General features: G+C 66.6%; 48 protein-coding genes and 2 pseudogenes. 23 read left to right on the top strand and 27 right to left on the bottom strand.

All coding sequences use genetic code 11. The annotated features are described in order from the left end of the window. Window positions 1-537 precede the first annotated feature (537 nt). From ACI766_RS16145 to ACI766_RS16110, 8 genes are all read right to left on the bottom strand, one after another. On the bottom strand, window positions 538-2,085 hold the full coding sequence (locus ACI766_RS16145) for a PucR family transcriptional regulator (protein ID WP_023114310.1): 1,548 nt from the start codon (window positions 2,083-2,085) through the stop codon (window positions 538-540). 63 nt (window positions 2,086-2,148) lie between these two features. Next, window positions 2,149-3,381: an aromatic amino acid transport family protein gene (locus ACI766_RS16140; RefSeq protein WP_014603023.1), complete on the bottom strand. Its 1,233-nt coding sequence runs from the start codon at window positions 3,379-3,381 to the stop codon at window positions 2,149-2,151. 44 nt (window positions 3,382-3,425) lie between these two features. Continuing rightward, the gene (locus tag ACI766_RS16135) at window positions 3,426-3,773 is read right to left on the bottom strand and encodes a cupin domain-containing protein (protein WP_023104281.1); all 348 of its coding nucleotides are present in this window, start codon (window positions 3,771-3,773) and stop codon (window positions 3,426-3,428) included. Between the two features lie 12 nt (window positions 3,774-3,785). Then, window positions 3,786-5,186, bottom strand: a complete 1,401-nt coding sequence (locus ACI766_RS16130; protein WP_023104282.1) for an NAD(P)/FAD-dependent oxidoreductase — start codon at window positions 5,184-5,186, stop codon at window positions 3,786-3,788. Window positions 5,187-5,379: 193 nt separating this feature from the next. Then, entirely contained in the window at window positions 5,380-6,078 is a 699-nt protein-coding gene (locus ACI766_RS16125) for an anaerobic ribonucleoside-triphosphate reductase activating protein (RefSeq protein WP_003088207.1), read from the bottom strand. Then, on the bottom strand, window positions 6,075-6,221 hold the full coding sequence (gene nrdD, locus ACI766_RS16120) for an anaerobic ribonucleoside-triphosphate reductase (RefSeq protein WP_003088212.1): 147 nt from the start codon (window positions 6,219-6,221) through the stop codon (window positions 6,075-6,077). The genes ACI766_RS16125 and nrdD overlap by 4 nt, the downstream gene beginning before the upstream one ends. 43 nt (window positions 6,222-6,264) lie before the next feature. Then, window positions 6,265-8,292 carry a ribonucleoside triphosphate reductase gene (locus tag ACI766_RS16115; RefSeq protein WP_023104283.1) on the bottom strand — a complete coding sequence of 676 codons (2,028 nt, stop codon included), beginning with the start codon at window positions 8,290-8,292 and terminating at the stop codon, window positions 6,265-6,267. 157 nt (window positions 8,293-8,449) lie between these two features. Beyond that, window positions 8,450-9,259: a class I SAM-dependent methyltransferase gene (locus ACI766_RS16110; protein WP_023104284.1), complete on the bottom strand. Its 810-nt coding sequence runs from the start codon at window positions 9,257-9,259 to the stop codon at window positions 8,450-8,452. Window positions 9,260-9,426: 167 nt separating this feature from the next. On the opposite strand from ACI766_RS16110, the gene ACI766_RS16105 reads away from it, so the two are divergent. The 6 genes from ACI766_RS16105 to metE all read left to right on the top strand — a co-directional run bounded on the left by ACI766_RS16105 (window position 9,427) and on the right by metE (window position 20,816). Continuing rightward, window positions 9,427-11,388, top strand: a complete 1,962-nt coding sequence (locus tag ACI766_RS16105; protein WP_003144445.1) for a TonB-dependent receptor domain-containing protein — start codon at window positions 9,427-9,429, stop codon at window positions 11,386-11,388. Continuing rightward, the gene (cobN, locus tag ACI766_RS16100) at window positions 11,388-15,233 is read left to right on the top strand and encodes a cobaltochelatase subunit CobN (RefSeq protein ID WP_023104285.1); all 3,846 of its coding nucleotides are present in this window, start codon (window positions 11,388-11,390) and stop codon (window positions 15,231-15,233) included. Before ACI766_RS16105 ends, cobN begins: the two co-directional genes overlap by 1 nt. Next, entirely contained in the window at window positions 15,230-15,706 is a 477-nt protein-coding gene (locus ACI766_RS16095; RefSeq protein ID WP_003088234.1) for a MotA/TolQ/ExbB proton channel family protein, read from the top strand. The genes cobN and ACI766_RS16095 overlap by 4 nt, the downstream gene beginning before the upstream one ends. Next, a complete protein-coding gene (locus ACI766_RS16090) occupies window positions 15,706-16,032 on the top strand; it encodes a DUF2149 domain-containing protein (protein ID WP_003088238.1) in 327 nt (108 codons plus the stop codon). The genes ACI766_RS16095 and ACI766_RS16090 overlap by 1 nt, the downstream gene beginning before the upstream one ends. Before the next feature lie 80 nt (window positions 16,033-16,112). Further along, entirely contained in the window at window positions 16,113-18,383 is a 2,271-nt protein-coding gene (locus tag ACI766_RS16085; protein ID WP_031635062.1) for an OsmC domain/YcaO domain-containing protein, read from the top strand. Between the two features lie 132 nt (window positions 18,384-18,515). Continuing rightward, the gene (gene metE, locus ACI766_RS16080; protein WP_003139809.1) at window positions 18,516-20,816 is read left to right on the top strand and encodes a 5-methyltetrahydropteroyltriglutamate--homocysteine S-methyltransferase; all 2,301 of its coding nucleotides are present in this window, start codon (window positions 18,516-18,518) and stop codon (window positions 20,814-20,816) included. Window positions 20,817-20,877: 61 nt separating this feature from the next. On the opposite strand, the gene ACI766_RS16075 is transcribed toward metE, so the two are convergent. Further along, complete coding sequence (locus tag ACI766_RS16075) at window positions 20,878-21,447, bottom strand: GNAT family N-acetyltransferase (RefSeq protein WP_079988754.1); 570 nt, start codon at window positions 21,445-21,447, stop codon at window positions 20,878-20,880. 46 nt (window positions 21,448-21,493) lie between these two features. Then, window positions 21,494-21,790 (bottom strand): hypothetical protein, encoded by a 297-nt coding sequence (locus tag ACI766_RS16070; RefSeq protein WP_003114923.1) that lies wholly within the window; start codon window positions 21,788-21,790, stop codon window positions 21,494-21,496. Between the two features lie 371 nt (window positions 21,791-22,161). Here ACI766_RS16070 and ACI766_RS16065 point away from each other — a divergent pair. The 4 genes and pseudogenes from ACI766_RS16065 to ACI766_RS16050 form a co-directional block, all read left to right on the top strand. After that, a pseudogene (locus ACI766_RS16065) lies at window positions 22,162-22,881 on the top strand (PAS domain-containing protein); the annotation flags it as partial. Beyond that, the gene (locus ACI766_RS16060; RefSeq protein WP_369810617.1) at window positions 22,882-23,457 is read left to right on the top strand and encodes a methyl-accepting chemotaxis protein; all 576 of its coding nucleotides are present in this window, start codon (window positions 22,882-22,884) and stop codon (window positions 23,455-23,457) included. It abuts the pseudogene before it with no gap. Between the two features lie 417 nt (window positions 23,458-23,874). Then, window positions 23,875-24,255: a DUF4354 family protein gene (locus tag ACI766_RS16055; RefSeq protein WP_003114920.1), complete on the top strand. Its 381-nt coding sequence runs from the start codon at window positions 23,875-23,877 to the stop codon at window positions 24,253-24,255. Between the two features lie 404 nt (window positions 24,256-24,659). Next, a pseudogene (locus ACI766_RS16050) lies at window positions 24,660-25,644 on the top strand (IS5 family transposase). Between the two features lie 295 nt (window positions 25,645-25,939). Here ACI766_RS16050 and ACI766_RS16045 read toward each other — a convergent pair. From ACI766_RS16045 to ACI766_RS16020, 6 genes are all read right to left on the bottom strand, one after another. Next, window positions 25,940-26,794 (bottom strand): hypothetical protein, encoded by an 855-nt coding sequence (locus ACI766_RS16045; RefSeq protein WP_228518717.1) that lies wholly within the window; start codon window positions 26,792-26,794, stop codon window positions 25,940-25,942. A 135-nt stretch (window positions 26,795-26,929) separates the two neighbouring features. Next, on the bottom strand, window positions 26,930-28,234 hold the full coding sequence (locus ACI766_RS16040; RefSeq protein ID WP_412828460.1) for a hypothetical protein: 1,305 nt from the start codon (window positions 28,232-28,234) through the stop codon (window positions 26,930-26,932). 376 nt (window positions 28,235-28,610) lie between these two features. Continuing rightward, a complete protein-coding gene (locus tag ACI766_RS16035; protein WP_087823960.1) occupies window positions 28,611-29,750 on the bottom strand; it encodes a catalase family protein in 1,140 nt (379 codons plus the stop codon). Between the two features lie 178 nt (window positions 29,751-29,928). Further along, window positions 29,929-31,824, bottom strand: coding sequence for a di-heme-cytochrome C peroxidase (locus ACI766_RS16030; protein ID WP_087823961.1), 1,896 nt, complete (start codon window positions 31,822-31,824; stop codon window positions 29,929-29,931). A gap of 310 nt (window positions 31,825-32,134) precedes the next feature. Next, window positions 32,135-32,269, bottom strand: a complete 135-nt coding sequence (locus ACI766_RS16025) for a hypothetical protein (protein ID WP_003088290.1) — start codon at window positions 32,267-32,269, stop codon at window positions 32,135-32,137. A 157-nt stretch (window positions 32,270-32,426) separates the two neighbouring features. Further along, window positions 32,427-33,524 (bottom strand): GNAT family N-acetyltransferase/peptidase C39 family protein, encoded by a 1,098-nt coding sequence (locus ACI766_RS16020; RefSeq protein WP_058167849.1) that lies wholly within the window; start codon window positions 33,522-33,524, stop codon window positions 32,427-32,429. A 190-nt stretch (window positions 33,525-33,714) separates the two neighbouring features. Here ACI766_RS16020 and ACI766_RS16015 point away from each other — a divergent pair, with 190 nt between their 5' ends. From ACI766_RS16015 to rbsK, 7 genes are all read left to right on the top strand, one after another. Further along, window positions 33,715-35,202: a RimK family protein gene (locus tag ACI766_RS16015; RefSeq protein WP_023132063.1), complete on the top strand. Its 1,488-nt coding sequence runs from the start codon at window positions 33,715-33,717 to the stop codon at window positions 35,200-35,202. 135 nt (window positions 35,203-35,337) lie between these two features. Then, window positions 35,338-36,666, top strand: coding sequence for a sigma-54 dependent transcriptional regulator (locus ACI766_RS16010; RefSeq protein WP_087823962.1), 1,329 nt, complete (start codon window positions 35,338-35,340; stop codon window positions 36,664-36,666). Between the two features lie 218 nt (window positions 36,667-36,884). After that, entirely contained in the window at window positions 36,885-37,844 is a 960-nt protein-coding gene (locus ACI766_RS16005; RefSeq protein ID WP_003088297.1) for a sugar ABC transporter substrate-binding protein, read from the top strand. A gap of 21 nt (window positions 37,845-37,865) precedes the next feature. Further along, window positions 37,866-39,398: a sugar ABC transporter ATP-binding protein gene (locus tag ACI766_RS16000; protein WP_003102342.1), complete on the top strand. Its 1,533-nt coding sequence runs from the start codon at window positions 37,866-37,868 to the stop codon at window positions 39,396-39,398. A 23-nt stretch (window positions 39,399-39,421) separates the two neighbouring features. Beyond that, window positions 39,422-40,420, top strand: a complete 999-nt coding sequence (locus ACI766_RS15995) for an ABC transporter permease (protein ID WP_003088303.1) — start codon at window positions 39,422-39,424, stop codon at window positions 40,418-40,420. A 3-nt stretch (window positions 40,421-40,423) separates the two neighbouring features. Continuing rightward, window positions 40,424-41,437 (top strand): LacI family DNA-binding transcriptional regulator, encoded by a 1,014-nt coding sequence (locus tag ACI766_RS15990; protein WP_003119158.1) that lies wholly within the window; start codon window positions 40,424-40,426, stop codon window positions 41,435-41,437. Window positions 41,438-41,490: 53 nt separating this feature from the next. Further along, window positions 41,491-42,417, top strand: a complete 927-nt coding sequence (gene rbsK, locus ACI766_RS15985; protein ID WP_003450278.1) for a ribokinase — start codon at window positions 41,491-41,493, stop codon at window positions 42,415-42,417. A gap of 116 nt (window positions 42,418-42,533) precedes the next feature. Here the strand turns inward: rbsK and ACI766_RS15980 are convergent, their stop codons facing one another. The 8 genes from ACI766_RS15980 to pnuC all read right to left on the bottom strand — a co-directional run bounded on the left by ACI766_RS15980 (window position 42,534) and on the right by pnuC (window position 48,903). Then, complete coding sequence (locus ACI766_RS15980; protein WP_003088309.1) at window positions 42,534-43,799, bottom strand: transporter; 1,266 nt, start codon at window positions 43,797-43,799, stop codon at window positions 42,534-42,536. Between the two features lie 60 nt (window positions 43,800-43,859). Beyond that, window positions 43,860-44,612: a hypothetical protein gene (locus ACI766_RS15975; RefSeq protein WP_003121981.1), complete on the bottom strand. Its 753-nt coding sequence runs from the start codon at window positions 44,610-44,612 to the stop codon at window positions 43,860-43,862. 13 nt (window positions 44,613-44,625) lie between these two features. Continuing rightward, the gene (locus tag ACI766_RS15970; RefSeq protein WP_034010616.1) at window positions 44,626-45,306 is read right to left on the bottom strand and encodes a C39 family peptidase; all 681 of its coding nucleotides are present in this window, start codon (window positions 45,304-45,306) and stop codon (window positions 44,626-44,628) included. A 61-nt stretch (window positions 45,307-45,367) separates the two neighbouring features. After that, complete coding sequence (locus ACI766_RS15965) at window positions 45,368-46,390, bottom strand: hypothetical protein (RefSeq protein ID WP_003121980.1); 1,023 nt, start codon at window positions 46,388-46,390, stop codon at window positions 45,368-45,370. Window positions 46,391-46,446: 56 nt separating this feature from the next. Next, on the bottom strand, window positions 46,447-47,016 hold the full coding sequence (locus ACI766_RS15960; RefSeq protein ID WP_003111321.1) for a hypothetical protein: 570 nt from the start codon (window positions 47,014-47,016) through the stop codon (window positions 46,447-46,449). Next, a complete protein-coding gene (locus ACI766_RS15955; protein WP_009876312.1) occupies window positions 47,013-47,501 on the bottom strand; it encodes a hypothetical protein in 489 nt (162 codons plus the stop codon). The genes ACI766_RS15960 and ACI766_RS15955 overlap by 4 nt, the downstream gene beginning before the upstream one ends. 302 nt (window positions 47,502-47,803) lie before the next feature. After that, window positions 47,804-48,331: an AAA family ATPase gene (locus tag ACI766_RS15950; protein WP_003158870.1), complete on the bottom strand. Its 528-nt coding sequence runs from the start codon at window positions 48,329-48,331 to the stop codon at window positions 47,804-47,806. Further along, a complete protein-coding gene (gene pnuC, locus ACI766_RS15945) occupies window positions 48,328-48,903 on the bottom strand; it encodes a nicotinamide riboside transporter PnuC (protein WP_003088324.1) in 576 nt (191 codons plus the stop codon). Before pnuC ends, ACI766_RS15950 begins: the two co-directional genes overlap by 4 nt. 283 nt (window positions 48,904-49,186) lie before the next feature. Between pnuC and ACI766_RS15940 the strand changes: the two genes are divergently transcribed. Beyond that, on the top strand, window positions 49,187-50,020 hold the full coding sequence (locus ACI766_RS15940) for an undecaprenyl-diphosphate phosphatase (RefSeq protein WP_003113476.1): 834 nt from the start codon (window positions 49,187-49,189) through the stop codon (window positions 50,018-50,020). A 70-nt stretch (window positions 50,021-50,090) separates the two neighbouring features. Next, a complete protein-coding gene (locus ACI766_RS15935) occupies window positions 50,091-50,813 on the top strand; it encodes a DUF1294 domain-containing protein (RefSeq protein ID WP_010895592.1) in 723 nt (240 codons plus the stop codon). A 10-nt stretch (window positions 50,814-50,823) separates the two neighbouring features. Here the strand turns inward: ACI766_RS15935 and ACI766_RS15930 are convergent, their stop codons facing one another. Then, window positions 50,824-51,759 (bottom strand): LysR substrate-binding domain-containing protein, encoded by a 936-nt coding sequence (locus tag ACI766_RS15930; RefSeq protein WP_003119152.1) that lies wholly within the window; start codon window positions 51,757-51,759, stop codon window positions 50,824-50,826. Window positions 51,760-51,907: 148 nt separating this feature from the next. Between ACI766_RS15930 and azoR2 the strand changes: the two genes are divergently transcribed. Together azoR2 and ACI766_RS15920 are read left to right on the top strand one after the other, a co-directional pair. Continuing rightward, entirely contained in the window at window positions 51,908-52,516 is a 609-nt protein-coding gene (gene azoR2 / locus ACI766_RS15925; RefSeq protein WP_076938959.1) for an FMN-dependent NADH-azoreductase AzoR2, read from the top strand. Window positions 52,517-52,622: 106 nt separating this feature from the next. Further along, window positions 52,623-52,889 (top strand): hypothetical protein, encoded by a 267-nt coding sequence (locus ACI766_RS15920; RefSeq protein ID WP_033876077.1) that lies wholly within the window; start codon window positions 52,623-52,625, stop codon window positions 52,887-52,889. An 85-nt stretch (window positions 52,890-52,974) separates the two neighbouring features. Here ACI766_RS15920 and ACI766_RS15915 read toward each other — a convergent pair whose 3' ends face one another. Next, complete coding sequence (locus tag ACI766_RS15915; protein WP_003111315.1) at window positions 52,975-54,564, bottom strand: ABC-F family ATPase; 1,590 nt, start codon at window positions 54,562-54,564, stop codon at window positions 52,975-52,977. A 303-nt stretch (window positions 54,565-54,867) separates the two neighbouring features. On the opposite strand from ACI766_RS15915, the gene ACI766_RS15910 reads away from it, so the two are divergent. Beyond that, window positions 54,868-55,203, top strand: coding sequence for a hypothetical protein (locus ACI766_RS15910; RefSeq protein WP_003111314.1), 336 nt, complete (start codon window positions 54,868-54,870; stop codon window positions 55,201-55,203). A gap of 129 nt (window positions 55,204-55,332) precedes the next feature. Beyond that, on the top strand, window positions 55,333-55,704 hold the full coding sequence (locus ACI766_RS15905) for a 5-carboxymethyl-2-hydroxymuconate Delta-isomerase (protein WP_003088488.1): 372 nt from the start codon (window positions 55,333-55,335) through the stop codon (window positions 55,702-55,704). A gap of 20 nt (window positions 55,705-55,724) precedes the next feature. Here the strand turns inward: ACI766_RS15905 and ACI766_RS15900 are convergent, their stop codons facing one another. Next, complete coding sequence (locus ACI766_RS15900; protein ID WP_003144417.1) at window positions 55,725-56,225, bottom strand: hypothetical protein; 501 nt, start codon at window positions 56,223-56,225, stop codon at window positions 55,725-55,727. Between the last annotated feature and the right edge of the window lie 160 nt (window positions 56,226-56,385).

Genomic DNA, 56,385 nt, shown 5'->3' with positions numbered 1-56,385 from the left:
GGCCGGGGGCGGCCCGGTTGGTCCCGATGGGGACGAGCGCGACGGGCGGATCGCGGGGGATGAAGCGCTTGCGACGGCATGGCCGTCGGCGTTGGGACGTCAGTGGGACGTGGTGGCCCCAGTCTGCAACCGGGCGCTGCCGGGAATGCCGGGCGACCCCGGCGGGCGCTGGGCGGCGGGGGCCTGCCGAGCGCGTGGGGGAAGTCGCTCGAGGGAGGCGGTGAAGACCGCCGGCGGAGATACGAACAGGGTGGGTAGCGGGGCGGATACAGCGTCGATTCCGTTACGCATCGCAGGCCTCCTTTGCGCCGCGCCGATGGGCTTCCGTCTTACCGTTCGAGCCTAGAAGCGCGGGCCGCGCCGCTCCAGCGGCGGGGTGGCTAGCTAGCAAGGGGGATTAATGCATTCGCAACGGCGCTCGCTGCGATGCACCGTGGTCCGGCATCCACAGGCCACGCCGCTGCCAGGCAACTGTTCCTGGCCGCGCCTGTTGGCGGCGGCGTCGCCCTGCAAGCGCCAGGTATCGGGGCTCCGCCGTCAGTCCATGTCGCCGCCATGGTGCGCGGACTGCTCCAGGAGGCTGCCCTTCGCCGTCCTGCCCCTCGCTTCCGGCGACAGCCGGGTTGCCTGCAAGGCGAACCAGAGGGTCGCCACATCGGCGGTGCTGTCCAGCGAGCGACCGCTGATTTCCTCGATGCGGCGTATCCGGTAGACCAGGCTCTGCTTGTGTATGTGTAGCCGCTGCGCGGCGTTCAACCAGGACCTGTTTTCCTCGAGAAAGACCTGCAGCGTGTATAGCAGTGCAGAGCCATTGGCCGCGTCATAGTCGTGGAGGGCGCCGAGGACCAGGCGGAACGCCCGCTCAGCCTCGGCGAGGCTTCTGGGTAGCCAGGGCGCCTCGTCGTCCAGTTCCGCGTAGCGACACAACGGCCGCCGGGAATGGCTGTGGGCCAGGGCCAGGCGCGCTTCGCGCAAGGCCTCGGCGCAACGTTCGGCACGACGGAGCGGAGCGCTCACGCCCAGCGAGCTGTCCAGGGCTTCCTGCAGTGTCGAGGCGAGGCCGGCCTGGTGCAGCAGAATGATTTCCTGGCCTTGCGCGCGAACCAGCAGGCGTGAGTCGTGGCCCCGGAAAAGACCGATAGGGTCGGTCGCGAGCCCCTCGGAACTTGCCACGGAAACGACTGCATCGTCGAGATCGAGCCCGGGCAGCAGTTCCTCCAGCCGCTCCTCGGCTTGTTCCCGGTATAGCCGTCGTTGCAGCAGGTCGTCGAGCAATTCCGAACCCAGGCGCAGGTGGCGTTCGCTTTCGACGCGCAGCCGTTCGATCTCTATGCCGAGCACTGCCGTCAGGTGGTGCAGGAGACTGTAGTCCGGCAGCCGCTCGCCCAGGGCTATCAGCAGGCAGTTCCGGTCGGAAGGAATGCCGATGCTGAGCGCTTCGCCTTCCGCGAGCGGATGGCGAAGGACCATCGGCTGCGGCTCCGCCTGCTCGCGACGGCGGTTGCGCAGCGCGTCGGCCAACTCCGCGGGCAGCCCTGGCAGGCCTGGCTGCCAGGCCGCCAGGGTGTCGGGAACGATGAGGTAGAGGCTGCTTCGCACGTCCTTGCCGAGGCGTTGCAGCAGCGCCGGCAGGCCCAGTCCCTGCATGCTCAACCGGGCGCTTTCGTATATCCGGGCCAGGGCGTTGCGGCGCTCGTATTCGTCTTTCTGTCCCGCATCGACGATGGCCCGGGTCACGGCGGCGAAAGGGACGCCGTAGTGGGTGAGAATCAACGGGAAGCCCAGGGCCTCGGCCGTCTCGCGCAGGGCATCGAGGTCGCTCGGGGCTTCCATGTTCTCGCCGATCATCATGCCTGCCAGGCCGGCCTCGGCCAGTCTTCGGACGTAACGCCGTTGCCGCTCGGCCTCGCTCGGTATGCCCAGCCCGGTGGTCATCAGCAGGTCACCCTCGCCGAGCCATTCGGTGGGGTCGTCGAGTTCGCAGACATGCGCCCAGCGAACCGGGCGGTCGAGGCCGCCGGCTCCGCTCAGCAGGCGCGAACGGAGTTCGGGGAGGGCGATCAGGTGGCGGATGCTCTGCGGCATGTCCAGGAAACTCCAGGCATGGGCCTTCAGTGTAATCGCCCCGGGCGCAGGCAGCGCGCCCTGTCACCAACTGGCGGGCAGCATTCCCAGTGCCGAGGCGATCGCGTAGACCCCGCTGGAGGCGAACACCAGGACGATCAGCCCCTGTATCAGCGGATGGGCATACCAGCCGCAGCTGAATGCCGGCAGTTGGTCGCCGTGGCGCCGCGCCGCGTTGAGCAGGAGGATGGGGATGATGCCCATCAGTACGCCGCCGAAGGTACCGGCGAAGTACAGCGCGTTCACGAAGCCGCCGAGCCCCGCATAGGCCAGCAGGAACGGCGGGACCGAGACCGCGGCGAGCACCGCCAGGCGTTTGCGCCGGTTGTTTTCGCTGCCCAGGCGGAAGTGGTCGAAGATATTGGTGAACAGGCACCCGCCGAGTCCCCAGTAGGAGGTCAGCATCGCCAGCAAGGCGAAGGTGTTCGCCACGTAGTAGGCCCATTGGCCGAGGGAGCGTCCCCAGCTCAAGGTCGCCACCTCGCTGAGGTTGTCGGGGCCGACCAGGGCGATGACCGAGGCAGGAATGGCCGCCACCAGCAGGAAGGTCAGCAGCATGCCGACCACGATCAGGCGCGGCACGCGCGCGGGGGTTGCCAGGTTGCCGCGCACCAGCTCCGGAACCAGGAACTGCGCGCCGAACACGAAGACCGCCAGGTTGAACACTGGAACCACGTATTGCCACTGGCTCTGCCAAAGGTGGGCGAGACGGGCGTCGTCGTGCATCAGGGTAGCGCCGATGAGGATGCAGACGATGGCCACCATGCCGGCGCTGATCAGCTTCTCGCCCACGCCGAGCGCCTTCAGGCCCAGGTAGAGCACCAGCGCCGAGGGGACGAAGAAGATCAGGCTGCCGACCTCGCGCGTGAGGCCGTACTGGCCGAAGAACTCGAGCATGATGTTGCCGCTGCCGGTCATGTAGGCGACCAGGGCCCCGTAGCTGTTGGCCGCCACCGCGATGAAGATCAGCCAGCCGCCGAGCGGGCCCAGGTAACGCCGGGAGAGGCCGCTGAGCTGGTTGTTGCCGCGGGTTCTCAGGCAGGCTTCGGTCACGTAGAGCATGGTGACGATGCAGAAGAGGCAGGTCAGGGCCAGGCATACCAGCAACGGCACGTAGCCGACCTTGCGGGCGGCGTAGGCCATGCTCAGCACGCCGGCGCCGATGTTGGTGCCGATGATGATCGCGATCGTCTCGAGCGAGCCCAGGGGATGGGCCTTGAGGCCCGATGCGTTGTCGTTCGCTTCTCGCATACCCATTTCTTGTTTCCTCTGTCAGGGCGGTGGAGTTCGGTTCTTCGGGGTCAGTCGAAGATCAGGTAGGTCTTGCGCACGGTCTGGCGGATGTCCCAGGTGCCCTGGGTGGTAGCGGCGAAATAGAGCGCGTCGCCGGCGCGAAACTCCACGGCCTGGCCTTCGTCCGGGGTGAAGCGACCTTCACCGCTGACGATGTAGCTGTACTCGGCCTGCTCGACCTGTCGGCGGAAGCGCCCCGGGGTGCATTCCCAGATGCCGGTCACGCCGTTGCCGTCGGCGAGCGGGCGGTGGGCCGCGGTACGGGTCAGGGCTACCGGTTCGCCCAGGGGCTGGCCGACGGGCGTGGGCGAGGTGAAAGGACTTTCGTCGTCGAGACGGATGAGCGAAGGGTTCATGCCATGGGCTCCTCAGGATTTGTCTTCAAGGCCGGCGGGGGCGAAGCGCGCGAGAAAGCGGTCGGTGGCCGAGGGCGCGGTACCGGCGAGTTCCGCGCGTTCCTTGCGCAGGACGGCGTTGCGCACCAGGGAGCCACCCAGGTAGCGCAGCGGCTCGGGGGGGAAGCTCCGGCAGCGGCGTTCTACCAGCGGACAACGGCTCCACGGGTCGTCGCGGCCGAGGGCGAGGCTGGCGAGGATCCGCCCGCCCAGGCGGCTCGGTCCCACGCCGTTGCCGCTCCAGCCGATGCCGTAGTGGATGTTCTCGTGCAGGCGGCCGAAGACCGGCAGGCTGTCGTAGGTACGGTCGATGGGGCCGGACCAGCCGTCGACCAGCGGGATGTCGCCTAGCGAGGGATAGGTGCGGCGGAAGTCGGCCTCGGTCAGGGCCAGGCTCTCCCGGTCGACGTCGAATACCCGGTCGATGCGCGAACCGTAGCTGATGGCGCCGGTGCCCTTGCCGAAGGCGATGCGCCCGTCGCGGGTGGTGCGGTAGTAGTCCACCATCAGTTGGGAATCGGTGATGGCTTCCCCGCCGGTCCAGCCGATTCGCTCCAGCCGTTGCGGTATCGCCTCGGTAACCGCGATGGAACTGTTCACCGGCACGATCAGCCTGGAGAGCCTGGGCAGGGCGGCCGACCAGGCGTTGGTCGCGAGAACCACCGCCTTGGCCTGAACCCGGGCCCCGGCGCTCAGCAGCTGTGCCGGCTGGCCGGGAACGATCTGGCTGACGCCACAACGCTCGTGGATTTCCACGCCGAGGGCCAGCGCCACGCGGCGCATGCCTTGCACCAGCAAGGCTGGTTGCACGGTGGCATTGCTGCGCTCGAAGACCCCGGCGAGATGCACCGGCGAACCGGTCCGGCGTGCCACTTCGCTGGCGTCGAGGCGTTCGAAGGGACTGACGCCGAGCCGTTCGCAGGCGGCGAGGGTATCGTTCCAGGCGTCGAGGTGGCGCGCCGTGGTGGCGGTCCACAGCCAGCCCTTCTGCTGGAAGTGCGCATCGATGTCATGCCGCGCGCAGAACTCCCCGAGTTCCTGGATCGCCCGCTCCGCGCTTTCGCCAAGGAAGCGCGCCTGCGCCTCGTTGCAGAAGCCCAGCAAGGTGCCGATCTTCGGCCACCAGGACATCACGAAACCACCGTTCCTGCCGGAAGCGCCGCCGCCGCAGACGTCCTGCTCCAGTAGCAGGACCCGTGCGTCCGGCTCCAGTTGCTTGAGGGTGATGGCGGTCCAGAGCCCGACGAAACCGCCGCCGACTATCGCCACGTCCGCCGAGTGGGTGCCGACGAGGGGGGCGCAGGCGGCGTCGGCCAGGTCGGTCGAGCGCATCCAGTGGCTGGGGGTCAGGGGAGGGGTGAGCGTGAGTTTCATGGCGCGGGTCCGGGGTCGCTGAATCTGGAGCAAGGGTGGCGAGCGGCGCCGTCCGCGACAATTGGACGCAACTAGGAATCGAGAAGGTGCTCTCGTACGATCGTATGAGTCTTGTGAAGAGCAGGCCTGGTCGGGACTGCCCGCCCTGTCCGAGCGAGCTGGCAGGCCCGAGCGGCGCCGCTGAACCGGAGGCTCAGGCGTCGCGCAGTTCGAAGGCGGGAAACAGCTCTTCCAGTTCTCGCCATAGCTGCGCAGCGCCCTGCGGCGCGGGCTTCGCGAGAAGCTGCGGATCGAGCTGGCGGGCCGGGCGCGCCAGTTGTACGGCGAAGCGCTCCACGCCCATCGCGCGCAGGCGCGTCGCCAGGCGCCAGAGGCGTTCGCTATCGAACAAGCCCCAATGCACCGTGGTCCGGCATTCGTAGGCCACGCCGCTGTCCAGCAGGCATTCCAGGCTGCGCCAGTTGGCCGCGCCGCTGCCGTCCACGCCGGTAATGGCGGCGACGTCCTCGGCCGGCGCCTTGACGTCGAAGCCCACCCAGTCGCTCTGCGCCAGCACCCGGGCGAAGGCGCGGGGGTTGATGCCGGCGCTGTGCAGGCCGACGCGGAAGCCCAGTTCGCGGACCGTGCGCATGGCGTCGCCGAGGGCCGCCTGCAGGGTCGCCTCGCCGCCGCTGAAGACCACCGCCTGCAACAGGCCCTGGCGTCGGCGGAGGAAGTCGAGCAGGCGTGGCCAGGGGATTTCCTCCGCGCCGCGCGGCGCGATCAGTTCCGGGTTGTGGCAGTAGCGGCAGCGCCAGGCGCAGCCCTGGCAGAACAGCACGCAGGCGAGCAGGCCGGGGTAGTCGAGGGTGGTCAGGGGCACCAGGCCCCCGACCCTGAGCGTGGCGCTCATCGCGTCTCGCGGAAATGGCGGCGTTCGCGATGCTCGGACTGCTTGCCGGCATTGAACGCTGCCACGGGACGGTGGTAGCCCATCACGCGGGTCCAGACTTCGCAGCGCTGGCGCTGGCCTTCGGGCAACTGGTTGGGGTTCATCGGTGGTACTCCTTGCTGGTGGATGAAAGGAACGACAGGCGACTCAACCGCCGCAGCCGCCGCAACAGCTCTTGGGCGTGGAGCGTTGCAGCAGCTCCTCGTCGCACTTCGGGCAGAACTCGTGCTCGCCGGTCAGGTAGCCGTGCCGCGGGCAGATCGAGAAGGTGGGGGTGACGGTCAGGTACGGCAGGCGGAAGCGACCGAGGGCGGTGCGCACCAGGGTCTTGCAGGCTTCGGCGGAGGAAATCCGCTCGGCCATGTAGAGATGCAGCACGGTGCCGCCGGTGTACTTGCATTGCAGGGCGTCCTGCAGCTCCAGCGCCTCGAACGGGTCGTCGGTGAAGCCCACCGGCAGTTGCGAGGAGTTGGTGTAGTAGGGCGCCTCCGGCGTGCCGGCCTGGAGGATGCGCGGATAGCGCTTGCGGTCCTCGCGGGCGAAGCGATAGGTGGTGCCCTCGGCGGGCGTGGCTTCCAGGTTGTAGAGGTGCCCGCTGTCCTCCTGGAAACCCACCAGCCGCGCGCGCACGTGATCGAGCAGGGCCAGGGCCATCTCGCGCCCGGCTTCGCTGTGCAGTCCCTCGCGGTCGTCGCTGAAGTTGCGCACCATCTCGTGCAGGCCGTTCACGCCGATGGTGGAGAAATGGTTGCGCAGGGTACCCAGGTAGCGTCGGGTGTAGGGATAGAGGCCGGCATCCATGTGCTGCTGGATCACCTTGCGCTTCAGCTCCAGGCTGGCGAAGGCGAGTTCGAGCAGGTGGTCGAGCTGGCGGTAGAGGCCGGCGGCGTCGCCACGGTGGCGATAGCCCAGGCGCGCGCAGTTGATCGTCACCACGCCCAGCGAGCCGGTCTGCTCCGCCGAGCCGAACAGGCCGTTGCCACGCTTGAGCAGTTCGCGCACGTCCAGTTGCAGGCGGCAGCACATCGAGCGCACCTGGTTGGGCTGCATGTCCGAGTTGAGGAAGTTCTGGAAGTAGGGCAGGCCGTAGCGCGCGGTCATCTCGAACAGGCGCGTGGCGTTGTCGCTGTCCCAGGGGAAGTCGTGGGTGATGTTGTAGGTCGGGATCGGGAAGGTGAATACCCGGCCGTGGGCATCGCCGGCCTGCATCACCTCGATGTAGGCGCGGTTGATCAGGTCCATCTCGGCCTGCAGCTCGCCGTAGGCGAAGGGCATCTCCTCGCCGCCGATGCGCGGCACCTGGTCGCGCAGGTCGTCCGGGCAGACCCAGTCGAAGGTCAGGTTGGTGAAGGGCGTCTGGGTGCCCCAGCGCGACGGCACGTTGAGGTTGTAGATGAACTCCTGGAGGGCCTGGCGCACGCTGGCGTAGTCGAGGCGGTCCTTGCGCACGTAGGGCGCCAGGTAGGTATCGAAGGAGCTGAAGGCCTGGGCCCCGGCCCACTCGTTCTGCAGGGTGCCGAGGAAGTTGACCATCTGCCCCAGGGCGCTGCCCAGGTGCTTCGGCGGACCGGCCTCGACCCGCCCCGGCACGCCGTTCAGGCCTTCGTTCAGCAAGGTGCGCAGCGACCAGCCGGCGCAATAGCCGGCGAGCATGTCGAGGTCGTGGATATGCAGGTCGGCGTCGCGGTGGGCGGCGGCAATGTCGGCATCGTAGACCTCATCCAGCCAGTAGTTCGCGGTGACCTTGCCGGATACGTTGAGGATCAGCCCGCCGAGGGAATAGCCCTGGTTGGCGTTGGCGCGCACCCGCCAATCCTCGCGGGACAGGTATTCGTTCATCGACGCGGCGACGTCCACCAGGGTCTTGCGCTCGCGGCGCAGCCGGCCGTGGCGTTCGCGGTAGACCACGTAGGCGCGCGCCGTGGGGTAGTGGCCGGCCTCCATCAGCACCCGTTCGACCAGGTCCTGGACCCGTTCGATATCCAGGCAGGCGCGTTCCGGCAGGCGTTCCACCACGCGTTCGGCGAGCGCCTGCGCCTGCTGCGGGTCGAACTCGCCGGTGGCTTGGCCGGCGGCGGCGATGGCGCGTTCGATCTTGCCGGGATCGAAAGGGACTTCACGTCCGTTGCGCTTGAGCAGGGTGGCCGGCCAGGTAGCCTTCCGGGGCTGGGTCATTTCAACTTCTCCACAACATGATGTGTTTTGATTTTGCAAAACAACAAGATGTTGTGGATTCTGGCGAGCGACGCCGAGCCGGCGTTGATCTGCGTCAACGTCCGGCGGATTGCCCGGGTTCCATTGGAGGTATTCCCCGTGCCCGGGTGACGGCGTATCAGGCCTGGGCGAGGCGGGCGAAGACCACGTAGTTGTCCAACTGCTGCCAGACCGTGGCGGCCTCGGCGAAGCCCGCCTGGCGCAGGGCGGCGAGATGGAAATCGAGCGAGCAGTCTTCGTCTTCGCTGGCGCGCCTGAGCGGGCGCCGCGCGAAATGGGCGTCGCGCTGCGCCTTCAGCGGGGCCAGCCGGGGGATCTGCGCGGCGCGTTGCCACCAGTCTTCCCAACTGTCCGCGCCGCTGACCACGGACGCCTGGAGGACCCGCTCGCGGTGCTTCCGGGACAATTCCGCGAGTCCCGGCCAGCGTCGGTCGTAGCGCATGTGGTCGGCGTTCAGCAGCACGCCGCCGGGGGCGAGCAGCTCGCCGGCCTGGGCGTAGAACCCGGCGAGTTCGGCGGGCGACAGCCAGTGCAACGCGGTGGAAGAGAGCAGCGCCGCGGGCCGTTCGCCGGCGAGGGACTCGCGCGCTTCGGCGACCCGTTCGGTCCAGCCTGGATCGGTGAGGTCGCACTCCACCACGCGGACCCGCTCGGCGAAACCGGCCAGCGCCGTACGCGCGATCTCCAGCAGCATGACGTCGGCGTCCAGCGCCACCACCCGCGCCGCCGGGAAGCGTTCGAGCAGGCGCCGGCCGAGGGAGCCCGGGCCGCAGGCGGCGTCGATGGCGGTGAAGCGCCCGTCGCGGCCGAAGAGGTCTTCGAGCAACTGGAACATCGCCTCGTAGCGCTCCTCGCGCTGGCGGATGTAGCCCTCCTGCTGGCGGTCCCAGCGTTCGAGGAGCGCCATGATCTGCTCGGTTGCGGTCATCTTTCCTCCTGGGGGGCATGCCCGGTTGAGAGTGGGGTCCTGTGCTTCGAGGGATACGGCGAGCGAGACGTTCCCTCGCCTCGATGAAGAAGAAACGGCGGGCATTCTTCATTCGAGAAAATGTTATGTTATAACTTATAAGTATTCATAATTCATACCTGCCGACCATGACCCCCCATTCCTCCCCGCACCGTCTTCCTCCGCTGCGGCTGGCCCGCGCCGTGCCGTTCCTCTACCTGCTTCCCTGCCTGGCGCTGGCCGCGCCGGTCGACCTGGAGCCGACCGTGGTCAGCGCCACCACTACCGAGCGCAAGCTGCGCGACGCCCCGGCCAGCGTTTCGCTGATCGCCGCCGAGGACCTGCGGCGGCGCCCGGTGCGCGACCTGCAGGAAGCCCTGCGCGGTTCGGAAAGCCTGCAGTTCAACGGCGTCGGCATGTCCCGGCGGGGCATCAGCGTTCGCGGCATGTCCAGCGAGCACACCCTGGTGCTGGTGGACGGCCAGCGGATCTCCACCTCGTCCGGGGCCATCGCCCATTCCGACTTCGACCTCGGCTGGGTGCCGGTGGAGAGCATCGAGCGTATCGAGGTGGTACGCGGACCGATGTCCTCGCTCTACGGTTCGGAAGCCCTCGGCGGGGTGGTGAACGTGATCACCCGGCGCGCCACCGATACCTGGACGGGCAGCGGTCTGCTCGATGGCGGCGTGCGCGAGGACGGCCTCGGCGGGCAGAGCCACCAGCTCGGCGCCTATCTCGCCGGGCCGCTGGTGCCCGGCAAGCTGGGCCTCGCCCTGAACGGCGAGAGCCGCCGCCAGCAGGAAACCCCGGACGCCGATGAGCGCCGACTCTCCGAGCTGGAAGGCGGCAACGCCGACAGCGGTGGGCTGAACCTCAGCTGGACCCCGGACGACGCCCAGCGCATCGACCTCGGCCACCAGCGCGGGCGCGAACGACGCTGGCGCAACAGCGAGACCGGAGGGCCGCGCTCGCGCTACTACGAGTCGCGCGACGTGATCGAACGCGAGCGCTGGTCGCTCGCCCACAATGGCCAGTGGGACTGGGGCAGCAGCCAGCTGCGCACCTACCGCAACCGCCTGGAGCGGCACAACGCGCGTTCCGACGGACAACCGCCGAGCAACCCGCAGCGCCTTACCGACAGCGTGGTCGACGGCCACCTCAGCGTGCCGGCCTTCGAGCGACATCTCTTCACCCTCGGCGGCGAATGGCGCAAGGAAGAACTGGAGGATCGCTCGGTGAATACCGCCGGCGACGCCAGCGCGCGACACAAGGCGCTGTTCCTGCAGGACGAGATCGCCTTCGGCCCGGACTGGTCGCTGACCCTCGGCAGCCGCTTCGACAAGCACGAGGCGTTCGGCTGGGAAAGCAGTCCGCGCCTGTACCTGCTGCACCACCTTTCCGATGCGCTGACCCTGCGCGCCGGCGTCGGCCGCGGCTACAAGGCGCCGAGCCTGAAGCAGCTATCGCCGGAGTATGCGGCGGTCGGTGGCGGCGGGCGCTTCACCATCTACGGCAATCCCGACCTGAAGCCGGAGACCAATACGTCCTACGAACTGGGCGCCGACTACCAGGGCGATGGCTGGTCGCTGAAGGGCACGGTGTTCGAGAACGATGTCCGCGACCTGATCCAGACCGTCTGCGTAGCGCGCTGCGGGGTGCGCGGCGGCGAGATACGCAACTACGAGAACGTCGACAGGGCACGGATCCGCGGCCTCGAGCTGGGCGGCGGCGTGGACCTGCCGGCGGACCTGCGCTGGGAACTCAACTACACCTACCTCGACGCGCGCAACCGCACCGCCGGCCAGCGCCTCGGCGATCGCTCCCGGCACCTCGCCAACAGCCAATTGCGCTGGAGCCCCAATGCCCGCTTCAGCGCCCAGTTGCGCACCGAATACGTCGGCAGCCAGGTGGCCTACAGCAGCAACGTCGGCTACGCCTTGCCGGCCTACAGCCTGTGGCACCTGGAGCTGAGCCAGAAACTCAGCGAGAACCTGACGCTGCGCGGCGGCATCGAGAACCTTGGCGACCAGCGCCTGGCCGACGACGACACGCACTTCACCTATGCCGAACCTGGGCGGACCTTCCATCTCGGCCTGGTGGCGAGCTTCTGATGCGCCGTTCGCTACTCTTCTGCGGCGCGCTGCTGGCCAGTCTCTGTGCCTGGGCGGAGCCGGCCCAGGTGCGTCTGCTCAGCAGCGATTTCGTCCTCCCGGGCAAGCACCAGCGCCTAGCCGGTTGGGCGCGCGAGGCCGGTGTCGAGTTGCGCGGCCTGCGCCTCGGCATCGGCGAGGCGCCGCCCGGCGAGTGGCTGGACGGCGGCAACCTGCTGATCCTCGACACGCCGCGGCCGACCGATCGCGCCCAGGTCGAGGAGGCGCTGGGCGAGCGCTTGCAAGGCGGGACGCAACCCTGGATCCGCGTCGGCGGCGGTCCGCCGGGTTTCGGCAACCTGCCGGCGGCGCTGGGCGGGCGCCTGGTCGGCTACTACGCGAACGGCGGCGAAGCCAACCTGCGCCGGCTGTTCGAGGCGGTCCGACGCTGGCATGCCGGCCTGCCCGTCGACGCGTTGCCGGCGCCGCAGCCCCTGGCGCAGGCCGGCTTCTATCATCCCGACGCACCGGCGCCGTTCGCCGGCCTCGCCGACTACCTGGCCTGGGGCGCCTCGCGCTGGGCCAGCGATGCCCCGCGCATCGCCTTCCTGATCCCGCGCGGCGCCATCGCCGACGCCCAGACCGGCGCCATCGACGAACTGTTGCGGCGTAGCGAGCGGCACGGCCAGGCGCCGCTGGCGGTGTGGTTCGACGACAGCGATCCGGAGGCGTTGAGGAAGTCCTTCGTTGGCGCCGATGTCCAGGCGCTGGTCAACCTGCAGCACCTGCAGAACGGCCCGGCGCGCCGTGCCGAGTTCCTCGCGCTGGACGTGCCGGTATTGCAGACCCTCGGCTACCGCGACGGCAACGAGGCCGACTGGCTGGCCGCCGCCAGCGGGGTGGCGTCGCGTACCGCGGCGGCCTTCCTCGGCATGCCGGAAACCTGGGGAATGAGCGATCCGCTGGTGATCAGCGCCCTGGAGAACGGCGAGCCGAAGCTGATGGCCGGGCAGGCCGAGGCCCTGCTGGACAAGCTCGACCGGCTGCTGCGCCTGCGTCGCCTGCCGGCGGCGGACAAGCACCTGGCGCTGATGTTCTGGAACCACCCGGAGGGCGAGAAGAACGTCGCCGCCTCGCATCTCAATGTACCGGCCAGCCTGGCCCGTCTCGGCGAAGCGCTGCGGGCGGCCGGCTACCGGGTTGCGACGAGCGACGAAAGCGCGCTGATCGATACCGCCCAGCGCCTGCTCGGCGGCTACTACCGGCCGCAGACCCTGGACGCGCTGTATCGCGACGGCCTCGCCGCGAGCCTGCCGCTGGACGCCTACCTGCACTGGTTCGAGGCGCTGCCGGCGGATCTGCGCGAGGAGATGCGCGCGCGCTGGGGCGACCCGCGTCGACATTGGGCCTTGCGCGATATCGACGGCCAGCGACGCTTCGTGTTCCCGGCGGCGCGCCTGGGTAATCTGCTGCTGTTGCCGCAACCGCCGCGCGCCGGCCGTCCGGGCGAGGCCTACCACGACAGCGCGGTGCCGCCGGACCATCTCTTCCTGGCGGTCTACCAGTTCGTCCGCGAGGGTTTCGGCGCCGACGCGCTGATCCATTTCGGCACCCATGGCACCCAGGAATGGCTACCCGGCAAGGACCGCGGGCTGGCGGTGGGCGACTACCCGCTGCGGGCGCTCGGCGACCTGCCGGTGTTCTACCCGTACATCCAGGACAACGTTGGCGAGGCGATCCAGGCGCGCCGGCGCGGGCGCGCGGTCACCGTCAGCCACCAGACGCCGTCGTTCGCCCCGGCCGGGCTGTACGACGAACTGCGCGACCTGCACCAGCTGATCCACGAATACCAGCAACTGGACGAGGGCGCGGTGCGCGAACGCAGCGCCGAGCAGATCCGCGCGGCGGTGCGGGCGGCGCACATGAACGACGACCTGGGCTGGAGCGAGGCAGCGATGCGCGAGGATTTCCCGGCGTTCCTCGGCGTGCTCCACGACCACCTGCACCGACTGGCCGGCTCGGCGATGCCGCTGGGGCTGCACACCTTCGGTGTCGCCGCCTCGCCGGAGCTGCGCCTGGGCACCGTCATGCAGCAGCTCGGCGAGCCCTACTACCGCGCGCTCGGTCTCGACCCCGACGAACTGTTCGCCGCCGATTTCAGGGCGCTGCGGGAAGGTCGTGCCTACCGCACGCTGCAACGCTACCTGCGCGACGGTGGCGAGATCGCCAAGGTGGCCGATCCGCGCCTGCGCGAGCAGTTGCTGCGCGCCCGCGAACTGGACCGCCAGCTCGCCGACACCGGCGAACTGGAGGCGCTGCTCGCCGGCCTCGCCGGGCGCTTCGTCGCGCCCGGGCCGGGCGGCGATCCGATCCGCAATCCGCAGGTACCCAGCGGGCGCAACCTGTTCGCCTTCGAGGCCGACAAGGTACCGACCCGCGCCGCCTACGAAGCCGGCGCCGAGGCCTTCGGCCAACTGCTGGAAAGCTACCGCGCCGAGCACCAGGGCAGGGCGCCGGAAAAGCTCGCCTTCAGCCTCTGGTCGTCGGAAACCATGCGCCACCTGGGCATCGTCGAAAGCCAGGCGCTGCACGCCCTCGGCCTGCGCCCGCGCTGGGACGCCGGTGGCCGCCTGCTGGCGCTGGACATCGTGCCGGCGGCGGAACTGGGGCGTCCACGGGTGGACGTGGTGCTACAGGTGACCAGTGTCTACCGCGACCAGTTCGACGGCTTCATGCGCCTGCTCGCCGAGGCCATCGAGCGCCTCGCCGCGCTGGACGAGCCGGGCAACCCGCTGGCGCGCAACAGCCAGGCGCTGGAGCGGCGCCTGCGCGAACGCGGCGTCGAAGCGCCACTGGCGCAGCGCCTGTCGCGCCTGCGGCTGTTCGGCAATGCGCCGGGCGACTACGGCACCGGGGTAACGCAACTGACCCTCGACTCCACCCGCTGGGACGACGACTCGGCGCTCGCCGAGCAGTTCCTCGGGCGCCTGCAATACGCCTACGGCAGTCGCGACTGGGGCGTGAAGCTGGATGGCGGCAACCTGTTCGCCGAACAGTTGAAGGGTGTACAGGCGGCGATCCTCTCGCGCTCCTCGACGCTCAACGGCGTGCTCTCCACCGACCACCCGTTCGAGTACCTCGGCGGCCTGTCGCTGGCGGTACGCCACCTCGACGGCGTCAGCCCGGCGCTGTACATCGCCGACCTGCGCCAGCGCCAGCCGCACACCACGGCCGCCGCGCAGTTCCTCGCCAGCGAGCTGCGCGGGCGCTACCTCAGCCCGCAGTGGATCGCCGCGATGCAGCGCGAGGGCTACGCCGGCAGCCTGGAAATGCTCGACCTGGCCAACAACCTGTGGGGCTGGCAGGCGGCGGATCGCACCATGGTCCGCGCCGACCAGTGGCAGGCGTTGCACGACACCTTCGTCATGGACCGCCGCGAGCTGGGTCTCGCCGAGTGGTTCGAAACGCACAATCCGACCGCCCAGGCGCAGATCATCGCGCGCATGGCCGAGGCCATCCGCAAGGGCTACTGGGACGCCAGCGAGCAGACCCGCCGCGAACTGGCCGAACGCTGGCGGCAACTGGCGGCCGCCGGCGCCGGCGAGGTCGGCGCGGCGACCACCCGTGAATTCATCGAACGGATGGCCGGCGGTTTCGGCGAGGCCGCGGCGCAGGCAGAGGGCGCGGCCGCGTCCGGTGCCGGCGAAACGGTCAGCGGCCGCGTCCTCGAAGAAGTCGCGCCGCCGCCGTCCGGCGAGCCGCAGCCGTGGCTCCGGCTGGCCGCCGCCGTGCTGCTCGCGCTGTTCGCCGCCGGCGCCGTCCGGCAGTCCGTAGTCAATCGTCGTCCGATGGAAAATCGCTCATGAATGGTCTGGAAACCAGCCTCTACGAACTCACCCGCCTGTTCCTGCTGCCGGTGCTGCTGTTGATCCTCGCCGCGCTGGCCTACGCCTTCGTCGCCCTCGGCGGCTTCGCCATGGAAGCCTGGCAGCGCCGTCGCGGGCGCTACCGCTCGCGCCTGGCGGCCTGGCAGGCGCTGCATGGCGGCAACAGCGACGACCTCGAACTGTGGATCATGCAGCGCCTGGAATGGCTGCGGATCACCTCGCGCAGCGCGCCGATGCTCGGCCTGGTGGCGACCATGATCCCCATGGGGCCGGCGCTGCTGGCGCTGACCCGCAACGACGCCCAGGGGATCGGCGAGAACCTGGTGGTGGCGTTTTCCGCGGTGATCCTGGCCCTGGTCGCTGCCAGCATCACCTTCTTCATCCTCACCGTGCGTCGCCGCTGGCTGCTCCAGGAACTGCGCGCCGTCGAACGTGCGCGGGAGGCCGGCTGATGCGCTTCCTCGAACACGACGAGGCGGACGACCCGATCCTCTCGATGGTCAACCTGATCGACCTGTTCCTGGTGGTGATCGGCATCCTCCTGATCGTCATCGTGCAGAACCCGCTCAACCCATTCAGCCAGGACAAGGTGGTGGTGGTCGAGAACCCCGGCGAGGCGGACATGCGCATGCTGGTCAAGGACGGCAAGGAGCTGAAGCGCTACCAGGCCAGCGGCGAGATCGGCGAAGGGCAGGGCAGCCGCGCCGGAGTGACCTACCGCTTGGCCGACGGACGGATGATCTACGTGCCGGAGAGCGGCGGGGAGGCCGGCAAGTAGCGACGCGTACGGCGGAGAGCTGGGACTTTTGCCCGGAGTTCCCGGATAATGGCCGGTTTCCGTTTCTCTTGGTGCTCGCCGTGGAAGTAAAGGTCAATTTTCTCGATAACCTTCGACTGGAAGCCAGGTTCGATGATTTCACGGTGATCGCCGACCAGCCGATCCGCTACAAGGGCGACGGCTCCGCGCCGGGGCCGTTCGACTACTTCCTGGCGTCGTCGGCGCTGTGTGCCGCCTACTTCGTCAAGCTGTACTGCCAGACGCGCAACATCCCCACCGACAACATACGCCTGTCGCAGAACAACATCGTCGACCCGGAGAACCGCTACCGGCAGATCTTCAAGATCCAGGTGGAACTGCCGGCCGACATCTCGGAGAAGGACCGCCAGGGCATCCTCCGCTCCATCGACCGTTGCACGGTGAAGAAGGTGGTGCAGACCGGACCCGAGTTCGTCATCGAGGAGGTCGACAACCTCGATGCCGACGCCCAGGCGCTGCTGATGCCCGGCACCGATGCCGCCGGCTGCACGCGCATCCCGGGCAAGGACCTGCCGCTGGAGCAGACCATCGCCAACCTGTCGGCCATCCTCGCCGGCCTCGGCATGAAGATCGAGATCGCCTCCTGGCGCAACATCGTGCCCAACGTCTGGTCGCTGCACATCCGCGATGCGCAGTCGCCGATGTGCTTCACCAACGGCAAGGGCGCGAGCAAGGAAAGCGCGCTGGCCTCGGCGCTGGGCGAATTCATCGAGCGGCTGAACTGCAACTTCTTCTACAACGACCAGTACTGGGGAGAAGAGATCGCCAATGCGGCGTTCGTCCATTACCCGGACGAACGCTGGTTCAAGCCCGGCCGCGACGATGCGCTGCCGCTGGGACTGCTCGACGGCCATTGCCTGGCGATCTACGACCCCGACGGCGAGCTGCGCGGCTCGCACCTGTACGACACCAACTCGGGCAACGTGCAGCGCGGTATCTGCGCCTTGCCCTTCGTGCGCCAGTCCGACGGCCAGGTGGTGTATTTCCCCTCCAACCTGATCGAGAACCTCTACCTCAGCAACGGCATGAGCGCCGGCAATACCCTGGCCGAGGCGCAGGTGCAGTGCCTGTCGGAGATCTTCGAGCGCGCGGTCAAGCGGCAAATCCTCGAAGGCGAGCTGGCGCTGCCGGACGTGCCGCCGGAGGTGCTGGCCAAGTACCCGGGCATCCTCGCCGGGATCCGCGGCCTGGAAGAGCAGGGCTTCCCGGTACTGGTCAAGGACGCCTCGCTGGGCGGCGAATTCCCGGTGATGTGCGTGACCCTGATGAATCCGCGCACCGGTGGCGTGTTCGCTTCCTTCGGCGCCCACCCGAGCTTCGAGGTGGCCCTGGAGCGCAGCCTGACCGAACTACTCCAGGGGCGCAGCTTCGAAGGCCTGAACGACCTGCCCCAGCCGACCTTCGAAAGCCATGCGCTGACCGAGCCGAACAACTTCGTCGAGCATTTCATCGATTCCAGCGGCGTGGTGTCCTGGCGCTTCTTCAGCGCCAAGGCCGATTTCCCGTTCGTCGAGTGGGACTTCACCCGGCAGGGCGAGGCTGCCAACGCCGAGGAAGCCGCGACCCTGTTCGGCATCCTCGAAGCCATGGGCAAGCAGGTCTACATGGCGGTGTACGAGCACCTCGGCGCTACGGCCTGCCGGATCCTGGTGCCGGGCTACTCGGAAATCTATCCGGTGGAAGACCTGATCTGGGACAACACCAACAAGGCCCTGGCGTTCCGCGAGGACATCCTCAACCTGCACCGCCTCGACGACGCCGCGCTCGGGGCGTTGCTGGAGCGCCTGGAAGACTGCGAGGTGGACGACTACACCGACATCACCACGCTGATCGGCGTCGAGTTCGACGACAACACGGTCTGGGGCCAACTGACCATCCTCGAGCTGAAAGTGCTCATCGGCCTCGCCCTGAAGCGCTTCGAAGACGCCAAGGAAGGCGTGGAGGCGTTCCTCCAGTACAACGACAACAGCGTCGAGCGCGGCCTGTTCTACCAGGCGCTGAACGTGGTGCTGGAGGTCGTCCTCGACGACGAGCTGGAGATCGCCGACTACGAGGCCAATTTCCGCCGCATGTTCGGCGACGCGCGGATGGACGCCGCGCTGGGCTCGGTGGACGGCAGCGTGCGCTTCTTCGGCCTGACGCCGACCAGCATGAAGCTGGAAGGGCTCGACCGGCACCTGCGGCTGATCGACAGCTACAAGAAGCTGCACGCGGCGCGAGCCAGGATGCAGCCCGTGGTCGACGGCGAGGCCGGCGCTGCCGCGGCTGGCGGTCTCAAGCCTCGGCGCCTGGCGATCCGCAAGCGCAAGTGAGGAGGGCGCCGAGGTCAGGGCGCGAGGATGATCATGAGGGAAACTTGATTTCATCACGAAGAAATTGAGTTTGTCTCATGGCATGAGCCTCACGAGAATCCCTCCATCGACCTTTCGACTGGAGGAACACCCATGGCCCTGGCCCACACTCTCGGCTTCCCACGCATCGGACGCGATCGCGAACTGAAAAAAGCCCAGGAAGCGTTCTGGAAGGGCGAGCTGGACGAGGCCGGCCTGCGGGCCGTCGGCCGGCAGCTGCGCGCCGCCCACTGGCAGGTACAGAAGGACGCCGGCATCCAGTTGCTGCCGGTCGGCGATTTCGCCTGGTATGACCAGGTGCTGACCCATTCGCTGACCTTCGGCGTGATCCCCGAGCGCTTCCGGGCGCACGGCGAGGCCGGGCCGACCCTGCATACCCTGTTCGGCATGGCCCGTGGCGTCAGCGACGACAGTTGTTGCGGCGGTGCCCATGCCCAGGAAATGACCAAGTGGTTCGACACCAACTATCACTACCTGGTCCCCGAGTTCAGCGCCGATCAGCAGTTCCAGCTGAGCTGGGAACAACTGTTCGAGGAGGTCGACGAGGCCAGGGCCCTCGGCCACCAGGTGAAGCCGGTGCTGATCGGTCCGCTGACCTACCTGTGGCTGGGCAAGGCCAAGGGCGCCGAGTTCGACAGGCTCGACCTGCTGGACCGCCTGCTGCCGCTCTACGGCCAGATCTTGCGCCGCCTCGCCGGCCAGGGCGTGGAGTGGGTGCAGATCGACGAGCCGATCCTGGTCCTCGACCTGCCGCAGGCATGGAAGAACGCCTTCGAGCGCGCCTACAACCTGCTACAGAGCGAACCGCTGAAGAAGCTGGTCGCCACCTACTTCGGCGGCCTGGAAGACAACCTGGGCCTGGCCGCCAACCTCCCGGTGGACGGCCTGCACATCGACCTGGTGCGAGCGCCGGAACAGTATCCGAGCATCCTCGACCGCCTGCCGGCCTACAAGGTCGTCTCGCTGGGCCTGGTCAACGGACGCAACGTCTGGCGCTGCGACCTGGAGAAAGCCCTGGAAGTGGTACGCCATGCCCGGGAGCGCCTGGGCGAGCGGCTGTGGGTCGCGCCGTCCTGCTCGCTGCTGCACAGCCCGGTGGACCTGGAGCGCGAAGACGGGCTGGACGCCGAGCTGAAGAGCTGGCTGGCCTTCGCCGTGCAGAAGTGCCGCGAAGTCGCGGTGCTGGCCCGTGCCGCCACTGAGCCGGAGGCCGCCGAGGTGCTTGCCGCCCTGGAAGAGAGCCGTGCGGTCCAGGCCAGCCGCGCTTCTTCGCCGCGAATCCACAAGCCGGCCGTGCAGGCGCGCCTGGCCGCGATCAAGGCCAGCGACGCCCAGCGCCGCTCGCCGTTCGCCGAACGCATCGCCAGGCAGCGCGCCGGACTCGACCTGCCGGCGTTCCCGACCACCACCATCGGCTCCTTCCCGCAGACCTCGTCGATCCGCCTGGCCCGCCAGTCGTTCAAGCAGGGCAAGCTGAGCGAGGCCGAGTACATCGAGGCGATGCACAGCGAGATCCGCCATGCGGTGCAGATCCAGGAGCAACTGGGGCTGGACGTGCTGGTGCACGGCGAGGCCGAGCGCAACGACATGGTCGAGTACTTCGCCGAGCAACTGGACGGCTACGTCTTCACCCGCTTCGGCTGGGTGCAGAGCTACGGCTCGCGCTGCGTGAAGCCGGCGGTGATCTATGGCGACCTGAGCCGTCCGCGGGCCATGACCGTGGAGTGGATCAGGTACGCCCAGAGCCTTACCGACAAGGTGATGAAGGGCATGCTGACCGGCCCGGTGACCATGCTGATGTGGTCCTTCCCGCGCGAGGACGTGTCTCGCGAGGTGCAGGCGCGCCAGTTGGCCCTGGCGATCCGCGACGAAGTGGTCGACCTGGAGGCCGCCGGCATCAGGATCGTGCAGATCGACGAGGCGGCTTTCCGCGAAGGCCTGCCGCTGCGCCGCAACGCCTGGCCGCACTATCTGGAGTGGGCCACCGAGGCCTTCCGCCTGTGCGCCTCCGGAGTCCGCGACGAAACCCAGATCCATACGCACATGTGCTACAGCGAGTTCAACGATGTGATCGAGTCCATCGCCGCCATGGACGCCGACGTGATCACCATCGAGACTTCGCGTTCGGACATGGAGCTGCTGGAGGCCTTCGAGCAGTTCGACTACCCGAACGAGATCGGTCCGGGCGTCTACGACATCCATTCGCCGCGCGTGCCGAGCCGGGAAGAGATCGTCGCGCTGCTGCGCAAGGCGGCCCGGCGGATACCCGCCGAGCGGCTCTGGGTCAACCCGGACTGCGGCCTGAAGACCCGCGCCTGGCCGGAAACCGAGGCAGCGCTGGTGAACATGGTCGCCGCCGCCCGCGAACTGCGTGGCGACCTCGCCCGCGGTTGACCGGCGGGCCTGGTGAGCGGAACGGGACGCCTGGCGTCCCGTTGCGCATTTGCACGTCGGTTCAGCGCGGAGCGTCCACCAGCGCCCGTAGCACATGGTCTTCCCAGACCCCGGCGATCTTCAGGTAGGCGCGGGCGTAGCCTTCCTTCTCGAAGCCGAGGTTTTCCAGCAGGCGCTCGCTGCGTGCGTTGCGCGGCAGGTGGCTGGCCATGATCCGGTGCAGGCCGAGCTGCTCGAAGCAATACCGGTTGGCTACCCGCAGGGCTCGTGCCATCAGGCCGCGGCCCTGCGCCGCAGCGGCCAGGGAAAAGCCCAGGTGGCAGGCCTGGAATACCCCGCGGACGATATTGGTGTAGCTGCAGCGCCCCAGCACCTCGCCGTCGTCGGGATCGAGCAACAGCAGGAGAAGCGCCTCGCCTTCGTCCATGCTCGCCACCTGTAGCAGGGTGCGGGCGCGGGCGTTGTCCACGGAAAAATACCCCGGGTCGCGCAGCGGCTCCCATGGCGCCAGGTGCTCGCGGTTGGCGTTCTCGTAGCGGCTGGTCCGGACGAAATCGTCGGGTTGCAGCGCGCGCAGGAGGAAGTCCGCGTCGCGATGCAGTATCGGCACCTGCCGTCGGTTGCCCGGCAAGCCCCTCGGGTAGTCGGGCGGGAAGGGCGCCAGGGCGGACTTGAAGTCATTCATAGAACTTGCCCGCCAGCATCAGCTGCGCCGCGCGCCGCCAGGCATTCTCCGGCCTGGAATAGCCCGGCAGGCCGTCGCGGGAGTCCTCGCCCCAGGTCGCGGCGGCATCGAGGAAGCCACCGATGCTGCCGTTCTCCCAACCCAGCGGGCTGGGGCCGAACGGTTTCGGCGGGTTGGCGGCGGCGAGGCGGCGGTCTTCCTCCCAGTCCGCCGCCAGCGCGGCGAGGAAGCGCAGGAAACCCGCTTCGTCCTCGACCTGTTCGGCCAGCGCGTAGAGATCGGTTGCCATGTGCTTCCTCCTGGAAGTGGGTTTCGGGATACGACGGCGCGAGGTCGGAGCGCGGTCAGTCCGGGCGCAGCGATCATAGCGCGGACCGGCGCTGGCATGGCTCGCAGCCTGGCTGATGCACGGGCGCGGGGCGATTGTCTGGGCGTACCAATGCCTGCCTCAACCAGAGCGTCTCGGTAGTCGGGCTGGCCGGCCTGGCGATCCTGGCATCGCGCGCCCCGCTGGGTCCCGCCCGCTAGGGGACGGACGGCGATGCGGGCGCCGAGGAAAGTTGCCGGAGCCCGATCTACACTGGCGTTTAGCGGTAGGACGGCTATCTCCGGTTCTCCACTCCCTCGCGATGGACAGGCGCCATCAAGGAGTCGTGCGCGATGCTCTTCGGCAGAAAAAGCAGGGCGGTGGAAAGCGCCGCCAAGGATGAAGACCTGGCGTGGCGACTCGATGCCATCGGGCAGAACGTCGCCACCATCCGTTTCACTCCCGATGGCCAGATACTGTCCGCCAACCCGCTGTTCCTCGCGGTGGTCGGCTACTCGGCGGACGAGCTGGTCGGCAAGCACCATCGGATCTTCTGCGAAGAGGACTTCCAGGCCTCCGCCGCCTACGTGCGCTTCTGGAAGGAACTGGCCAGCGGCACGCCCCAGCGCGGTGTGTTCAAGCGCCTGCGGCGCGATGGTACGCCGGTCTGGCTGGAGGCCACCTATTTCCCGGTGAAGAATGCCGAAGGGGCGGTCGTCGAGGTGCTGAAGATCGCCGCCGACGTGACCCGCAACCATTCCGAACTGCTCCTGCTCAACGCGATCAACGACGCCATACGCCAGTCCATGGCGGTCATCGAGTTCACCCCGGACGGCGAGATACTCGATGCCAACGAGAACTTTCTGCGTCTCTTCGGCTACAGCCTCAAGTCGCTCAAGGGCCAGCACCACCGCATGCTCTGCTTCGACGAGTTCTATCGGGAGAACCCGGATTTCTGGGCTCGGCTGCGGCACGGCGAATTCTCCCGCGGGCATTTCGAGCGCCGCAGCGCCGCCGGCGAGCGGGTACATATTGAAGCCACCTACAACCCGGTCAAGGACAGTTCGGGGCGGATAATCAAGGTCATCAAGTTCGCCATCGACGTTACCGAGCAGGTCAATCGCAACGAGGAAGTACGGCGCGCCGCCGAGCTGTCGTTCTCCACCGCGGAAGAGACCGCGCAGATTTCCACCCGCGGCATCGACTCCCTCGACCAGTCCGTCGCCCTGTCGGCCAAGACCCTGTCGATGGTCAACACCGCCGTCGGCCTGATTTCCCAGCTCACCCACCAGACCAAGGACATCGAGAACATCGTCACCACCATCCAGAGCGTCGCCGAACAGACCAACCTGCTGGCCCTCAACGCCGCCATCGAGGCGGCTCGCGCCGGCGACATGGGGCGCGGCTTCGCGGTGGTCGCCGACGAGGTGCGGCAACTGGCGGCGCGCACCAGCGGCGCCACGGTGGAGATCAAGAACGTGGTCACCGAGAACGTCAAGCTGACCCAGCAGATCAACCACAACATGCAGACCATCGAGTCCAGCGCCCAGGAGAACAACAACCAGATCACCACCGTGGCCGGCATCATGCAGGAGATCAGCAAGGGCGCCGAGCACGTGGCGCGGGTGGTGTCGAGCCTGTTCAAGTGAGGCGCAACCGGGACGGCGCCCGGTCGTGACTCTCCCACAAGGTGGCGAGCGCAGACTCCGCTCGCCACCCGCAGCGGAGTCGAACGCGACATGCCACCGAAGAACGTCCGCCTGATCCTCGGCCATCCCTCCGGCGACAGCTTCTGCGCCGCCAGCGCCTTGGCCGAGCGCCTGGCCTTCGGTTGCAAGCGTTCGAGGACAGCCTGGCGGGCGCGAGGATCGTGTGGGGCCGAAGACCGGCGCTCCACGTAGCGAGCGGTTTTCGCCTGGAAGCACGGTTGCGGGAAAAGTTCCGCTGGAAACCCTCCGACGTGCAGAACACGAGGCGCCCCGCATTCCTTGGCACTGCGCTTGATCGCGGCGAAAAGACCCACGGAAAATCACCGGGTCGTTCAGTCTTTGCCAAAGGAAATCAGTATGAAGAACGCAATGGCCCTGACCCTGGCCGGCCTGCTGGCCGCTCCTTCCCTCGGCTTCGCCGCCGCGCCGGACGCAGTGATGGTCTTCGCCCGCCAGGGCGACAAGGGCAGCGTATCCGTCGGCGACAAGCACTTCCGCACCCAGGCCTTCAAGGTCCGCCTGGTGAATGCGGCGAAGAGCGAGATCAGCCTGAAGAACAGCTGCCTGGTGGCGCAGTCCGCCGCCGGCCAGTCCTTCAGGCTGGATACCGTGGACGAGGAACTCACCGCCGATACCCTCAAGCCGGGCGCCTCCGTTGAAGGCGACGCGATCTTCGCCTCCGAAGACGACGCGGTGTACGGCGCATCGCTGGTCAGGCTGAGCGACCGGTGCAAGTAGGCGACTAGCCGTTGCGCAGCGAAAGCCGCAGGGCAGCCTCGGCGGCTTTCGGGTGCGAGGAAACGGCTTTCGAAGGTTTCGGCGCGAATCTGAAATCATTCAGGCGCGTTTCCGGTGCTTCTGGTTGCCTGGGCTGGGGGCCGAATTCCAGTTTCCAGATGCCCGGGGCTAGGGGAGGGTAGACATCGCTCCAGGCTGCGCCCGAGCGAGGCGCTCGACCCACAAGGCACGCCCGGCCCCCTCCCGCGTGCGGGAGAGGGCCGGCAGCATAATACCTGCCCACACCACATTCCAAAAACCGAATCCGCGCCACTCAAGCCGCAACTACTGCGGTTAGGGTAACTCCGGAAAAGTCCCGGCCGATCTGATGAAATGGTGCCCCCGCTGAACCCGAGCCCTGCCGCATGACCCAGATAAGCTTTTCCGATGCCGAGTACGCCGGCAAACGCAAACAGACGCGGCGCGAGCGCTTTCTGGCAGAGATGGAGCAAGTGGTGCCTTGGGCCGGGCTGCTGGAGTTGATCGAGCCGTCCTATCCCAAGGCAGGCAATGGTCGTCCGCCGTATCCGCTGGAAACCATGCTGCGCATCCACCTGCTGCAAAACTGGTTCGCCCTCAGCGATCCGGCGATGGAGGAAGCGCTGTACGAGATCACCTCGCTGCGTCAGTTCGCCAAGCTGTCGCTGACCCAGGGCAGCATCCCGGAAGACACGACGATCATGAACTTTCGCCACCTGCTGGAGCAGCATGGTTTGGCGGCGGGCATCCTGGCTGTAATCAATAGCCATCTGGGCGAGCGAGGACTGTCGCTGCGCTAGGGCACCATTGTCGATGCGACTATCATCCATGCACCCAGTTCGACCAAGAGCAAGGAAGGCAAACGCGATCCTGAGATGCACCAAACGAAGAAGGGCAACCAATACTTCTTCGGGATGGAGGCGGATATCGGCGCCGATGCCGAGTCCGGCCTGGTGCACAGCGTGGTGGGGACGGCGGCCAACGTGGCCGATGTCACCCAGGTCGACCGATTGCTGCACGGTAAGGAGAACGTGGTGTGAGCCGATGCGGGTTACACCGGCGTGGAGAAACGCCCGGAGCATGAAGGGCGTGAGATCATCTGGCAGATCGCGGCACGGCGGAGTACCTACCAGCGCCTGAGCAAGCGCAGTGTTCTATACACGGCCAGGCGCAAGATCGAGAAGGTCAAAGCGCAGGTACGGGCCAAGGTCGAACATCCATTCCGGGGAATCAAACGCCAGTTCGGCTACACCAAGGTGCGCTTCCGGGGACTAACCAAGAACACCGCGCAACTGGTGACGCTGTTCGCCCTGTCGAACCTATGGATGGCCCGTGCACTGGCTGGCCGGCGCAGGAGAGGTACGCCTGTAAAACACAGCAGTCAGGGCAAAAGCCTGGCTTCGGGTGAATCAGCCCCCGAAGGCTGGGCTGAAAAAGGAGTCAGGTCGCCAATCGGCTGCGTGTGACTGACTTGTTCAGAGCTTCCTTAGCTTTATTGAGATACACGTGGTGTCTGCTTTTGGCCGTTCTCTACCGGTCGCGGCCGGCTGAAGTCGACCAAAAGCGACCTGCCATAACAGGCAATTGAGAGGGGCGACAAGTCCTAGGTCAAGCGCTGAGTGACGCTTAGAAGCCATCACTGATGGTCTAGTATGTGCCCCACGGCCTAGGAGGACGCTCCGTTGGTTTGCTGATCGTGCTCTTCCAGCAAAAAGATGAGATAGCTGCGCGCAAGGTTGCAATACAGACGCGCCTCGTGTGGCTGGATCGCGATGCCTTCTTTTAGATCGGTTCCGTGGCGAACCCCGCCTCCCGTCGGCGATGAAAGGTAGCCGTGCAAGGTTGTCATCCAGGTCAGAATATTTTCCTGCGCCTTGCCTCGCCCCTGCTTTTTCATCTCGTTAATGATGGGCCCGAAATACTTCCCCTGAATCGTCACTGTGTCCTCGCCTATACCTCGAAAGGCTGTCGTAATCGACTCCAGAAGGAAAAGAGTTTCTTGAACCGCGCGCCGGCCCTGCCCCGTATCGAGCAGCCGTTCGGACTCCGCTAGGCATTCATCTATAAGCGCGCGGGCCTGTTCATCCAACGAGGGCGCCAAACGCGGCACGGTGATCGGTGTATAGGCGCGCGTTGCGATTAAGTCAGGCAGTTGAATTTCATAGCCCGCATCATGCTCCGCTAGGATAGCGTTGATAATTTGGACATCTGGCACGTTCAAGCCGGACTGTTCGAGGTCTACGCAGCAATTCCAAAAAGCCTCGATAAACACCGGCGCATTCTCAGCCGAGCTATCCATGAACCGAGATAAATCACTCCACGCCCAGTCCGGGCTGCTGCTTCGACCAGTCCCGCCGAAGCGGTTTTTGCATTGCTCAACTGCGCGCCATGCATCTCCCTGCGCCGCAATTTTTTCAATCAGACCATAAAAATCACGGACAACGCCGTGCGGGATTGGACCCGGGGACTTGAAACGCCACGACTTATCGAAATTTAGCAATTTACTTGTCCTCACAATCATCTAGACCCCCTGTTCAATTACCGCTCCGAAGGTACAACGGTCACCTGAGCTTCCAAAGTTCGGCGCGTCCGGATAGCCGTTCAAGGCCGACTCAAGCCGGTTGCGACAGGCGGAAACCTGTCACGCCTAATGTCACTACTCGGCATCCAGCCTGCGAGAAAAATTAGGATAGGGCGTGAAATTAAAATCCTGATCGATAGCTAATAGACGGTTTTTGACTTCCATGTGGTCAATACGTGCAGCGCCACGTCCATACGTCTGACCATTTCGTTCAATTCGCTCTAGCGTGAAGAGTAACGCCTCCAGATCGAAAAGGTGCAGGTAGGGCTCGATCGCACTAGCAAACCGAACATCAGCACTGTTGAAGCTTCCGCTCGTTCCGTAATACGCTCCCAAGAGCTTACACGCCCACTGCTGCCACTCGGGTGAGTCCTCAATTTCTACTATGAGCTTCAGTTGTTCGTCATTGAGGCGTGGGTAGTCGTCACTTTCGATCCATTGCAGAAGATCTACGAAGTGAGCGGACAAGTCAGTTTTTACAAACCAGCCGGCAATTTTTGCGGTGGAATCTGTTGCAATTCCGTGCTGAACACGTAACTTCGCCGCATCCGATAGTAGGGCATGTAATGTTGAATGCTTGGATAAGTAGTAAACAAAAAACTTCAACGGCTCACCGTCAGCAGCGACGTTGCTGAAGTATTCTTGCTCAGCCCTGATGATCTCCTCCAAACGGCCTGCCTGCCGATCACTGATCGCTTCAAGGACGTTCAGGTTGATCCTTCTGTTCGCATTGCACTCATCATTCTCAAGCTTGAAGGTGAGTTTCCATAGTGATTTAAAGATGGAGGTTTCGACCGTGGGTTTGAACCGCCGTAGGTACCGGCTTTCCACATACCCTTTAACCTTATGGCGATCGTTCAATGCATCTCTATGTTCGGCAAGGTCTGTGAGCATTTCATTCAGGATGTGCTGAGTGTAGAAGGGTGGCTTGATGAGTAAATCTTCCAACGTATTGCGAAGCAGGGATCTGACTGTTTCACGGTTAGGCGCGTGGAGCTCTCGCTCCTGAGTCAAAACAGGATGCGCCGAGAGGTGTCGTTGCTTTTGCAGAAATTTGAGATTTTCGTACTCTGGAGCGTCAAGTAATCGTGTCTTCAAGAAGGTGTCTTCAATCAGCTTTATTTCCCATGCTGAGGAAAAGGGTTCTTGAACCTGAATTCGGGTCATCTCGTTGATGATTTCGGTAGCTGTTGCATCCCTGTATACATCAATAAGGTACTCAAGCTTGTAAATTAGGTCGCACACCGCGACTGACCAGAGCATTACTACGGAAGATCGGTAATTTCCATTCTGGTATGAAGACAAAACTTCTTTGAAGTACTCCTTTGTTTTGGCAGCAAAGATATCGTCAGCGAATCCTTCCAGGGAAAAGCCAGGCATAGGCACGTCCTTAAAGTATGAGTTTGTTCATGGGCTCGAGAGAACAGCGAATCATAGGATTAGCTATCGTCAATGGCTGATCGGAACTCCTGCGGTTTGAAATGACTGCATCTTTGCGAATCAGGCGTATCCTTCCTTGCGCTGAACTGTGTCTCTACGATTGGCTTAGATCAAGCGCTTTTTCTGGCTGATTGAATCTCCCATGGTCTTCTAGGCACTCTGCTCAAGCTTGCGGCAAATCTCTCCTGGGGTATGAGACCTATCCAGGCGTCGGCTAATGAGCGGCTGCTTCTGGCCGTTTTCTGCCAATCCAGATTGGCGAAATCAATACCAATGAGAGACGCCATACGCAGCTACCTTCCACCTTCCCAACCCCTCACCCATTCCTCCCCAACCTATACCCACTGACCGCCTCGTAAACCGCCTTCCGCAACCGGTTGATCCCGCCGATCGGCCGATGCTCCGGCAGCGCGTGCCAGGGGTTGAACGAAAGGTTGTCACAGAACAGGTTCTGTTCCCGGCTATCGAAATCCTGAGCTGGCACAATGATGTCGGCTATGGTAGCGAAGGGCGCGTCCGACTCCTTCCATTCGACGCTGGTGTCTTCGATGGGCATGTACTTGCCCGGGTCCTGGCGCTGCACCTGGAAGGCGTAGCAGGCGGGGGTGCGGTCGATGGAGAGTTGCTGGTACAGGGCGGCGCGGAGGAAGTTGGGCAGGTCCTGGTTCTGCTTCGGTAGCTCGTAGGCCGGGCACTTCTCCGGGGCGGGGACGACGCGGAACTTGATGTTGTGTTCGCCCAGCTTGTACGGCGAGATGCCGTTGTAGCCGGCGTGCAGTGGGCTGTCCGGGGCGGGGGCGAGGGTGCGCAGGGCGATCAGTAGGTGGCGCAGTTCCCAGCTGGTGGGGCTCCAGTTGGGGAAGAAGGCCAGGGCTTTCTTGCCGTCGGCCTGGGCGGCGAAGTTCTGCCGGTATTCGGCGATGTCGCGGATGAAGAACACCGGCTGGTTGAACATGACGAAGTCCTGCTCGCCGTCATGGCCGCGGCCGGGCAGGAGTTTTTCGCCGGGCACGTCGAGCAGCTTGATGGCCATGCCGCGCGCGTCGTTCTTGCTGTCGAACTGCGGGTAGGCGTTGCCGTTGGAGAAGCGCACCCAGGCGTTCCAGCTCTTGCCCGCTTCGGCGAACACGCCGCGACGCAGGGTCGGGTCGAGGTCGGCGCGTACCTTGAATTCGGCCTTCACGCAGCCGTGGGCCTTGGCGTGGGCATCGCGCAGGACGCGGGTGTTGTCGCGGTGCTGTTCGACCACGCGGATGGCGTCCTGGATGATCGCCTGGGTGATGCGGGCTTCGTCCGGGGCGATCTGCTCTTCCGCGGACACCGGGCCGGAGAATTTCCAGGCGTAGTAGAGGCTGCCGATGGCCCAGCCGCCGAGGCCGACGGCCAGCAGCAGGAGGAGCAGGCGGCCGAGCCATTTGCCGAGGAACAGCCAGGCGTGGGTGAGGAGTGCGCGCATGGAGTGGGTGTCCTTGGTGGTGTGCGTTGGCTGTGGGCTTTTATTCTTCTTGGGCGGGGAGTGCGCCACGATTGCTTCTCCCCGTCCTCTGGCTAGGCGTCCCCCCTGAAGGGAGAGGGGCTGCTAGGGGTGGAGAGGGGCGGCGGCGCCATGCCTCGCGCTTCTCCATTTCCCAGGTTCAGCGTTGCGCGGTCCGTTGCTCCGGCGCCGGGCATTTCGGGCCGGGCGTCCAGGGTGGGGTCTGGGCCGGGACCAGGCGGCGCTCGAATTCGGGGTTGCCGAGCACCTTCAGGTATTCCACCAGCGCCCAGCGTTCTTCCGGGCTGAGGGCGCGGCCGATCACGCCGTTCTGCCGGCAGCCGTCGCGGAATTCGTGGCCGCTGTTGCGGTTGCCGGTGAGGCGGGTGTCGAGGAGGAAGCCGCCGGGGAATTTCTCGGTGCGGAATCCAACGAATTTCGGATCGAATTCGAAGGTGCCGACGTAGAACTGCGGCGAGCGTTCGGCGGCCGGGGAGAGCAGTTGGAACAGGTTGGGCACCGAGCCGTTGTGCAGGAACGGCGGGGTCGCCCAGACGCCGTCCAGCGGGCGGGCCTTGTAGGCGCGCAGTTCCTGTACGCCGATCGGCAGGTCGAAGCCGTTCATGGTCTTCTGCTGTTCCGGCGGGATGCCGGCGTCCCGGTAGGCGCGCTGCTCGACGAAGGCGGTGATGTAGGCCAGGCCCTTGGCCGAGGACAGTTGCGAGAGGTCGAGTTGCTGCGGATCGGCGCCGATCAGCTGGACGTTCATCCGCGCCAGTTCGTTGACGCTCCAGCCGAGCTTGCGCAGGTCGTAGCGGTGGTCGGCGATGTTGTCGGCGGTGGTCGGATCGGTGCCGATCACCTCGGTCGGCACCATGTGCATGCGCCACTCGGGATTGCGTCCGGGGGCGGCGTATTCCGCCGGTTGCACCTTGGGTGCATGGCAGAAGGCGCAGTTGGCTTCGAACAGGGCGCGGCCCTGGGAGGCGCGTTGCAGGTCGATGCGGCCGAAGAGGTCTTCCGGCCAGGTCGGCGGTTTCAGCTGTTGCAGGGTTTCTTCCAGGGCGTGCAGGTCGTGCAGGCGTACGCTGGAGGCGTAGCGCTGCTCGCCCCGCAGCGGCTGGCCGTGCTCGTCGAAGATCTGCAGGCGCGCGCCGACGCCGAGGGCCTCGCCGATATTGCGCGCCATCGGCTGCATGGCCGAGCCGTTCCATTGCACCCAGTCGAATTTCCAGATGTCCCAGACCTGCGGATAGCTCACCGGGGCGTTGGCGACGCGGTAGTTGCTCGGGTCGATGGCATCGCCGAAGACGCTGTTGGCGATGCGCCCGAAGGCGTCGGTGCGGCCGGGGCCTTCCTCGGTGGGGTAGAGGTGGCGGCGGGTGTCGTTCCAGGCGGTGCGCAGGAGGGTGTCGAGGACGGCCTTGAAGTCGGCGCGCAGTTGCGACTTGTCCTGTTCGTAGCGTTCGCCGAGGACTTTCCTGGCGAAGCGGTTGAACTTGAACGGGTTGTAGTAGGTGGCGGCCATGCTCGCGCCGAGCGCCTGGCCGAAGGCGCCGCCGCGCAGGGTCGGCACGGTGGCGGCGATGGAATGCATGGCGGCACCGCCGTCGATGCGCAGCGACTTGCCCTGGTAGCGCAGTTCGCCGGTGTGGCAGGCGGCGCAGGTGATGTCCAGGTAGCGGGTGCCGGTCTTCTCGTCGCGGTGCTGGCTGAAGCCCACCGGCAGGTTGCCGGGGTTGAGGTCGCTGGCCTTCTGCTGCGGATCGACGAGGAAGCCGAAGCGGGCGAGGTATTCGGGGGCGGCGAAGGGTTCTTCGGAGAAGGGCAGTTCGAGGGCGGTGAACCAGTCGTAGTGCAGGCCCTTCACCAGGGTGCCCTGGGGCGTGTAGTAGAAGCGCTGGCGGGCCTCGTCCTTCCATTGCGGCAGGTAGCGTACCTCGCTCGGCGCCTGGTAGTGGGGCAGGTTGGGATTGGCGACGTAGTAGACCACCACCCCGACGACCGCCAGCACGATCACGCCGACAACCAGCAGAGCCTTTTTCACGGTGCGCATCAGGAACGTCCTTGTAGGCCTTTTTTTGGCACCGTTATGCCAAGGCGTTGGCATATTGGCAAGCTGCTATCAGCTTTTTTGACAAGGTTTTCTTGACAGCGAACGGGTAAAACGTTTGCGCAGGCCTCGCCTGGCGATGTTGGCGACGAAAGCTCGGTATTTCACCGGAGAAAGGTGGACGCCGGAGCGTCGTGGAACGGCAGGGCGAGGCGCCGGTGGCCTGCCGGTCAGAGACCGGAGAAGGCCAGCCAGGCGATGATTGCGGCGTAGAGCATCCAGGTGGGATCGGTACGGCGGTCGAGCAGGGCTTTCATTTCTTCGCCTCCGCGCTCCAGAAGCCCTGGGCGTTGCGGAAGGGCTGGCGGGCCAGTTGTTCCAGGCGGGTGATGCCGTCGGCGCGCATGGCATTGATCAGGGCCGAGAAGGATTTGGCGGAGTAGCTCATGGTGTCGTCTCCAGTTCCGTTCTGGTTATTCGGGGATCTGGCGACTATGTAAACATCGGCGTTGGCGAATGAAAAATGGATAGTCTCACTAGCCACTATCGATGGAATTGATTGATAGGCGAGAACATCTCCCCGCCGCAGGGCGGGGCGATGCGGATCATTCCGGGTTGAACAGGATCACCGCCGCGCGCAGCTTGCTGCGGCCGAAGCGGCTCATCTTGTCGAACTCGGCGTGGCTTACCGGGATGTGCTGGCAGTCCAGCGGCTGGCGGTGCTGGCTGTGGTCGACGTCGGGATCGTGGAGGTAGACGAAGTCCTCGTCGTAGTGGGTGACCAGCACCCAGTGCGGGGCCTTGGAGCGGGTCAGGCGGTAGCTGCTGATCAGCACCAGCGGCTGGCCGCCCCTGGCCAGCTGGCGCGGGATGTCGAGCCTGGCCGAGCGCTTCTGCTCGACACCCGAGGCGTCCAGTTCCTCGCAGAAGTCCTCGTGGACCAGGCGCATCACCGCCTTCTTGTCTTCGTTGCGTACGCCGTCGAGGAACAGCGGGCCGCTGGCGGACAGCACCAGCTTGACCCGGAAGCCGCGTCGCCAGGCGGCCAGCGCCAGGCCCTGGGGGCTACAGCCGCCGTGCCCGGTGGTCATGTAGATGGTGGTCGCCTCGCGCCACAGGCGCAGTTCCTCGCGGCGGGTCAACTGGCGCTCCGGTTGCAGCGCGCCCATGGCCATCAGCAGGCAGGCCGGGCCGCAGGTGAAATCGGTGGTCTGCCGGTAGAAGGGCACGTGGCGGCGCTGGTCGTGGCCGGGATTGCGGATGCGTTTCTCGAAGCGCAGCGCTTCGCTGTGGTCCTCGTAGTAGTCGCGCACGGTGGCGAAGGGACGGTAGCCGTTGCGCTCGTAGAGGGCGATGGCGCCACGGTTGTCCGGGCGCACTTCCAGGCGCATGTAGGCGCGGTCGTTGTCCCGCGCGGCCTGCTCGGCGGCTTCCAGCAGCTTCTGGCCGAGGCCGATGCCGCGGGCGCGCGGGTCGATGGCGATGGAGTAGAGGCGGGCCAGCGAGGTGCCTTCGTGGAACAGCACCAGGGCGTAGCCGAGCACGCCGCCGTCGCCCTCGGCTACCGTCAGGCTGGCGTGGGCGCGGGTGAGCATCCACTGGAAGTTGCGGCGGGACAGGCGATCGTAGTCGAAGCAGCGATTTTCCAGCTCGACCAGGGCGGACAGGTCGTCCGCGCCGGCCGGGCGGAGGGTCAGGTTCATAGCGGTCTCCACGGCCGCGGGCGGGAACTTCCGCGCGGGCGTGCTGTAATGGGTGCTGTACGCTTCGGTTTGCTGGCAGGCGCCATAGAGCGGTTTCGCAAGGGATTCCCGCCGAGTATTGGCCGGGATGCGTGCGCCGGCAAGCCGGTTCCGAATGCGCCGTGGTTTCGCTGTCCCCCCGGGAGGTGTCGTGAGCAAGCTGTTCATCATCGTGGAACGCAAGGAAGACTGGACGTCCTATTACCCCAGCGAGGATGTGGTCACCGCCCAGGAATACCTGGAACTGCCCATCGACGACGACACTGGCAAGCGGGTCCAGGTGATCAACCTGTGCCGGCACTACAAGTACCTGCGCCATGGCTACTACTGCTCGCTGCTCGCCGAGGCGCGCGGGCACAAGGTGATCCCCTCGGTGCGGACCATCAGCGAGCTGGCCAGGAAGTCGCTGTACAGCCTGGTCCTGGAGGACCTCGACCGCACCCTGGACAAGGCCCTGGCCGCGCACCCCTACGGCAGCACCGATGGTTTCACCCTGACCCTGTATTTCGGCCGTACCGACATCGAGCCGTTGCAGGACCTGGCGCGACAGTTGTTCGAGGCGTTTCCCTGCCCGTTGCTGCTGGTGGAGTTCAAGCGCAACCGCACCTGGCACATCGAGGGCATCAAGCCCGGCGCCATCCACAAGCTGCGCGAGGACCAGGAAGACCTCTTCGCCAACGCCCTGGACAGCTTCAGCCGGCAGATCTGGCGCAAGCCGCGTTCGCGCAAGCCGTTCCGCTACGACCTGGCGATCCTCCACGACCCCGGCGAGGCGTTCCCGCCGTCCGATGCCAAAGCGCTGAAGAACTTCGTGCGGGTCGGCCGCAGCCTCGGCATCGACGTCGACCTGATCGAGCGCAAGGACTATTCGCGGATCGCCGAGTACGACGCGCTGTTCATCCGCGAGACCACCAATGTCGCCGACCACACCTACCGTTTCGCCAAGAAGGCCGAGAGCGAAGGGTTGGTGGTGATGGACGACCCGGTGTCGATCCTGCGCTGCACCAACAAGGTGTACCTGGCCGACCTGCTGCGCAGCCACAAGCTGGGCATGCCGGCCACGGAGATTCTCTACAAGGAGAACCCGCAGGAACTGGAGAAGGTCGGCGAGCGCCTGGGCTTCCCGCTGGTGCTGAAGATTCCCGACGGCAGCTTCTCGCGCGGGGTGATCAAGGTGGAGGACCAGGAGCAGTTGCTGGCGGCCAGCGTCGAGCTGTTCGAGCGCTCGGTGCTGATCCTTGCCCAGGAGTTCTTCTATACCGAGTACGACTGGCGTATCGGCGTGCTCAACCGCAAGCCGATCTTCGCCTGCCAGTACTTCATGTCCAAGGGCCACTGGCAGATCTACGACCACAGCCCGGACGCCGAGGAGGTCAGCGGCGATTTCCGCACCATGCCCGTGCACGAGGCGCCGCGCAAGGTGGTGGAGCTGGCGGTGAAGACCGCCAACCTGATCGGCGACGGCCTTTACGGGGTGGACCTGAAGCAGGCCGGCGACAAGGTGGTGGTGATCGAGGTGAACGACAACCCGAACATCGACTGCGGGGTGGAAGATGTCTACCTCGGCGACGACCTCTACAAGCTGGTCCTGGAGGAGTTCGTCCGGCGCCTGGAAGTCAAGCGTCGCGGCTACGACTGATAAGACGATTTCGGCATTGGCGATATAAACAAAGATTCACTTTCGTGCGTCAAAAAATTGCTAGATTTTCCTTTCAGAGCGCCAACATGCCGTTTTTATGACGGTTCAAAGAATTGGCGCCGCAAAGGAGCACACATGTTAGATGCATCGAACCTCCGCCGTCTGCTGGTGGTGGACCCGTGCGACGATTGCCGGCGCCTGTTGCCGGGCCTTCGCGAGGCGGGTTGGGCAGTGGACAGCTGCGCGCTGGAAACGGCGCGCGAACGCGCTTGCGACGTCGGCCTGCTGCGCCTGCGGCCGTTCCACCTGGAGCGGCCGGAGACGGTGAAGGACCTGATCAGCCGCAGCGGCACCGAGTGGATCGCCGTGCTCAGCCCGGACACCTTGCCGCTGAATGGCGTCGGCGATTTCGTCTGCGAATGGTTCTTCGACTTCCATACCTTGCCGTTCGACATGGCGCGGGTGCAGGTGACCCTCGGCCGCGCCTTTGGCATGGCCCGCCTGCGCGGGCGCGGCACGGTGCCCGGCGATGCCGAGGGCGAGCACGAACTGCTCGGCGAGAGCCTGGCCGTACGCGACCTGCGCCGGCTGCTGGCGAAGCTGGCGCCGACCGACTCGCCGGTACTGATCCGGGGCGAGAGCGGCACCGGCAAGGAACTGGTCGCGCGTACCCTGCACCGGCAGTCGCGGCGCGCGGACAGGCCGTTCGTCGCGATCAACTGCGGGGCGATTCCCGAGCACCTGATCCAGTCCGAGCTGTTCGGCCACGAGAAGGGCGCCTTCACCGGCGCGCACCAGCGCAAGGTCGGACGGATCGAGGCGGCCGACGGCGGCACTCTGTTCCTCGACGAGATCGGCGACCTGCCGCTGGAGTTGCAGGCCAACCTGTTGCGCTTTCTCCAGGAACAGCAGATCGAGCGGGTCGGCGGTAACCGGCCGGTCGAGGTGGACGTGCGGGTGCTGGCGGCGACCCATGTCGACCTGGAGGCGGCGATCGACGCCGGGACCTTCCGCGAGGACCTCTACTACCGGCTCAACGTCCTGCAGGTCGGCACCGCGCCGTTGCGCGAACGGAGCGAGGACCTGCCGCTGCTGGCCAATCATTTCTCCCGGCTCTACAGCCTGGAGACCGGCCGCCGCCCGCGCCGCTTCAGCGAGGACGCGCTGGCGGCGATGGCGATGCACGCCTGGCCGGGCAATGTCCGCGAACTGGCCAACCGGGTACGTCGCGGGTTGGTCCTGGCAGAGGGAAAGCAGATCGAGGCCCAGGACCTCGGCCTGGAATGCGCGCGCGGCGACGGCCCGCCGTTGTCCAGCCTGGAGGTCTACAAGCTCTGCGCCGAGCGCCAGGCGATGTGTGATGCGCTGGCCCGTTACGGCGACAACCTCAGCGTGGCCGCGCGGATGCTCGGGGTGTCGCGGCCGACCTTCTACCGCCTGTTGCACAAGCACCGGTTGCGCTGAGTGGGCGGCGGGAGATCTGCCGGCCAGGCAAAATATCCTGCGTTTCCCAGCCGTAGCGAACTAGAATCCAACCGATCCCGACCGGTTCGCGACAGTTGCTCGTGGCGATTGACAGAATCTGTCAGATCGACGCATATTCACCTAACGCAAACGTTTGCGTCTGGATAATCTCCTGGAAAAGCCTCAATACAACGATAAGAAAAGCTGGAGGATACACCATGAAGCGGGTCGCTTCCCGGCGCCTGTTGGCTGCCGTTGTGCTGACTGCCTGTTCCTCGTTCCTGCCCCTGTCCGCCGTCCACGCGGAAACTCCCGAGAAGCCCAGGATCGCGCTGGTGATGAAGTCGCTGGCGAACGAGTTCTTCCTGACCATGGAGGACGGCGCCAAGGCCTACCAGAAGGAGCATGCCGACCGGTTCGAACTGGTTTCCAACGGCATCAAGGACGAGACCGATACCTCCAGCCAGATCCGCATCGTCGAGCAGATGATCGTGTCCGGGGTCGACGCACTGGTGATCGCGCCGGCCGATTCCAAGGCGCTGGTGCCGGTGGTGAAGAAAGCGCTGGACGCCGGCATCGTGGTGGTCAACATCGACAACCGCTTCGACCCGCAGGTGCTGCAGGCGAAGAAGATCGGCGTGCCCTTCGTCGGGCCCGACAACCGCAAGGGCGCGCGGCTGGTCGGCGAGTACCTGGCGAAGCGACTGAAGGCCGGCGACGAGGTCGGCATCATCGAAGGGGTCTCTACGACCACCAATGCCCAGCAGCGCACCGCCGGCTTCAGGGATGCGATGGACGCGGCGGGGATGAAGATCGTCTCCTTGCAGTCGGGCAACTGGGAAATCGAGAAGGGCAACGCGGTGGCTTCGGCGATGCTCAACGAGCATCCGGACCTCAAGGCGCTGCTCGCCGGCAACGACAGCATGGCCCTCGGCGCGGTATCGGCGGTGCGCGCGGCGGGCCGCGCCGGGCAGGTGAAGGTGGTCGGCTACGACAATATCCAGGCGATCAAGCCGATGCTCAAGGATGGCCGGGTGCTGGCCACTGCCGACCAGTTCGCCGCGAAGCAGGCGGTGTTCGGTATCCAGACCGCGCTCAAGCTGCTCGCCGGGCAAACCCCGGAACATGAGAAGGACGGCGTGGTCGAGACGCCTGTCGAGTTGGTGACCGCGCCCTGAGCCGTCCGATGGAGCCTTCCCATGTCTAGCGACGCATTGCCGCTGCTGAGCATCCGCGGGGTCGGCAAGACCTACGCGCAGCCGGTGCTGGCGGAGATCGACCTGCAATTGTTCGGCGGCGAGGTGCTGGCCCTGACCGGCGAGAACGGTGCCGGCAAGAGCACCTTGTCGAAGATCGTCGGCGGCCTGGAACGTCCCGGCGCCGGCAGCCTGGAGCTCCTCGGCCGGCCCTACGCCCCCGGCAGCCGCCGCGAGGCCGAGGCGCTGGGCGTGCGCATGGTGATGCAGGAACTGAACCTGCTGCCGACCCTGTCGGTGGCGGAGAACCTGTTCCTCCACGACCTGCCCCGGCGCGCCGGCTGGATCGACCGTCGGCGCCTGCGCGCGGCGGCCCGCGAGGCGATGGCCCAGGTCGGCCTGGAGGCGATCGATCCCGACACGCTGGTCGGCGACCTCGGTATCGGCCACCAGCAGATGGTCGAGATCGCCCGCAACCTGATCGGCGACTGCCGCTTGCTGATCCTCGACGAACCCACGGCGATGCTTACCGCGCGCGAAGTGGACATGCTCTTCGAGCAGGTCGAGCGGCTGCGCGAACGCGGCGTGGCGATCGTCTACATCTCCCATCGACTGGAGGAACTGGCGCGGATTTCGCAGCGCATCGCGGTGTTGCGCGATGGCCGCCTGGTCTGCGTCGAGCCGATCGAGCGCTACGACGCCGACCAACTGGTGACCCTGATGGTCGGCCGCGAACTGGGCGAGCGCTTCGACCTGGGCCCACGGCAGACCGGTGCGCCGCTGCTGCGGGTGGAGCGGCTGAGCCGGCGCGGCAAGGTGCATGAGGTGTCGTTCGAGGTGCGCGCGGGGGAGATCTTCGGCATCTCCGGACTGATCGGCTCCGGGCGCACCGAATTGTTGCGCCTGATCTACGGCGCCGACCGCGCCGACGGTGGGCAGGTCCTGCTCGGCGATCCGCCGCAGCGCCTGAGCCTGCGTTCGCCGGCCGACTCGGTGCGCCAGGGAGTGGCGCTGATCACCGAGGACCGCAAGGGCGAGGGCCTGCTGCTGGACCAGTCGATCAGCGCCAACCTCGCCCTGGGCAACCTGCCGGCGCTGGCGCGCCACGGGGTGATCGACCGGCGCCGCGAGGAAGCCCTGGCGCGGCGCCAGGTGGAGGCGCTGCGGGTGCGCTGCGCGGACACCGCGCAGGCGGTGGGCGAACTGTCCGGCGGCAACCAGCAGAAGGTGGTGATCGGCCGCTGGCTGGAGCGCGACTGCCAGGTGCTGCTGTTCGACGAGCCGACCCGTGGCATCGATGTCGGCGCGAAGTTCGATATCTATGCCTTGCTCGCCGAGTTGACCCGCCGGGGCAAGGCGCTGGTGGTGGTGTCCAGCGACCTGCGCGAGCTGATGCTGATCTGCGATCGCATCGGCGTGCTCTCGGCGGGACGTATGGTGGACACCTTCGAGCGCGACGCCTGGACCCAGGACGCGCTGCTGGCGGCGGCCTTCGCCGGTTACAAGAAACGCGACGCGCTGCTGGCGACGTCGTGAACACGCAACGCAAGGAACCAGAAATGAGCGACCCGACGTCTTCCGCTACCGCCGCCGCAGCGCCAACCCTGCGACGCGGCAACTATTTCGGCCTGGGCACCTACCTCGGCCTGGCCGGCGCGCTGCTGGCGATGATCGCGCTGTTCTCGGCGCTGAGCAGCCACTTCCTCAGCTATGGCACCTTCCTCGCCATCGCCAACCAGATCCCCGATCTGGTGGTGCTGGCGGTGGGCATGACCTTCATTCTGATCGTCGGCGGCATCGATCTCTCGGTAGGCTCGGTGCTGGCCCTGGCGGCCTCGGCGGTAAGCCTGGCGACGCTCGGCTGGGGCTGGGGCGTGCTGCCGGCGGCGATGCTCGGGATGGCCTGCGCGACCCTGGCCGGCTGCGTCACCGGTTCGATCACGGTGGCCTGGCGGATTCCCTCGTTCATCGTGTCCCTCGGGGTGCTGGAGATGGCCCGTGGGCTGGCCTACCAGATGACCGACTCGCGCACGGCCTATATCGGCGACGCCTATGCCTGGCTGTCCAATCCGCTGGCGTTCGGCATCTCGCCGGCCTTCGTGATCGCCCTGCTGGTGATGTTCGCCGCCCAGGCGGTGCTCACCCGCACGGTGTTCGGCCGCTACCTGATCGGCATCGGCACCAACGAAGAAGCGGTGCGATTGGCCGGTGTGAACCCGAAACCCTATAAGATTGCAGTATTCGCCCTGATGGGGCTGCTCGCCGGGTTGGCCGCGCTGTTCCAGATCTCGCGTCTGGAAGCGGCCGATCCCAACGCCGGGGTCGGCCTGGAACTCCAGGTCATCGCCGCGGTGGTGATCGGCGGCACCAGCCTGATGGGCGGGCGAGGTTCGGTGGTCAGCACCTTCTTCGGCGTGCTGATCATTTCCGTATTGGCGGCGGGGCTGGCGCAGATCGGTGCGTCGGAGCCGACCAAACGAATCATTACCGGGGCGGTGATCGTGGTAGCGGTGGTGCTGGATACCTATCGCAGCCATCGCGCCCGCAGACAGGGCTGAACGATGGCGACAATGAAGGACGTGGCGGCGATGGCGGGGGTTTCCTTCACCACCGTATCGCATGTGGTGAACAGGACGCGGCCGGTCAGCGACGCGGTGCGCAAGAAGGTCGAGGACGCCATCGCGCAGCTGCACTACGTGCCCAGCGCGGTGGCGCGCTCGCTGAAGGTGCGCACCACCTCGATCATCGGCCTGCTGGTGCCGAACAGTACCAACCCGTATTTCGCCGAGCTGTCGCGCGGCATCGAGGATTGCTGCGAGCGCAACGGCTACTGCGTGATCCTCTGCAACTCCGACGACAACCCGCAGAAGCAGGCCAACTACCTGCGCGTGCTCCAGGAGAAACGCATCGACGGCCTGGTCCTGGCGTCCGCCGGCGGCGACGGCGCGCTGGCCAAGGGACTGGCGAACATGCGCACGCCGACCGTGATCGTCGACCGCGAGGTGGAAGGCGTGGAAGCCGACCGGGTGCAGATCGACCATGAGATGGGCGCCTACCTGGCGACCCGCCACCTGCTCGAACTGGGCCATCGCGACATCGCCTGCATCGGCGGGCCGCTGTCGACCAAGGTCTCGACGCTGCGGGTCGAGGGCTACCGGCGGGCGATGGCCAAGGCCGGCCTGGAGGTGCGCCCGCAGTGGCTGCTGGAAAGCGAGTTCAGCAGCCCCGGCGGCTACCACGCGGCGCTCGGCCTGCTGGGCGGCGAGGGCGAGCGACCGACGGCGATCGTCGCCGGCAACGACATGATCGGCATCGGCGTGCTGCGCGCCGCGGCCGAGCTGAATATCAGGGTGCCGCACGAACTGTCGGTGATCGGCTTCGACGATATCGAGCTGAGCCGCTTCGTGTTTCCCGCCTTGACCACCGTGGGCCAGTCGATCCGCCTGCTTGGCGAGATCGCTGCGCAATTGCTGCTGCAACGCATCGCCGAGCGCGAGGAGCCGATGCAGCGGCGGGTGGTGGCGCCGGCGCTGGTCCTGCGCGAATCCACCGCGCCGCCGCTGGTGCGGGTCTGAACCGGGCGCCGGGGGCGCCCTCGCTAGAGAGAGGCTGGAACAAGGACGCAACGATGCAAGCGAAAGTACTGGTGGTGGGCAGCCTGAACATGGACCTGGTGGTGCGCGCGCCGCGCCTGCCACGGGGCGGCGAGACCCTCGCCGGGCAGTCCTTCATCACCGTTCCCGGCGGCAAGGGAGCCAACCAGGCGGTCGCCGCGGCGCGTCTCGGCGCGGAGGTGGCGATGATCGGCTGCCTTGGCGACGATGCCTACGGCGACCAGCTGTACCGCGCGCTGCAGGCCGAGGGCATCGACTGCCAGGGCGTCGAGCGGGTGGCCGGGGAGTCCAGCGGAGTGGCGCTGATCGTGGTCGACGACAGCAGCCAGAACGCCATCGTCATCGTCGCCGGCGGCAACGGCCACCTGTCGCCGGCCGTGCTGGCGCGCCACGAGCACTTGCTGGAGCAGGCGCAGGTGGTGGTCTGCCAGCTGGAAAGCCCGCTGGAGACGGTTGGCCATGTGCTGCGCCGGGCCCATGCGCTGGGCAAGACGGTGATCCTCAACCCGGCGCCGGCCACCCGCGACGTGCCGGCGGAGTGGCTGCCGCTGGTGGACTACCTGGTCCCCAACGAGACCGAAAGCGAACTGCTCTGCCGCCTGCCGGTGGACTCCCTGGAGAGCGCCGGGCGTGCCGCCGAGCGCCTGCGCGAAATGGGCGCCGGCAGGGTGATCGTCACCCTCGGCGCACAGGGCGCCCTGCTGGTGGGCGAGGGGCGGGTCGAGCATTTCCCGGTGGCGCGGGTCAAGGCGCTGGATACCACGGCGGCCGGGGACACCTTCGTCGGCGGCTTCGCCGCGGCCCTTGCGCGCGGCCTCGACGAGGCGGCGGCGATCCGTTTCGGCCAGGCCGCCGCGGCGATCTCGGTGACCCGCCTCGGCGCGCAGACCTCGATCCCCTCGCGCGAGGAAGTCGAGCGGGCGCTCGCTGGCGAGGCTTGAGAGGGACGGTGCCGTTGCTACCGGCGGATAACGCCTGCGCAGCTAGGCGAGGATCGCTCCCAGGCTCACGCATCCCTTCGAGGGGTAGGGCATGCCCAGGCTCGAACGGTGGCCCCTCAGAAGTAGTAGGGGAATTTCACGCCGAAGGTAAAGTCCGGCGCGTCCGGAGTGATGCCGATGGACAGGCTGGGCACGATGCTGAACCTGTTGCTCACCGCATAGGTCATGCCCAGGCCGAAGTAGCCGGCGTTGGCGTCGCTGCCGCTGACGGTCTGCCAGCTCTGGCCGTCCTGCTTGACCTTGCTCTTCTGGCTGATCAGCTCTGAGAAGGAGAACGACATGCTCATCTTCTCGTTCAGCGCGAAGGCCACGCCGACGCCGAGTTGGAACCAGTTGCCGAGCTTGACCTTGCCGCCGGTCTTCACGCCTTGCTGCGGGTTGATGTCGTCGAACGACTCTTCGAAGTTGTAGGTATACGACAGGCTGCCGAACAGCACCGCCGGGTCCACCGTCTTCACCAGCGAGATGCCCGGGGTGATCGACCAGACGCCGTTGCCGGTGGGCAGGTCGTCGGGCACGTTGAGGTTGTTGTTGCCCGGTACCTGCTTCAGCTTGATGCCGTAGGGATCCTTGCCGGTGGGCGCCTTGACCCGCAGGCTGACCACCGCGTCCGGGGTGCTCTCGCTTTCGTCGAGGAACTTGTAGGCGACGCCGAAGCTGACGTCGCCCAGGCGTGGGTCGCCGGTCACCGATTTCTCGGTGATCTGCGAGGTCGAGCCGCCGGCGCCGGCGGACTGGTAGGTCGATTCGCGATAGACCACCGGGGCGTTGATATCCACCTGCCAGCGCTGGTTCCAGTTGTAGCGGCCGGTCAGGTCGAGGGTCCAGATGTCGGCATCGATCTGGTCCACGCCGATGTTGCCGAGGAAGATCGAGTCCAGCGCCAGGAAGCCGTTGAGGAACAACTGGCGGGTGTCGTAGTGGCTGTAGGTGAGGCCGGTCTCCAGGCTGAAGGTGCCGCCGCCGAAGAAGCCGCTGGCGTCCTGGTAGATGTTTTCCACGCTGGGCGCGGGCGCGCCATCGTCCTTGAGGCTGGCGCCGTAGGTGCCGGCGACTGCGTTGGCGTCGTTGCGCGCCTGCGCCGGCGGCTGGATCGACTTGACCAGGCGTTGCGGCTGCGGCGCCTGGGGTTGCGCCTCGACCTGGCGCACGCGCTGTTCGAGGACCATCAGGGCGTTCTGCTGGGCCTCGTAGCGTTGGCGCAGCTCCAGGAGTTCCTTCTTCAGCGCCTCGACCTCGGACTCCGTCGCGGCCTGCGCCAGGAACGGGGAAACCAGGGTGGTGGCGCAGAGGACAGCTCGCAGCGAGAGTGTCTGGGTCATGTTTGCCGTTCCGTTTTTATGGCCTTCCGATAGCACAGTGATTTCAGACTAGATCAACTTTCAGTAGCCGCTGGGGCGCAGCGCGCGCAATTGCTCCCAGGCGCAATTCAGTGCCGGATCGGCGCCCGGCCGGTCCTTGAGCATCACCTCGAGCGCCGCCAGGTTCTGCACCAGGTTGCGGTTTCCGCTGAGCGCCACGCTCTGCACCAGGCCGCCGGCGCCGAGGCTTTGCAGGCTGGCGCCCTGGCCGCTGGCCTGGATCGCCAGTTGCAGGGCGCCGCCGTTCGGCGTGACCTTCACCGTGCCGGCCTCGCCGCTGAGGGCCAGCGCACCTTCCAGCGGCGTGCCGCCCGGCAGTGGCGGCGGCGCCTCGCCGTGGCGGACCTCGATGCTGACGCCATTGCTGGCGCTGTTGTGGTCGCCGGCGGTGCGGATGCTCTGGCTGACCCCCTGGGTCTGCGCCAGTCCGGCGCCGCCGAGGACCTGGCCGTTGCCGGCGACGGGTGGCGGGGCGTCGCCTGGCCGATCGACCAGGGTGACGTTGAGGACCGGGCGCGCCAGGTTCTGCCGCACCTGCAGGTCGACGCGTGCGCCGAGGACCTGGCCGCTGGCGTTCTGCCAGGTGCTGCTCATGGTCACCCCGAAGCTGACGATCCGCCCCGGCAGCACGTAGCGCCCGCGCAACTGGGAAAGCTCCTGGTCGCTCAGTTCGGCGGGGGCGAAGAGGTCGCTGGCGGGGGCGGGCAGCGCAGCGCCCAGGCAGCAGGCGAGGACGAAGCAGTGGTGCGTGTACATGGCGTGCTCCCGGAGCATCCGGCTCCTGCGATCAGAAGAAATCGCTCTGGATGAAGCCGAATTCCATCAGTTCGGTGTCCCTGACCGGTTTGAAGCGGTCCAGGCGATTGCGCGCGGTCAGCGGCTCGGGCGGCGTCAGCAGCGGATTGCCGCGGTCGTATCCCTGGCCGATCACGGCGAAGACGATGCCGTTCCAGCCCTTGGCGAACTCTGTCAGCGCGTAGCGTTTGTGCCCCAGCGCCGGGTCACCCACGTACACGTACTCGCCCTGGGTGCGTTGCAGGACGACGAAGTGCTTGTAGCCGCGGATTTCCATCAGCACGATGGCGGGTATCTTCAGTTGTTCCAGTTGCGCCGCCTCGATGCGGTAGCCGCGCGCGCGCATGCCCATGGATTCGACGTAGCGCTTCATGTCGAGCATGGAGAAGCCCTGGGTGCGGACGATCTCCGGGTCGGCGTGGGCGAGCATGCCCTGGATCACCGCCTGCTCGTCGAGCGGGGCGCCGTAGGCCTTCTCCAGGATGGTCGCGAGGGCCGCGGCGCCGCAGCTGAAATCGGTCTTCTGCTCGACCAGGTCGGCGAAGCGCCGCTCGCGGATGCTCTGCACCTGCTTGTAGACCAGGCCGCCGCCGGGCAGGGCGGGAAAGCCGAGGGTCGCCGCCTGGGCGGTGAGGTCGACGAGCAGCAGCAGGGAAAGGATGAGCGTGCGCATGGCCGGTTCCTGTGTCGGATGGAAAAGGGTTCCGGCTGGCGCCGGAACCCCTGGGCCAGGATCAGAAGCCAAGGCTCTCGCCACCGGCCGGGCAGCTGCTGCAACCGGCGGCGATGGACAGGGAGTTGCTCTGCTGGTTGCCGCCACCGGCGGCGATGTTCACCCCGACGTTGCCCGAGACGTTCTGCAACGAGTTGCTCAGGCTGGCGTTGTTGGTGACCGGGGTCTTGAAGCCGACGATCGCCGGGATGAAGCCGGACACCGTGCCTTTCAGGTCGACGTCGCCCTTTTCCTTGAAGGCGAACGCGCCGCCGTCGTGGTTCAGGTCCTTGGCGCCCTGGGCCTGGCTGTCCACGTCGATGTGGCCGGTATTGCTGCCGCCCGGATGGGTCTGGCCTTCCCAGGTGTCGAGGTAGACGTCGCCGATCTGGTCGGAGGTGCCCTTGTAGCTGCCGTCGGCGTTCAGCTTCAGCGACACGTAGGTGCCGCCATAGGCGTAGTTGGCGCTGTTGACGGTGGTGTTGCCGGTGGAGGTCTGCGACGCGGCGCTACCGGCAGTGCTGTACTGGCCGTTGGAGACGGCGGCGGCCAGGTCGTTCTTCTGCTGGTTGAAGTTGCCGGCGGCGACGTTCACGCCCAGGTTGCCCGAGACGTTGTTGGCCGAGTTGCTCAGCGATGCGGTGTTGGGGTTGGAGTAGTTGTTCAGCGTATTGCCGTAGCCGCTCTGCAGCACGCTGGTGCTGGCGGTCGCGGTGCCGAACACGAAGCTGGCGTCGGCGCTGGCCAGCGCGGCGGCGTTGGCCTGCTGGTTGTTGTCGCCGGCGGCGACGTTGACCCCGACGTTGCCCGAGGCATCCTTGATCGAGCCGCTCACCGAGGCATTGTTCACCGTGCCGAAGTTGCTGACCTTGTTGTTGTAGTTCTGCTGCGTATCCACCACCAGGGCCGTGGCTCCGCCCTTGTTGTTCGACTGCGGGTTGGGTTTCGGCGGGTGCCAGCCACCTTCGTTTCCGGCGTAGGCCGATACCGACAGCACTGCAGCCATTGCCAGGGCCAGCGGGGTCAGGACCATAGTCGCTTTCATGGCGTTTCTCCTTGCATTTCTGTGCTTAGTGTTGGGCTTGTGTTGGCTTGGCAGAGTCATTCCATGACCCTGACGCTGAGGGTGTTCATCGACTGATTGCCCACCCCAGCGCTCTGGTTCACCTGCACCACGCCGCTGCTCCCGGCGAAGGCGCGATCGTCCGTCGAGACGCTGCGTCCTCCCGGGACCGGAGTGGCCGAACCGGAGACTTTGGTCAGCGCCACGCTTTGCGCGAGAACGCTGTCATCCAGGCTTTCCGGGCCGTTGCTGACGCTCAGCCGGAAGGCGTTGATCTGTTGGTTGCCGAGGCCGGCGCCCTGGTTGACGCCGAGGATGCCGCTGCCGCGTAGCGCCGCCCCCGAGATGCTGGCGCTGGCCGCGATCGGCTGGCTGGCGTCGAGTTGCAGATGCTGGCGCTGGTCGCTGCCGACGAGGGCCGCGGAGCCGACCGCGACGACACGAACGTTGCTCTGTTGCTGGGCGTCGCCGGCGGCCTGGTTGAGGGCGAAGTTGCCGCGGTAGGTGCCGCTGGCATCGATGCTGGCGCGATTGCGTGAGGCCAGCGGGTCGGCCTGGAGCGACGCGATACAGGCGAAGGCGAGGAGGAGGGCGGACAGGCGCTTCATTGTCCACCCCCGAGCATCTGCAGCGGCGCCAGGCCCTGCTTGAGGCTGCCGTTGATCTGCCCGGCGAGGCCGGCGCCGGCGCCGCCTCCCGCGCCGTGGGTGGTGCCGACGTTACCGACGGCCTGGACTGTCGCCGGGTTCGCCGGCTGGTTGGCGAAACCCGGCAGGGCGCCACCGGGGAGAATCATGCTGCGAATCCCGGAACCGCTGGTCACGATGGCGAAGTCGGCATCGCCCAGTTCGCGGCTCACGGTATTGCCGCTGGCCGCCCCGTTGGCGAGGGCGTTGACCTCGGCGGAGACGTTGGTGTCGACGACGGTGGGATGTGGGTCGGGCACCATGCTCGGACGGTAGGCGACCCGTGGCTGGACCTGGCGCTGGACGACGATCGTACCGTCCGCCGCATGCGCGGGGAGGCTCACCGGCACGGAGCCGACGATGACCAGCAGCGCTGGAACGACGATGCGTAGCGAACTCCCCGACATGATGGCGCTTCCTTCGTTGGCGCTGAGCCCTAATCAGCGTTGGCAGGGAGCGAGCATGGGGCGTGCCGGTTTTGCGTTTTCCTTGTCCATCAAGGGCTTGGAGGTGAGCGCCGGGGGAACCTGGCGGACAGTGTTGCATCCGTGCAACAGCAGGCCCGCCAACCAGGGGGCGAAGCCTGCCGGGGACGCGCCTGGAGCTGTTTCAGCGCCGAGACAGCTTTCCGCGGCGCCGTCGCGAAACGCTCTGCGCCAAGGCCCGGACCGCGCTGGCGGTGTATCGGCGGCGTGACAGGGCCGGCCCGTCAGCCGTCCCGGAGCAGCCCTTGCACTGCGGCGAAAGCCTGGCGCCGGCGCTCGGCCCAGTCGCCGGCGATGGCGCGGTAGGGCTGCCGATGGCGCTCCAGCCAGGCTTGGCATTCGCGGTGGAAGGCCTGGCGCTGCGCCAGTTCCGGCTGGCAGCGCTGGCCGTCGGCGCTCCAGGCTACGCCTTCCGGCGAGAGCAGCAGGTGCAGGTCGTAGCGCCGCCGCAGCAGGGCGGGTTCGAGCCAGTCCGGACAGTCGCCGAAGAGAATCCGGCTCCAGAGGATGTTGCTCAGCAGGTGGGTATCGAGGATCAGCAGCGCCGGCCGTTCTGCGCGAGCGGCGTCCTCCCAGGCCAGTTGCCCGCGGGCGATGGCGGGGATGTCGGCGTAGCAGGTGTCGCGGCGCTGTTCGTCGATGAAGTGGCGGACGTACTCGCCGACCACCCGGCCGCCGAAGCGGGCCTGGAGCTGCTCCGCAAGCCAGCTCTTGCCGCTGGATTCGGGCCCGGTGAGTACCAGCACCTTCATGCGGCGACGCCCTCGCGCAATGCCGGGTCGCGGCGCCAGGTCCGCCAGCCGTGGATCGCCAGCAGGGTGAAGAGGGCGTAGAGGGCGGCGGTCAGGTACAGCGCCTTGCTGGCGAAGAGCGCCACGAACAGCACGTCCACGGCGATCCACAGGGCCCAGCATTCCAGGCGCTTCTGCGCCATCCAGCATTGCGCCACCAGGCTGAAGGCGGTCAATCCGGCGTCCCACCAGGGACTGGCGGCATCGGTGTGGTTGGCCATCAGGTAACCGAGCGCGACGCTGCCGACCAGGCCCGCACCGAGCCCGTAGAGGCGCTGCGCGGCGTTCAGGCGGCTCACCGAGCGGCCGTCGTGGTCCTGCCCGCCGCGGGTCCACTGCCACCAGCCATAGAGCTGTAGCGCCGCGTAGACCATTTGCAGGAGCATGTCCGAATAAAGCTTCACCTCGAAGAATATCCAGGCGTAGAGCGCCACCATCACCAGGCCGATAGGCCAGCACCAGGGATTCTGGCGGACGGTCAGGTAGACGGCGATGGCGCCGAGCGAAGCGGCGAAGAGTTCAAGGGGTGACACGGAAGGCCCTCATGCGACGAGGACGCATTGTAGCGAATGTATCCGGCGCTTCGCGAAGACCAGGGCGGAGGGGACGGGCGCGGACAGATTTGTTCAGACGCCGGCTGGCAAGAATTCCAAGATTCCTGGCCGGCCGCTCTGGTAGCATGCCCGCCGGTTTCGACTTCGGCAGTGGGGGAACTGGTCGGGTTCTTCGGAGTCGTAAGGCCTTCATAAAAGACGGCGAGTGTATCGCCGAGAACAACGAAAGCTCGTTCGGGACAGTAGTAGAAGGGGGAGAAACATGGAGTGGTGGACTGCTTTCCAGGCGTTCATCCTGGGCGTCGTGGAGGGGCTGACCGAGTTCCTGCCGATTTCCAGCACCGGGCACCAGATCATCGTCGCCGACCTCATCGGCTTCGGCGGCGAACGCGCCAAGGCGTTCAACATCATCATCCAGCTGGCGGCGATCCTCGCTGTCGTCTGGGAATTTCGGGGAAAGATCTTTCAAGTCGTCCGTGACCTGCCGAGCCAGCGCCAGGCCCAGCGTTTCACCGCCAACCTGCTGATCGCGTTCTTCCCGGCGGTAGTCCTCGGCGTCCTGTTCGCCGACCTGATCCACGAGTGGCTGTTCAATCCGATCACCGTCGCCCTGGCGCTGGTGGTGGGCGGGGTGGTCATGCTCTGGGCCGAGCGCCGGAAGCATGTGATCCGCGCCGAACACGTCGACGACATGACCTGGAAGGACGCCCTGAAGATCGGCTGTGCCCAGTGCCTGGCGATGATCCCCGGCACCTCGCGGTCCGGCGCGACCATCATCGGCGGCCTGCTGTTCGGCCTTTCGCGCAAGGCGGCCACCGAGTTCTCGTTCTTCCTGGCGATGCCGACCATGGTCGGCGCGGCGGTCTATTCCGGATACGTGTACCGCGACCTGTTCCGCCCCGAGGACCTGCCGGTGTTCGCCGTCGGCTTCGTCACCTCGTTCGTCTTCGCCATGCTGGCGGTGCGTGCCTTGCTGAAGTTCATCGGCAACCACAGCTACGCGGCTTTCGCCTGGTATCGGATCGCCTTCGGCCTGCTGATCCTGGCGACCTGGCAATTCCACCTGATCGACTGGAGCACCGCCGGCGAGGTGTGAGGCCCGGGAACAGGCAAGAGGCGCGGCGCGAGCCGCGCCTTTTTTCGTCTGGCCGCCGCGGGTGGCTAGAATGCAGCGCGAAACGGGTAGCGAGCGAGTGGATGTGGATATGGAAAAGCCGGGCATGATCAGCCGCTGGTATGACGACAAGGGCTTCGGCTTCATCCTGCCGAAGACCGGCGGGGAAGAAGTCTTCCTGCATATCTCCGCGTTCCGCGGCGACCGCCGTCCCCGCCAGGGCGACCAGGTGTGGTTTCTCGCCAGCCAGGATGCCCAGGGCCGCCTGCGCGCCGAGAGGGCGCGGCTGGACGCGCTGACCATCGATCCGCCAACTGTCCGCCGTGGCGCCCAGGCGCCGGTGACGCGGGCCCAGGCGCGGCCGGCGCCGACTCCGCCGAGCGCGTTGCAGCGCCCGTTGGCGAAGCTGCTGGTCCTGCTGATCCTCTGCGTGCTGCCGGCCGCTGGCGCCTGGCGGATGTACCTGGACGGACAGGCCCTCTGGCCGCTGCTGGCCTATCCGCTGGCCAGCCTGCTCGCATTCGCCCTCTACTGGCGGGACAAGCGCAGCGCCGCACGCGGCGACTGGCGTACCCCGGAGGTCCGCCTGCACCTGTTCGAGCTGCTCGGCGGCTGGCCTGGCGCGCTGGTCGCGCAGCAGGTATTCCGCCACAAGACCCGCAAGCTCTCGTTCCAACTGGTGTTCTGGGGCATCGTCCTGCTGCACCAGCTGTTCTGGCTCGACAGCCTGCTCGGCGGGCGCCTGTCCGCCGCGCTGTTGCAGTGGATCGGCTGAACGGCGCGGCTCACTCGCGGGCGCGGCGGTAGGCCGGGCCGGTCTCGCCCGAGGGGCGTTGCAGGGCTTCCACGAGAAAGTCGATCAAGGCACGGATCGCCGGAATCTGGCTGCTGCGCGGCAGGTAGGCGGCCTGCATGGTGCTTTTCGGCAAGGTCCACTGCGGCAGGATGCGCACCAGGCTGCCATCGGCCAGTTCCCTGTCGCAGTAGCCTTCGGGCAGCAGGGTGACGCCGAGGCCGGCCACGGCGGCTTTCTTGCGCAGGACGAAGTCGTCGACGCCCAGGCGCGGTTCGCGTTCCAACTGGTAGCGGCTGCCATCCGGCCCGATCAGGGTCGCGTGGACCTTGCGGTCGTTATGAATAGCGCCGAGGAAGGGCAGGTCTTCGAGGTCTTCCGGATGTTCCAGGCGACGCCCGGCGATCAGCGACGGGGCGGCGAGGATCTGCGTGGTCGCCGGAGCCAGGCGCCGGCAGACCAGCGCAGGGTCCTCGTCGCCGAGTTCGCGCACGCGCAGTGCCACGTCCACCCCCTCGTTGAGCAGGTCGACCCGGCGGTTGGTCAGGAGGATTTCCAGCTGGACCTGCGGGTGTCGTTCGAGAAACCGCGGCAACAGGTCGGCCAGGTTGCTCGAAGCCATGGCCACCGGTGCGGAAAGGCGCAGCCGGCCACGCGGCTCGACGCTCAGCTCGGCGATCACCTGTTCGGCCATCTCCGCTTCCAGCAGCAGGTTGCGGCAGTGCTGCAGGTAGCGTTCGCCGACCTCCGTGAGCGCCAGCTTGCGTGTCGTGCGGTGCAGCAGGCGCACCTGAAGGCGCTCCTCCAGCTCGGCGATGCGCCGCGACAGGCGCGACTTGGGAATCCCCGTCTCGCGTCCGGCCGCGGCGAAGCCGCCGCATTCCACCACCTTGGCGAAGTAGTAGAGGTCGTTGAGGTCGTGGGGCATGCAGGCGCTCCGCTGGGGGGAAAAACAGATTGTCCTATGTGTGGGACGAATAGTCATGTTTCTACCGACTAATCGTCGATTGGCCTTGCCGGTAGGATGCAAACCACTCGATCGCCACACTGCGATCCCCCACTTTCAGGAGCGAGACATGAAACTTTTGCATATCGATTCCAGCATCCTCGGCGACGCCTCCGCTTCCCGCCAACTGAGCGCCGAGCTGGTCCAGGCCTGGCGGCAGAACGAAGACGGGCTTGACGTCACCTACCGCGACCTGGCCGCCGACGCGGTGGCGCATTTCTCCGCCCTGACCCTGGCCGCCGGCAGCACCCCGACGGAGCTGCGCGATGCCGCGCTGAAGCATGAAGTCGCGGTGGGTGAAGAAGTGCTGGAAGAGTTCCTCGCCGCCGACGTCGTGGTAATCGGCGCGCCGATGTACAACTTCACCATCTCCAGCCAGCTCAAGGCCTGGATCGATCGCATCGCGGTCGCCGGCAAGACCTTCCGCTACACCGAGAACGGCCCGGTTGGCCTGGCCGGCGACAAGAAAGTGGTGATCGTCTCCACCGCCGGTGGCGTGCATGCCGGCCAGCCGACCGGCGCGGCCCACGAAGGCTACCTGCGCACCGTGCTGGGTTTCTTCGGCATCACCGATATCGAAGTGGTTCGCGCCGAAGGCCTGGCCTATGGCGAGGAGCCCCGCGCCCAGGCCATCGCCGCCGCCCGCCGGCAGATCGCCGGGCAGTTCGCCGCGGCCTGATCCCCGCGTCATCGGAAAACCCCGCTTCGGCGGGGTTTTCGCGTTGTGCGCAGCGGCGCGCTGCGTGTAGATTGACCGGACAATTACAAGCACAAGGAACCGGCCTGTGAGCGCGTGTTACTGCCGCAACTGCGGCGCCCGAGCGACCCGTCTCGTCGAGAACGGCATCTGCGAAGCCTGCAAGCGGCGCTCGGACATCAATCCGAAGAACGTCCTGATCGCCGCCGCCCTGATCATCTACATCGGGGTGAACGTGGCTGCCTACATCAAGGACCACCCGCCCCGCGAGCTGACCGCCGAACAGCGCGAGAAGATCGCCGAGGGCCAGCGCCTGGCGACCCGCGCGGCGATGATGGCCGGCTACGTCGACTGAGTCGCGCTCCCCATAGGCCCTGCGCGGCCATGCCGGAATGAAAAAGCCCCGCGGATGCGGGGCTTTTGCGTTGCGCGACGGGGACTCAGACGATCACGCCCTGGCTGCGCAGGTAGTCGTCATAGCTGCCGCTGAAGTCGGTCACGCCGTTCTCGCCCAGCTCGATGATGCGGGTAGCCAGCGAGGAAACGAATTCGCGGTCGTGGCTGACGAAGATCAGCGTGCCCGGATAGTTGTCCAGCGCCAGGTTCAGCGCCTCGATGGACTCCATGTCCAGGTGGTTGGTCGGCTCGTCCATCACCAGCACGTTGGGACGCTTGAGGATCAGCCGGCCGAACAACATGCGGCCCTGCTCGCCGCCGGAGATCACTTTCACCGACTTCTTGATCTCGTCGTTGGAGAACAGCATGCGGCCGAGGGTGCCGCGCACCAGTTGTTCGCCGCCCTGGGTCCACTGGGCCATCCAGTCGAACAGGCTCATGTCGTCGGCGAAGTCGTCGGCATGGTCCTGGGCGAAATAGCCGACGTCGGCGCTGTCGGTCCATTTCACCTCGCCGCCGTCCACCGGCAGGTCGCCGACCAGGCAGCGCAACAGGGTGGTCTTGCCGATGCCGTTGGGGCCGATGATGGCGACGCGCTCGCCGGCCTCGACCTGCAGGCTCAGGCCCTTGAACAGCGGCTTGCCGTCATAGCCCTTGCTGATGTTTTCCACGGTCACCGCCTGGCGGTGCAGCTTCTTGTATTGCTCGAAGCGGATGAACGGGCTGACCCGGCTGGACGGCTTGACCTCTTCCAGCTGGATCTTGTCGATCTGCCGGGCGCGGCTGGTGGCCTGCTTGGCCTTGGAGGCGTTGGCCGAGAAGCGGCTGACGAAGGATTGCAGCTCGGCGATCTGCGCCTTCTTCTTGGCGTTGTCCGACAGCAGGCGCTCGCGGGCCTGTTCGGCGGCGGTCATGTACTCGTCGTAGTTGCCCGGGAACAGGCGCAGCTCGCCGTAGTCCAGGTCGGCCATGTGGGTGCAGACGCTGTTCAGGAAGTGGCGATCGTGGGAAATGATGATCATGGTGCTGTTGCGCGCGGTGAGCACGCCTTCCAGCCAGCGGATGGTATTGATGTCCAGGTGGTTGGTCGGTTCGTCGAGCAGCAGCACGTCCGGGTCCGAGAACAGCGCCTGGGCCAGCAGTACGCGCAGCTTCCAGCCGGGAGCGACGGCGCTCATCGGGCCGAAGTGCTGCTCCAGCGGGATGCCCAGGCCGAGCAGCAGCTCGCCGGCGCGGGACTCGGCGGTGTAGCCGTCGAACTCGGCGAACTGGACTTCCAGCTCGGCTACCGCCATGCCATCTGCCTCGCTCATTTCCGGCAGGGAGTAGATGCGGTCGCGCTCGGCCTTCACCGCCCAGAGTTCCTCGTGGCCCATGATCACCGTATCGATGACGCTGAAGTCCTCGTAGGCGAACTGGTCCTGGCGCAGCTTGCCCAGGCGCACGTTGGGTTCCAGCATGACCTGGCCGGCGCTCGGCTCCAGGTCGTTGCCGAGGATCTTCATGAAGGTCGACTTGCCGCAACCGTTGGCGCCGATCAGGCCGTAGCGGTTGCCGTTGCCGAACTTGACGGAAACGTTCTCGAACAGCGGCTTGGCGCCGAACTGCATGGTGATATTCGCGGTGGAGATCAACTTCTTTACCTATAGAGGACTTACGCACGCCTGGACCGTGGCGATACCGGTCTGCTACCGGTCTCGGCTTTCCGCTGCGCTCCATCTGGAGCATGGGTCGATCCTGCGGGCATTCGTGGAGTGCCGCAGCCAGCGTCATGACGTGGCTGTAGCGCGATGAAGGCGGGGTGTGATGCCTGGCATTCGGCGAATTGTCTCACAGGTGCGCCTGCCGTTGCATGACAGCGTACGCCGAAGCGGTTTTTCCCGCCGCCCGGCAGGTGGTAGAGTCCCGTCTTCCGCTCATCCGCAAAGGACTCCCCGATGAAGCCCGCTGTTCTCCCCGCGTTGTTGGTTCTGTCGCTGCTGGGCGGTTGCGGGGATTCATCGTCGGACCGGAAGGCCGCTTCCGGGCCGCTGGCGTTGCACTGCGGAGACTTCGGCAAACTCGAGGTGATCGACGGTTTCGCCAGCCTCAAGCTGCCCGACGGCAGCAGCGTCCAGTCGCTGGGCGGCGATGTCCGCAGCCTCGCCGATGGCCAGGCGCTGAGCGCGATTTCCTATAGCGACGGTTCGGTCCTGTACCGCCAGGCGGGCGACACGCCCGGCTACCTGTACACGCCGGCCAAGGGCCAGCGGCAGGCCTGCGAGACGCGCTGATCCGCGCCATCTACGCGCGGGCTTTCGCGGCCGCCGGGTTGATCTGAGCCACGCAGGCGCAGGCCGGCTGTCGCATCGCTCGTCGAGCCGCTAGAATCCCGCTCTCCATTCCCCGCAAGGCCCGCCAGCATGCCGCATCTCGTTATCGAAGCCACTGCCAACCTCCGCCTCGAAACGTCCCCCGGCGAACTGCTGGAGCAGGCCAATGCCGCGCTGTTCGCTTCCGGGCAATTCGGCGAGGCGGACATCAAGTCGCGCTTCGTCACCCTGGAGGCCTACCGGCAGGGAACCGCGGCGGTCGAGCGCGCCTACCTGCATGCCTGCCTGTCGATCCTCGACGGGCGCGACGCGGCGACCCGCCAGGCGCTGGGCGAGTCGCTCTGCGAGGTGCTCGCCGGAGCGGTGGCGGGCGGCGGCGAGGAGGGCGTGCAGGTCAGCGTCGAAGTGCGCGAGATGGAGCGCGCCAGCTACGCCAAGCGCGTCGTCGCCCGGCAGCGCTGAGAGACTGGCGCGCGCCTGGCTCAGATCCAGGCGTTCAGCGTCGCGCGGGCCTGCGTCGGGTCCTCTTGCCGTCCCGGCGCCTGGCCGTTCTGCATGGCGATCATCTCGCGCATGCGTTCGCCGATGCCTTTCTCCACCTGTTCGCGTTTCTCCGGCGGCATCGCGTCCAGTTCCTCCTCGGTCAGGCCGAGGCTCTTCAGGACCTGCTCGCGCATCCGCTCGGCAGGCGATTTCTGCATGTACTCCTTGAACTCTTCATAGGCCGACTTGCCTTCGCTGGCGCCGGCAGGGGCATTCGCCTGGTTCTGCTTCAGCGTCAGGTTCAGCTTCGCAAAACCCTCGTCCATGGCCTGGCGGGCGGACTCCGCGGCGGGATCGACGGCCTCGTTGCGCAATGGCGTGCCAAGGGCGGGGCGCGGTTTCAGCAGATCGCCGTTGCCGATCTCGGTGTTGGCTTGCCGCTGGTTGTTCAGGTAACGCGCAGACCAGCCGGAAAGGCTGGCGGGACCTATGCTGTTCATGACCTGCTTCCATGGAAATGAATGACCGCCGCTCCGTCGCAAGGGCCGTGCCAGGTCGCCGAACCCCGCGCCAGAGGGCTCGGCGCATGGCGCAGGGCGGGGCGGAGGCAAGCGCTTGCCGCGAACGGCAACGGCGTTCCGCGGTTAGAATGTCCGACTT

Origin of the sequence: Pseudomonas sp. DL, from assembly GCF_047199225.1 — a bacterium.
Lineage (GTDB): Bacteria > Pseudomonadota > Gammaproteobacteria > Pseudomonadales > Pseudomonadaceae > Pseudomonas > Pseudomonas aeruginosa.
The sequence above is the reverse complement of the archived record's forward strand: the minus strand, read 5'-3'. Positions and strand labels throughout refer to the sequence as shown.

Excerpts from the sequence above, each read along its gene's own strand:
- ACI766_RS16145 (WP_023114310.1), bottom strand. The coding sequence starts at position 2,085 with ATGCCGCAGAGCATCCGCCACCTGATCGCCCTCCCCGAACTCCGTTCG.
- ACI766_RS16140 (WP_014603023.1), bottom strand. The coding sequence starts at position 3,381 with ATGGGTATGCGAGAAGCGAACGACAACGCATCGGGCCTCAAGGCCCAT.
- ACI766_RS16135 (WP_023104281.1), bottom strand. The coding sequence starts at position 3,773 with ATGAACCCTTCGCTCATCCGTCTCGACGACGAAAGTCCTTTCACCTCG.
- ACI766_RS16130 (WP_023104282.1), bottom strand. The coding sequence starts at position 5,186 with ATGAAACTCACGCTCACCCCTCCCCTGACCCCCAGCCACTGGATGCGC.
- ACI766_RS16125 (WP_003088207.1), bottom strand. The coding sequence starts at position 6,078 with ATGAGCGCCACGCTCAGGGTCGGGGGCCTGGTGCCCCTGACCACCCTC.
- nrdD (WP_003088212.1), bottom strand. The coding sequence starts at position 6,221 with ATGAACCCCAACCAGTTGCCCGAAGGCCAGCGCCAGCGCTGCGAAGTC.
- ACI766_RS16115 (WP_023104283.1), bottom strand. The coding sequence starts at position 8,292 with ATGACCCAGCCCCGGAAGGCTACCTGGCCGGCCACCCTGCTCAAGCGC.
- ACI766_RS16110 (WP_023104284.1), bottom strand. The coding sequence starts at position 9,259 with ATGACCGCAACCGAGCAGATCATGGCGCTCCTCGAACGCTGGGACCGC.
- ACI766_RS16105 (WP_003144445.1), top strand. The coding sequence starts at position 9,427 with ATGACCCCCCATTCCTCCCCGCACCGTCTTCCTCCGCTGCGGCTGGCC.
- cobN (WP_023104285.1), top strand. The coding sequence starts at position 11,388 with ATGCGCCGTTCGCTACTCTTCTGCGGCGCGCTGCTGGCCAGTCTCTGT.
- ACI766_RS16095 (WP_003088234.1), top strand. The coding sequence starts at position 15,230 with ATGAATGGTCTGGAAACCAGCCTCTACGAACTCACCCGCCTGTTCCTG.
- ACI766_RS16090 (WP_003088238.1), top strand. The coding sequence starts at position 15,706 with ATGCGCTTCCTCGAACACGACGAGGCGGACGACCCGATCCTCTCGATG.
- metE (WP_003139809.1), top strand. The coding sequence starts at position 18,516 with ATGGCCCTGGCCCACACTCTCGGCTTCCCACGCATCGGACGCGATCGC.
- ACI766_RS16070 (WP_003114923.1), bottom strand. The coding sequence starts at position 21,790 with ATGGCAACCGATCTCTACGCGCTGGCCGAACAGGTCGAGGACGAAGCG.
- ACI766_RS16055 (WP_003114920.1), top strand. The coding sequence starts at position 23,875 with ATGAAGAACGCAATGGCCCTGACCCTGGCCGGCCTGCTGGCCGCTCCT.
- ACI766_RS16045 (WP_228518717.1), bottom strand. The coding sequence starts at position 26,794 with ATGATTGTGAGGACAAGTAAATTGCTAAATTTCGATAAGTCGTGGCGT.
- ACI766_RS16040 (WP_412828460.1), bottom strand. The coding sequence starts at position 28,234 with ATGCCTGGCTTTTCCCTGGAAGGATTCGCTGACGATATCTTTGCTGCC.
- ACI766_RS16035 (WP_087823960.1), bottom strand. The coding sequence starts at position 29,750 with ATGCGCGCACTCCTCACCCACGCCTGGCTGTTCCTCGGCAAATGGCTC.
- ACI766_RS16030 (WP_087823961.1), bottom strand. The coding sequence starts at position 31,824 with ATGCGCACCGTGAAAAAGGCTCTGCTGGTTGTCGGCGTGATCGTGCTG.
- ACI766_RS16025 (WP_003088290.1), bottom strand. The coding sequence starts at position 32,269 with ATGAGCTACTCCGCCAAATCCTTCTCGGCCCTGATCAATGCCATGCGC.
- ACI766_RS16020 (WP_058167849.1), bottom strand. The coding sequence starts at position 33,524 with ATGAACCTGACCCTCCGCCCGGCCGGCGCGGACGACCTGTCCGCCCTG.
- ACI766_RS16010 (WP_087823962.1), top strand. The coding sequence starts at position 35,338 with ATGTTAGATGCATCGAACCTCCGCCGTCTGCTGGTGGTGGACCCGTGC.
- ACI766_RS16005 (WP_003088297.1), top strand. The coding sequence starts at position 36,885 with ATGAAGCGGGTCGCTTCCCGGCGCCTGTTGGCTGCCGTTGTGCTGACT.
- ACI766_RS16000 (WP_003102342.1), top strand. The coding sequence starts at position 37,866 with ATGTCTAGCGACGCATTGCCGCTGCTGAGCATCCGCGGGGTCGGCAAG.
- ACI766_RS15995 (WP_003088303.1), top strand. The coding sequence starts at position 39,422 with ATGAGCGACCCGACGTCTTCCGCTACCGCCGCCGCAGCGCCAACCCTG.
- ACI766_RS15990 (WP_003119158.1), top strand. The coding sequence starts at position 40,424 with ATGGCGACAATGAAGGACGTGGCGGCGATGGCGGGGGTTTCCTTCACC.
- rbsK (WP_003450278.1), top strand. The coding sequence starts at position 41,491 with ATGCAAGCGAAAGTACTGGTGGTGGGCAGCCTGAACATGGACCTGGTG.
- ACI766_RS15980 (WP_003088309.1), bottom strand. The coding sequence starts at position 43,799 with ATGACCCAGACACTCTCGCTGCGAGCTGTCCTCTGCGCCACCACCCTG.
- ACI766_RS15975 (WP_003121981.1), bottom strand. The coding sequence starts at position 44,612 with ATGCTCCGGGAGCACGCCATGTACACGCACCACTGCTTCGTCCTCGCC.
- ACI766_RS15970 (WP_034010616.1), bottom strand. The coding sequence starts at position 45,306 with ATGCGCACGCTCATCCTTTCCCTGCTGCTGCTCGTCGACCTCACCGCC.
- ACI766_RS15965 (WP_003121980.1), bottom strand. The coding sequence starts at position 46,390 with ATGAAAGCGACTATGGTCCTGACCCCGCTGGCCCTGGCAATGGCTGCA.
- ACI766_RS15960 (WP_003111321.1), bottom strand. The coding sequence starts at position 47,016 with ATGAAGCGCCTGTCCGCCCTCCTCCTCGCCTTCGCCTGTATCGCGTCG.
- ACI766_RS15955 (WP_009876312.1), bottom strand. The coding sequence starts at position 47,501 with ATGTCGGGGAGTTCGCTACGCATCGTCGTTCCAGCGCTGCTGGTCATC.
- ACI766_RS15950 (WP_003158870.1), bottom strand. The coding sequence starts at position 48,331 with ATGAAGGTGCTGGTACTCACCGGGCCCGAATCCAGCGGCAAGAGCTGG.
- ACI766_RS15940 (WP_003113476.1), top strand. The coding sequence starts at position 49,187 with ATGGAGTGGTGGACTGCTTTCCAGGCGTTCATCCTGGGCGTCGTGGAG.
- ACI766_RS15935 (WP_010895592.1), top strand. The coding sequence starts at position 50,091 with ATGCAGCGCGAAACGGGTAGCGAGCGAGTGGATGTGGATATGGAAAAG.
- ACI766_RS15930 (WP_003119152.1), bottom strand. The coding sequence starts at position 51,759 with ATGCCCCACGACCTCAACGACCTCTACTACTTCGCCAAGGTGGTGGAA.
- azoR2 (WP_076938959.1), top strand. The coding sequence starts at position 51,908 with ATGAAACTTTTGCATATCGATTCCAGCATCCTCGGCGACGCCTCCGCT.
- ACI766_RS15910 (WP_003111314.1), top strand. The coding sequence starts at position 54,868 with ATGAAGCCCGCTGTTCTCCCCGCGTTGTTGGTTCTGTCGCTGCTGGGC.
- ACI766_RS15905 (WP_003088488.1), top strand. The coding sequence starts at position 55,333 with ATGCCGCATCTCGTTATCGAAGCCACTGCCAACCTCCGCCTCGAAACG.
- ACI766_RS15900 (WP_003144417.1), bottom strand. The coding sequence starts at position 56,225 with ATGAACAGCATAGGTCCCGCCAGCCTTTCCGGCTGGTCTGCGCGTTAC.